The organism is Halomonas urmiana, from assembly GCF_005780185.1.
GTDB classification, from domain to species: domain Bacteria; phylum Pseudomonadota; class Gammaproteobacteria; order Pseudomonadales; family Halomonadaceae; genus Halomonas; species Halomonas urmiana.
The window spans coordinates 57,150-111,871 of record NZ_VBUI01000009.1; the positions used below are offsets into that span (position 1 = coordinate 57,150).

The following is a 54,722-nucleotide window of genomic DNA, read 5'->3' on the forward strand; positions in this document are numbered from 1 at the left end:
GCGGCGCACCAGGCGATGCCAAGCGCGCGGCGACTGCCGTAGCCACTGCCAGTCGCCGCGGCCCGCCCACTCCTCGGCGAGCCCTTCGGCCAGGGTCTCGGCGCGGCGGGTCTGGGTCTTGTCGAGGTACTCGATGAAGCCCTGATCGAGGCTGCGCGAGACGGCCAGGAACACCAGCCCGGAGATGGCCACGTTGACCACCAGGATGATCGCGAACAGCTTGATGCCGAGACGCGAGACGGCCGGGCGGGGGAGGCGAGGCGCGCGCATAGGCAGGCTCCGAAATCGAGGGGCGGCGAGAGGCTCGGTCATTCTCGCCGCGCGGCGTGCAGCCTTCGTTCAGGCTCAGTGCAGGCAATGTGCAAGTCGTCGACAGCCTCGCGCACCCGGCGGGGACCGGCAAGGCCATCTGCGCCTTACAGCGTGAGCAGGAAGAGGATCAGCGGGGGCGAGAGCAGCGAGAGGATGAAGCCCGAGACCACGGCCACCGGCACGCAGGCGACGCCGCCATGCTGCTGGATTACCGGCAGCGTGAAGTCCATGGAGGTGGCGCCGCCGTAGCCGATGGCTAGCGCCGCGTGGCGACGGATCACCAGCGGAATCAGCACGAAGGCGAGCAGCTCCCGGGCCAGATCATTGAAGAAGGCCACGCCGCCCAGCAGGGGGCCGAGCTGGTCGCCGATCAGGATGCCGGAGAGCGAGTACCAGCCGAAGCCGGCCGCCATGGCCAGCCCCTGGTTCCAGGCGAGGTCCAGCAGCGGCGCGGCAAGCAGGCCGCCGATCAGCGAGCTGGCCGCCAGGGTCAGGGCGATGGCCAGCCCGAAGCGGTTGAGCACGATCTGGCGCAGCGGCATGCCGGAGTTGCGCAGCTGACAGCCGATCAGCGCCAGCAGCGCATAGAGCACCCACTCTGCCAGGTGCTCGGCGAGCGCGAACAGGCCGCTGCCGGTCAGCCACTCCAGCAGCAGGCCGATCACCACGCCGGCCACCACCACGGCCACCAGCGACAGCGAGCCGAGCATGGCGGCGAGCTTGCTGGTGGGCGCCCCGGCCACCACCGCCGAGGTGCCGGCGGTGAGGCCCAGCCGGCGCGACAGCCACCACAGCGCCGCCAGGTTGCAGGTCGAGATCACCGCGAACAGCAGCAGCGCCTGGCTGCCCAGGCGCGAGAGCTGGCCGCCCAGGTCGTCCAGGCCGGCAAGGCTCACGCCCATCAGCAGCAGGATCACGTAGATCGCGGCGTTGACGCCGTGGTTGATGGGGGCCATCCACCGGGGATTGCGGACCCGGACCAGGTAGCCCAGAACCAGGGGCAACAGCACGATCAGCAGACCGCTCAGCATCGAGATTCCCTTCCCGTTAAGGGTCGCCGGGGGCGACCGAAAGCCGCCCACTCTAGTCAATTTCCCTTCGGGGAGGAAGCGCGCTCAGCGCGGGGGGAGGTCGAGCTCGGTCAGCGACAGGCGACTGCGCCGTTTGCCGTCGCGGTGGTACTCCATGGCCAACATGAGGCCGGGCACGCCGGGGTGGAAGCTGAAACGCAGCCGGCGATCCGGTTCGTCGGGCTCGGTGACCTCCACGCGTACCGCCTCGAACTCCCCGGCCGGCAGTGAGAGGGCGGTGCGCGACAGCAGTCGGTACTCGACCAGCGTCTCGCGACCGCGATGGTCGAGGTAGCGCAGCCGGCAGGGGGCGGCGCACTGTGCGGCCGTGGCGCGACGTGACAGTTCGAACAGCGCGGCCTGGCGATCGGGCAGCCGGGCCAGGGCCTCACGGTCGAGGGCATAGCGCTTGCCGACCCCCAGCAGGCTGTAGCCGCTGGTGTAGTGCAGCGAGCGGACGGTCTCGTCGGCGAGGAAGCGACTGTGCTCGCGGCCCTGGGCCAGGGTGATGTCGGCCCGCATGTCGCTCAGCCACTGTGTCCCGTCGCGGGAGAGGCGATGCTCGATGGTGGCGTGCGGCCAGCCGTCGACCTCGAGGTGATAGCGGGCATCGAAGGGGCGCGGCTCGGCGGCGAACACGCCGATGCCGATCAGCAGCAGCCAGGGGAGCAGCAGGGTGCGGCGATATCGCGGCAGTGAGGGCATGTTGACGCTCCAGGGCGTTCGGTCGGCAGGGATGAGAGTCCCCGCGAGCCGCGGGGTTCCCGAGGCGGCCCCGCGTGCTCCTCGGCGGCGTCCGGCAGAGCTGCTAGGCTTGCCGTGAAGGCGGCGTCCGCCGCATCACTGACCGCGAGCCCACGCTCACGAGCTCACGCTTACGAGGAGATCCCCATGGCCAGGCTCTTGCTGATCGCCGGCGATTACGTCGAGGACTACGAGATCATGGTGCCCTTTCAGGCCCTGCAGGCCATGGGGCACACGGTCGATGCCATCAGCCCCGATAAGCGCGAGGGCGACAAGGTGCGCACCGCCATTCACGACTTCGAAGGGGATCAGACCTATTCGGAGAAGCCGGGACACGACTTCGTCCTCAACGCCACCTTCGCCGAGGTGAGCGCCGATGACTACGACGGCCTGGTCGTGCCCGGCGGTCGCGCTCCGGAGCACCTGCGTCTCGATGAGCGCGTGCTGGAACTGGTTCGCCACTTCTTCGAGTACGACAAGCCGACGGCGGCCATCTGCCACGGCGCCCAGTTGCTGGCGGCGGCGGTGCCCCTCGAGGGCTTTCGCGTCTCGGCCTACCCGGCCTGCGCGCCGGAAGTGCGCCTGGCCGGCGGCGACTTCGCCGAGATCGCGGTCGATCAGGCCATCACCAGTGGTATGCTGGTCTCCGCTCCGGCCTGGCCCGCCCACCCGGCCTGGCTGAAGCAGTTCGCCGCCCTGCTGGACTGATCGAGAATGGCGGGGTTTGACGCCACTAGACGACTGGTCTATTCTTCACCACATGAAGACGCAAGCCACCCGTGACAAGCTGATCCAGATCGGTGCAGAGCTGATCGCCGAGCAGGGCTTCAACGCCACCGGTATCAATGCGGTGCTGAGCCGTGCGGGGGTCCCTAAGGGCTCCTTCTATCACTACTTCTCGAGCAAGGAAGATTTCGGTCTGGCCGTGATCGACGCCTTCGCCGAGCAGTACGACGCCCGCCTGGTGGCGATCCTCCAGGCGCCGGATCAGCCGCCGCTAGAGCGCCTGCGTCGCTACTTCGACGCCGGTCGGGCCGATATGTACTCCTGCGATCACGCGCGGGGCTGCCTGATCGGCAACCTCGGCCAGGAGCTCTCCTCGCGCAGCGAGGCGTTCCGCGCGCGTCTCGATCAGGTGTTTCGCCAGTGGGAGCGGCGCCTGGTGGCCTGCCTCGAGGAAGCCCGGGCAGCCGGCGAGGTATCCGAGGCGATCGACGTCGAGCGCCTCGCCGGCTTCATCCTGGCCGGCTGGCAGGGCGCCATGCTGCGCGCCAAGACCACCAAGTCGCTGGCGCCCATGGAGGCCTTCGAGCAGGTACTGTTCCAAGAGCTGCTGGGCCGCGAGCTGGCTTCCCTGGAGATGGCCGCCGACGAGACGCCCATCACCCGGGAGACGCCCTAGCCCAGCGAGGCCGTCGTCTTGGCGCGCGTCAGGATGACGGCCTCTCGATTCAAATCGTTTACCCCGTTTCTAGTAGACTGGTCTAAATAGACCTATTTCGCAGAACGAGTGCACAGGAGTTGCATCGATGTCCGAGATTCAAGGCAAGGTCGTGATCATTACCGGGGCCAGCAGCGGCCTCGGCGAAGCCACCGCCCACCGCCTGGCCAAGGCCGGCGCCAAGCTGGTGCTAGGCGCCCGCCGCGAGGAGCGCCTGCAGGCCCTGCGTGATGCCATCGTCGAGCAGGGCGGCGAGGCGATCTATCGCGTCACCGACGTCACCGAGCGCGATCAGGTAGAGGCCCTGGCCGAGGCCGCGAAGGAGGCCTACGGCCGCATCGACGTGCTGGTCAACAACGCCGGCCTGATGCCGCTGTCGCCACTCGACCAGCTCAAGGTCGATGAGTGGGAGCAGATGGTCGACGTCAACATCAAGGGGGTGCTCTATGGCATCGCCGCGGTGCTGCCAACCATGCGCGAGCAGCATGCCGGCCATATCATCAACCTCTCTTCGGTGGCCGGCCACGTGGTCTTCCCCTCCGCTGCCGTCTACTGTGCCACCAAGTACGCGGTCAAGGCGCTCAGCGAGGGCATCCGCCAGGAAGGCGGCGAGGAGATCCGCTCCACCAACATCTCGCCGGGGGCGGTGGCCACCGAACTCACCTCCACCATCAGCGACGACGAGACCGCCAAGGGCGTGAACGAGCTCTATGAGATGGCCATCGATGCCGATGCCATCGCCCGAGCGATCGTCTACGCCATCGAGCAGCCGGCCGATGTCGACGTCAACGAGCTGATCATCCGGCCGACCAAGCAGCCGCTCTAAATGGTTCGCCCGGCGGGCTCAGCGTCGCCGGGCGATCGGTATCCACGAGCCAGGGCACGGGGCGAGGCGCCGTGCCCTGGCTCGCTTTTTGGGTAGGGCGCTGTTACCCGGCGGACCCCTCAGGTGCGCGACTGCAGGCGCTCGAGGCCCGGACTCAGGGTGATCGGGTAGTCGCTCTTGCCCGGTGCGAAGCGCCTGACGTCCGCGGGGAAGCGAGACAAGGCGTCGGCGACCCGCTCCCGGGCCTCGTCGGCGCGGGCCATCTCGGCCTCGATCAGTCGGCCGGCCTTCACCAGCGGGCACAGCAGCGGCTCGCCGGCCGCGATCGGCTCGTCGCGCAGGGCGATGACGTCGCCGAGGTAGCGGCCTTGATCGTCCCGGCGGCGATAGACCTGCTTGGGGCAGGGCAGGTTGATCTTGCCCGGCGAGTGCTTGACGCGTGGTTCGCCGGCGTAGGCCACCAGCTTGTAAGAGAGATCGATCACCGGGGCGTCCGCGGAGACCCCCATCTGGGTGCCCACGCCGAAGGCGTCGATGGGCGCTCCCGCCTCGAGCAGCGCCTCGATCTGGGTTTCGTCCAGACCGCTGCTGGCGACGATCTGCACCTCGTCATGGCCGGCGTCATCGAGCAGGCGTCGCGAGCCCCGGGCCAGCTCGCCCAGGTCGCCGGAGTCGAGCCGGATGGCCTTCACCGCGAGTGCTGGCTCCTCGCGCAGCAGCTCGATCACCTTCTGCACCCCTTCCAGGGTGTCGTGGGTGTCGACCAGTAGGGTGGTGCCGGGATAGTGGCGGGCGAAGGCGAGAAAGGCCTCGCGCTCGCTGTCGTGGGCCAGCACATAGCTGTGGGCCATGGTGCCGTTGAGCGCCAGGTCGTGGCGCAGGCCGCCGAGCACGTTGCTGGTGCCGGAAAGCCCCGCGGCGCGGTAGGCGCGGACCCCGCGCACCGCGGCATCGGTGCCGTGCATGCGGCGCATGCCGAAATCCACCACCGGCCGGCCTCGCGCCGCCATCACGATGCGTACCGCCTTGGACGCCAGCACCGTCTCCAGCTGCACCAGGTTCATCGCCAGGCTCTCGAGGAGCTGGGCCTGGGCGATGGGCGCCTCCACCTCCATCAGCGGTTCGTTGGCGAACACCGGCGTGCCCTCGGGCAGGGTCCAGATATCTCCCTCGAAGCGCCAGTTCGCCAGCCAGTCGAGAAACCCCGCCTCGAAGAGGCCGGTGTCGGCCAGGCGTGAAAGGGCCGTGTCGCCGAAGTGCAGCCGGCTGAGCCGCGCGGCGGCGTGCTGCTGCCCGCAGGCGAGCATGAAGCGACGCTCGGACGGCAGCCGGCGGAAGAACAGGCTGAAGGTGGCCACCCCGTCCATGGCCTCCTTCCAGTAGGCCTGGGTCATGGTCAGCTGGTAGAGGTCGGTGAGCAGGGCCAGCTCGTCCTCGTCCACCTGCAGCGGGGGCAGTTCGCTCATGGGCGCACCTCAACGTCGGCGTCGGTCAGCTCACAGCGGACGTCGTCCACGGCGTCGGGATCCACCGCGGCGCTGAGGGCCTCGAGCAGGCGCACCTCGAAGCCCTCACGGCGGGCATCCAGCGCCGTGGCCTTGACGCAGACATCCAGCGCCAGGCCGCATACGATCACCCGCTCGATGCCCTTTTCGCGGAGATAGCCGGCCAGGCCCGTGCCGTCGAAGGCGGAGTAGGCGTCGGCATCGAAGGCCGTGGCCTTGCTCACCCGCACCGTGTCGGTGGGCAGCGCCAGGTCGGGATGGAAGGCCGCTCCCTCGGTGTCCTGCACGCAGTGCACGGGCCAGGGGCCGCCGCGATGTTCGAAGCTTGCGTGGTCGACGGGATGCCAGTCCCGTGAGGCGACGACCAGCGCGCCCGCCGCCCGGGCCGCCTCGATCTCGGCATTGATGGCGGGCACCAGCGCCGCGCCGCCGTTCACGGCCAGGGCGCCGCCCTCGCAGAAGTCGTTCTGCATATCCACGACGAGCAGCGCGTCGTGGGGATCATAGTGCTCGTTAACGCTCATCACGCACCTCTCGGGAGGTCGTTGGGTGTCCCTCCACAGGGTAGGGGCTGTGACGCCGTTGTTGTAGGGGCCGATCGGTACCCGCCCCGGTCAGCTACTCAATAGCCGGCCCGGGGATCGATGGTGTCGATCGGTGTCCCGGCCTCGAAGGCGCGCAGCGCCTCGGCCACCTGATCAAGCGCCTCCTCGAGCGGCGTGGGGCCGGCCATGTGAGGGGTGATCCAGATGCGCGGATGCGACCAGAGCCGGCTCGACTCGGGCAGCGGCTCCTCGGGGAAGGCGTCGAGCAGTGCGCCGCGCAGCCGGCCCTTCGCCTCGCCCTCGCCATCGTCCTCACCCAGGGCATCGAGCAGCGCCGCGTCGTCGATCAGGCTGCCGCGGCCGGGGTTGATCAGGCTCGCCCCCTCGGGCAGCCGCGCCAGGGCGGCGGCATCGATGAGGTGGTGGGTCGAGGGGGTGTCGGGCAGCAGCAGCACCAGGCTCTTCACCGCTGCGAGCAGCGCCTCAAGGCCCGCGTCGCCGTGGTGGCAGGTGATGCCGGGCAGCGATTTGGGCGAGCGGCTCCAGCCATGCACCGGGAAGCCGTCGGCGGCTACCATGGCCGCTACCTTGGCGCCGATGGCGCCCAGCCCCAGCACGCCCACCGGCCAGTCGGCCTTGTCGACCACCGCATGTTCCCGCCACTGGTGGCGCGCCTGCTGGCGGCGATAGCGGTCGAAGTCGCGCTGAAAGTGCAGCAGGCCGTAACGTACGTAATCGCCGATCAGCTCGGCCATGCCGGCATCGCGCAGCTTGACGATCGGCACCCCCTCGGGGAGTCCTGGGTTGTTCAGCAGGGCATCGACCCCGGCGCCGAGGTTGACGATGCCCTTGAGCGCCACGGGCTCGCCGAGCAGCTCGGAAGAGGGCTTCCACACGGCGAGATAGTCCGCGCCGCGACGCTGTTCGGCCGGGGCCGCGCTGGTGATCACCTCGGCCTCGGGCAGCCGCCGGGCCAGGGCCTCTCGCCACTGATCGGCGGCGTCGATATGGACCAGCACTCGCATGGGACCTCCTGAAGAAGATGGACGTTAGCCTCCATCTTCCCGGTTTCGCCGACGCGGGAAAAGCCCCGCTCAGGACGGGACTCCAGGAGCGCCGAGTCGCGTTCAGTCGCCGTTACGCCTACGATGATCGCGGCCTCGGGCCGTCGGCCTCCGAGCTTTTCGCCACCGAATAAGCGGTGGCCTGAGAGAGCATATCCTGTCTGCTGACTCCCGTGTGGCCTGGGCGGCGTCACCGTGGGCGTCGGGGCGGTCGTGACGCGGTGTCTGCGCCCCAAGAAATGCTTGACCGCCTACCATGGGTTGGCAGTAACCTGCCCTTAGATAAGCGATCGACTGCGTGACGCGACCCCGGCCCGTGGCCGGGATGGCATTCGGCAGTAACGCGGCACCCGGCCCGGCCTTCTCGACGCAGAGAGGGCCGATTTGTTGATAGATGCGATGGCGAGTGGCTTCATGATTCAGGTTTCCCTGCCCTTCACTCGTGAAGAATATGCGACCCGCCTGTGGAAGGTGCGCGCCGAGATGGCCAGCCGCGGCATCGACGTGCTGATCGTCAGCGATCCCTCCAACATGGCCTGGTTGACTGGCTACGATGGTTGGTCCTTCTATGTGCATCAGTGCGTGCTGGTCGGCCTGGAAGGGGAGCCGGTGTGGTATGGCCGACGGATGGATGCCAACGGGGCCCTGCGCACCTGCTGGATCGACCCGGACAACATCACCTACTACCCGGATTACTATGTCCAGAATCCGGACATGCACCCCATGGACTATCTCGCCCAGACCATCCTGCCCGACCGTGGCTGGCATGAGGGCGTGGTCGGCATGGAGATGGACAACTACTACTTCTCGGCCAAGGCCTATCTGAGCCTGCTGCGCGAGCTGCCCCATGCGCGCTTCACGGACGCCAACTCGCTAGTCAACTGGTGTCGGGCGATCAAGTCGCCGCAGGAGATTGAGTACATGCGCGTGGCGGCGAAGATCGTCGAGGGTATGCACACGCGGATTCTCGAGGTGATCGAGCCGGGCCTGCCCAAGAGCCAGCTGGTCTCGGAGATCTACCGGGTGGCCATCGAGGGCTGGCGCGACGACCAGGGCAAGATCTACGGTGGTGACTATCCCGCCATCGTGCCGATGCTGCCCACCGGCTCCGATGCCGCCGCTCCGCATCTGACCTGGGACGACACCCCGTTTCGCGAGGGTGAGGGCACCTTCTTCGAGATCGCCGGGGTCTTCAAGCGCTACCATGCGCCGATGTCGCGCACCGTCTTCCTGGGCAAGCCGCCCCAGGAGTTCGTGCGTGCCGAATCGGCGCTGCTCGAGGGCATCGAGAACGGCCTGGCGGTGGCCAAGCCCGGCAATCGCACCGCGGATATCGCCATGGCGCTGGGCTCGGCCATGGACAAGTACGGCTTCGACCGCGGCGGCGCCCGCTGCGGCTACCCCATCGGCATCAGCTATCCCCCGGACTGGGGCGAGCGCACCATGAGCCTGCGTCCCTCGGACGAGACCATCCTGCAGCCGGGCATGACTTTCCATTTCATGCCGGGCCTGTGGGAGGACGACTGGGGCCTGGAGATCACCGAGAGCATCCTGATCACCGAGACCGGCTGCGAGACGCTGGCTGACTTCCCGCGCCAGCTCTTCGTGCGCTAAACATGCAAGAAGCTCGGCCTGCCTCAACAAGTAACGAGGGGTGCTGGGGGCAGATCGAAGAGGGAACTAAGAATCTGCCCTCAGATCAGCCCCGAGTGGCATAGAAGCCATGATGCCCATGCCACACGAGAACAAGGAGTTTCACCATGACCAAGCGTCCCAGCCCCATCAGCGCCACCGTCGACTTCGACGCCGACGGCGTGCAGCACGGCTTCCTGAAGCTGCCGATCTCCAACGACGAGTCGGCCTGGGGGGCGGTGATGATCCCGATCACCGTGGTCAAGAACGGCCAGGGCCCGACGGCGCTGCTGACCGGCGGCAACCACGGCGACGAGTACGAGGGCATCACCGCGCTGATGAAGCTCTCAAGCGACCTCGAGGCGGGCGACGTCCAGGGCCGGGTGATCATCGTGCCGATGATGAACGTGCCGGCGGCGATGGCCGGCCGGCGCACCTCGCCGATGGACGGCGGCAACCTCAACCGCAGCTTCCCCGGCGACCCGGACGGCAGCGTGACCGAGAAGATCGCCGACTACTTCACCCGGGTGGTGGTGCCGATGAGCGACGTGGTGCTCGACCTGCACTCCGGCGGACGCACCCTGGACATCATCCCATTCGGCGCCTCCCACGTGCTCGACAATCCCGACCAGCAGCGCCAGGCGCTGGAAGGGGCCAAGGCCTTCGGGGCGCCCTACGCCATGATGATGTTCGAGCTCGATGCCGAGGCGCTATTCGATACCGCGGTGGAACGCCAGGGCAAGATCTTCGTGGCCACCGAGCTAGGCGGCGGCGGCACCTCCACGCCGGAGAGCCTGGCGATCACCGAGCGCGGCGTGCGCAACTTTCTGATCCACTATGGGCTGATCGAGGGGCAGGTGGAAATGCCCACCGAGCTCCAGGTCTACCTCGACATGCCCGATGCTAGCTGCTATGTGCAGAGCGAGCATTCCGGCCTGCTGGAGCTGACCCTGGCGCTGGGCGAGGCGGTGGAGCAGGGCCAGGTGATCGCCCGGGTCTACGACATGACCCGCAGCGGCACGCCGCCGGTGGAGTACCGCGCCGAGCGCAACGGCATCCTCGCCGCCCGGCGCTTCCCGGCACAGGTCAACATGGGTGATACCATTGCGGTGATTGCCGAGGTCGTCGACTCGCTCGGCTGAACAGGACAGAGAGACGCATGAAGCTCGATCGTTACGATCTGAAGATCCTCGAGATCCTGTCCCGAGACGGACGCATCACCAAGTCGAAGCTGGCCGAGGCGATCAACCTCTCCGTCAGTCCCTGCTGGGAACGGGTGCGCCGGCTCGAGAAGGCCGGCATCATCGAGGGCTATTCGGCGCGCATCAATCCCGACGCGCTGGTCAAGCGCACCCCGGTGTGGGTGCAGATCGAGCTCAAGGCGCACAACGCCGAGAGCTTCGCCCGCTTCGAGGTCCTGGTCCACGCCACCCCCGAGGTCACCGAGTGCGTGGCCGTCGGCGGTGGCGTCGACTACCTGATCAAATTCGAGACCGATTCCATCGACGCCTACCAGCGCCGCATGGATGCCTGGCTGACCGGCGAGGCCGGTATCGAGCGCTACTTCACCTACATCGTCACCAAGACGGTGAAGCGTCCCTCCCTGGGGTTTCGCCCCGACGATCTCGCCTGAGCGCATTTCGGCCGACCGCGATGTCAGCGTTGATGTGATGTAGGGACATGTGTCATAAGCTGGTATTGGAGGGTGGGCGTGTGCCCACTCGGCCGGGCGATCCTACCGGCATGCATCCGCTGGTGCCGGTTCGTGTTCGATAGTGCCCCGGAAGTGTTCAAGATCGCCTGACGCAGAGAGCTCCTATGTCCTATTTCACGATTGCCGGGGTGCAGATGCACGCCCTGCACCACGGTGATAACACCGAGGCCATGCGCCACCGCATCGACGTGCTGATGAGTCGCTTCCCTCAGGTACAGATGGTGCTGTTCAGCGAACTGATGCCGATGGGGGCCTCGCCGCACCATGCGCAACCGCTGCCCAACGACGCCGAGGCGCTGTTCTGCCAGATCGCCGAGCAGCATCGCATCTGGCTGATTCCCGGCTCGATGTTCGAGCAGACCCCGGACGGCATCTACAACACCCTGTCGGTGATCAACCCCCATGGCCAGGTGGTGTCCCGCTTTCGCAAGATGTTCCCCTTCCGCCCCTACGAGGCGGGCGTGGAGAGCGGCAGCGAGTTCGTCGTCTTCGACGTGCCCAACGTGGCGCGCTTCGGGGTCTCGATCTGCTACGACATGTGGTTCCCCGAGACCACCCGCACCCTGGCCGCCATGGGCGCCGAGGTAATCCTGCACCCGACCATGACCGACACCATCGATCGCGACATCGAGCTGTCCATTGCGCGTACCAATGCGGCGGTCAACCAGTGTTACTTCTTCGACATCAACGGCGCCGGCGCCATCGGCAACGGCCGCTCCATCGTGGTGGGTCCCTCCGGTGACGTCATTCACCAGGCCGGCACCGGCGAGGAGGTCATGCCGATCGAGGTCGATCTCAATCGCGTGCGCCGCGAGCGCGAGACCGGTCTGCGCGGCCTGGGCCAGCCGCTGAAGAGCTTCCGCGATCGCAAGGTCGACTTCTCGCTGTATCGCAGCGAGAGCGGCTCGAGCCCGTTCCTCGATACCCTCGGGCCGCTGGCCAAGCCGGTTCGAGCCGACATCGAGGAGTACTGACCCCTCGCCTGTGGGCGGTGCAGTGAAAAGGAGATGCCATGCTGGAGCCACTGCTTCGATTGCTGCGCCGCCTGTTCCGCAACACCCCGGCGGCCCCTGCCGCGCACCAGGCGCCCGGCGCCTCCCCCGTACCCGATGGAGCGACCACGATGAGCAAAATAACAACCATTGCCGACGTACGCCGCCACTTCCTCAATAATAAGGAGCCGATTTACTTCATCTCGGCCACCAACTTCAACCTGCTGGGGATCGGCGACTGGGTCGGCAACTTTCGCCACATCAACTACATCGACTGCTTCGAGGGCCAGCAGCGCAACGTCTTCGTGCCGAAGGAGAAGTTTCCCCGCGACTTCGAGAGCATCGAGGACATCAACAACTACCTCCTCGAACACAAGGAGGTCATCGACTTCATCCAGTCCCGCGCCCAGGGCGGGAACGCCGGCGTGGCGGCCTTCCTGATGTTCGACGAGCACACTGAGGAGGTCTGCGAGCAGCTCGGCCTCAAGGTGGCGTTCCCGCCGGCCAAGCTGCGCTCGCGGATGGACAACAAGATCGAGACGGTGCGCATCGGCAACAAGGCCGGCGTGCCCAGCGTACCCAACGTGCTGGCCAAGGTGGGCAGCTACCAGGAGCTGTGCGAGGTCAGCCGGGAGCTCGGCGACGATCTGGTAGTGCAGACCGCCTTCGGCGACTCCGGCCACACCACCTTCTTCATCGCCAACGAAGACGACTACTACAAGCACGCCGAGGAGATCGAGGCCGAGTCCGAGGTCAAGATCATGAAGCGCATCAACTGCCGCGGCTCGGCCATCGAGGCCTGTGCGACCCGCTGCGGCACCGTGGTCGGCCCGCTGATGACCGAACTGGTCGGCTTCAAGACGCTGACCCCCTACAAGGGCGGCTGGTGCGGCAACGAGATGTTCGCCGGCGCCTTCGATCAGTCGGTCCGTGACAAGGCCCGCGAGTACACCTTCCAGTTCGGCGAGGCGCTGCGCGAGGAAGGCTATCGCGGCTACTTCGAGCTCGACTTCCTGATCGACATGGACAACGGCGAGGTCTATCTCGGTGAACTCAATCCGCGGGTGACCGGGGCCAGCTCGCTGACCAACGTGGCGGCCTTCGCCCACTCCGACATCCCGCTGTTCCTGTTCCACCTGCTGGAGTTCTCCGACGTCGACTTCGATCTCGACATCAACGAGATCAACGAGCGTTGGGCGCATCCGGAGAGCGTCGACAGCTGGAGCCAGCTGGTGATCAAGCACACCGACGAGAGCGTCGATCTGCTGACCCAGGCACCGCGCACCGGGGTCTGGAAGATGGCCGACGACGGCAGCATCGGCTATCACCACTACAACTATCACCCCCACGCCGCCGAGGACGACAGCGAAGGCTTCTTCCTGCGTATCAGCGGGGCGGGTGACTTCCGCTACGAGGGCGCCGATCTCGGCATCCTGATCACCCGTGGGCGCCTAATGGACGACGACTTCCAGCTCAACGCGCGCGCCAAGGCGTGGATCGACGGCATCCGCGGCCAGTATGCGGGGCAGTCGCTTCAGGATCCGGTGGTGGAGGAGGTGGCCGTCAGCCACGCCGTCGGCGGCGGCAACTTCAAGATCCTGTGAATACCGGGATCGGTTCCCCATCGTCGCGGGAGGTACCGCCGGGCGACATGGACAAGATGCTCGATTTTCGGACCGTGCGCGAGGCGACGGCGGGGCCGCGTTGGCAGGCGCTGTTCGAGTACCACTGGCCGGCCTACGAGCAGTGGTACTTGAGCGAGGGAGAGCGTGAGCGGCCGGGGTATCTCGCCTGCTACAACGCCCTTCGTCAGCACATGCCGGAACTGCTCGACACCTATCGTGCGCTCTGCGAGCTAGCCGGCGGGGGAGACCTCGCCGCGCGTTTCCTGAGCCTCTACCAGCCGCCGCCCTACATCACCGGTTGCTCCCAGGCGGTGCTGGCCAGTCCCGCATCCACGGTGCTGGCGCGTAACTACGACTACCCCCCGGAGCTCTGCGAGGGGACCATTCTCTACACGCACTGGAACGCACGGCGGGTGATCGCCATGACCGACTGCCTGTGGGGCGTGCTCGACGGCATGAACGACCGCGGGCTCGCCGTGTCACTAGCCTTCGGCGGGCGCAAGACGGTGGGCCAGGGCTTCGGCGCGCCGATCATCCTGCGCTACCTGCTGGAGTTCTGCGACAGCGTGCCCGAGGCAGCCGAGGTGCTGGCGCGGATCCCCACCCACATGGCCTACAACATCACCGTGGCCGACGCCGCCGGCCGTTACGTCACGGCGATGATCGGTCCGGATCGTCGCGCCAGCATCCGGCGGGTGCCGGTGGCGACCAATCACCAGAAGAAGATCGAGTGGTATGCCCACGCCTTGGCCTCGGAGACGCTGATCCGCGAGCGCCAGCTGTCGATCCTGGTGGACGACGAGGCCACCACCGAGGAGCGACTGATTGCCGCCTTCTCGTCGCCGCCGCTGTTTCGCCACGACTATCGCCGCGGCCTGGGGACGGTTTATACCGCGGTCTATCGTCCCGCGACGGGGCGTGCGGAGTTTCACTGGCCCGGCCTGACCCTCGACTTGAGTTTCGATCACTTCCCCGAGGAGCGAGTCACCGTGCGCTACGGGGCGCGCGGCCTGCCTGCCGGTTGATCCCGGCTCGCTCGCCGTCGCGCTGCGTTTTAATAACAACGAACATGGATGGGTGTTGCCATGCCAGAGACGAGTCCCACCGAGACGCCCTACACAGCCCTGGGCTTCTACCACAAGATCTCCCAGCTGCGTGCCGACACCTGGAATGCGCTCAAGCGCGACCTCGGGCAGCTGGTGCGCCTGAACGACCCGAATCGCGCCAAGAACCTGGTCAAGGCGGTCGACGTCAAGCTGACGCGGCTCGAGATCATCGAGGACTATCACGCCTTCCCCTCCAAGGAGGACTTCCGTCATCTCTGGGCGCTCTTCCATCGCGAGGAGTACGGCCTGCTGGAGAAGGTGGTCAAGCGCCTGGTGCGGGCGCTGATCAGCGAGTCCTACCGGCGACGACACGTCGACCTCTCCGAGACCGATGCCGACGCCGAGGACCTCGAGACCCTCGACGCCCTGGCGCAGCTGCGGCGCGGCCACCCCGCCTCCAACAGCTCGGCCCAGCCCTACTTCGAGCTGCTGATCGTCGACAACCTCTCGGCACCGGAGGAGGAGGTGGTCCGCGAGGCCTTCCACAACATGCGCCGCGCGGAAGACCGCTTCGTCTACGACGTGGTCACGGTGCGCAGCTTCGAGGACGCGCTGATCGCGGTGCTGGTCAACCCCAACATCCAGGCCTGCCTGATCCGCTACGAGTTTCCCTACAAGTCGAAGTACAACCTCAGCGCCCTGCGTAGCTACCTGGAGGGGATCTCCGAGCAGTCCCTGGAGCAGCATTCGGAGGCCGAGCGCAGCATCCTGCTCAGCTCGATGATCCACGAGCTGCGCCCCGAGATCGATCAGTTCCTGGTCACCAGCGGCGACGTGGAGGCCACGGCCAGCCGCGACATCCGTCACTTCAATCGCATCTTCTACCGCGAGACGGACTACATCGAGCAGCACCACACCATCCTGCGGGCCATCGACAACCGCTACCGCACGCCCTTCTTCGACGCCCTGCGCGAGTACAGCAAGAAGCCGACCGGGGTCTTCCACGCCATGCCCATCTCGCGGGGAAAGTCCGTCACCCGCTCCCACTGGGCCGGGCAGATGATCGACTTCTACGGCATCAACATCTTCCTCGCCGAGACCTCGGCCACCTCCGGCGGGCTCGATTCGCTGCTGCAGCCCTATGGACCGATCAAGAAGGCCCAGGAGTACGCCGCCCGCGCCTTCGGGGCACGCCAGACCTTCTTCGTCACCAACGGCACCTCCACCGCCAACAAGATCGTGGTGCAGGCGCTGGTCAAGCCTCGGGACATCGTGTTGATCGACCGCGACTGCCACAAGTCGCACCACTACGGCATGGTGCTGGCCGGCGCCCATGTCAGCTACCTCGACTCCTATCCGCTCAACGACTACTCGATGTACGGCGCCGTGCCGCTCAAGGAGATCAAGAAGACGCTGCTCGGCTACAAGCGCTCGGGCCAGCTCGACAAGGTCAAGATGCTGCTGCTGACCAACTGCACCTTCGACGGCGTGGTCTACAACGTGCGGCGGGTGATGGAGGAGTGCCTGGCGATCAAGCCCGATCTGGTCTTTTTGTGGGACGAGGCCTGGTTCGCCTTCGCCGGCTTCAACCCGACCTATCGGCCGCGTACCGCTATGCACGCCGCCCGCACCCTGCGTGATCGCTACCGCAGCGCCGCCTATCGTGAGGAGTACGACGCCTGGAAAGCCGAGTTCGACGCCCTCGATCCCGATGACGATGCTACCTGGCTCGATCGGCGCCTGATGCCCGACCCCGACATGGTGCGCATCCGTGCCTATGCCACCCACTCCACCCACAAGACCCTGACCTCGCTGCGCCAGGGCTCGATGATCCATATCTGGGATCAGGACTATCGCCAGAAGGTCGAGGCGCCGTTCCACGAGGCCTACATGACCCATACCTCGACCTCGCCGAACTACCAGATCATCGCCTCGCTGGATGTGGGGCGCATGCAGGCCGAGATGGAGGGCTTCGAGCTGGTGCATGCCCAGGTCGAGGCCGCGTTGTCGCTGCGTGAGCAGCTCTACACCCATCCGCTGTTGCAGAAGTACTTCCGGGTGCTGATCAACCGCGACATGGTGCCGCTGGAGTACCGCGAATCGGGCGTCGAGACTTTCTACGACCCGGTCACCGGCTGGAACAAGATGGAGGAGGCCTGGGCCAACGACGAGTTCGTCGTCGACCCCAGCCGCATCACCATCGCCATTGGCACCACGGGCATCGACGGCGATACCTTCAAGAACGAATACCTGATGAACAAGTACGGCATCCAGATCAACAAGACCTCGCGCAATACCGTGCTGTTCATGACCAACATCGGCACCTCCCGGGGCGCCATCGCCTACCTGATCGACGTGCTGATCAAGCTGGCCAAGGAGTTCGAGTATCGCTGGGAGGAGAGCAGCCGCCCCGAGCGCAGGATCATCGAGAATCGCATCCACTCGCTGACCAAGGAGCTGCCGCCGCTGCCGGACTTCAGCCGCTTTCACGACGCCTTCCGCCCGGTGGCCGAGGGTGCCACCCCGGAGGGTGACATCCGCCGCGCCTTCTTCCTGAGCTACGACGAGGAGCACACCGAGTACCTGCGCTTCGACAACGGCGAGCTGCAGGCCCGCATGCGCGCCGGCCGCGATGTGGTCTCGGCGAGCTTCGTGATTCCCTATCCGCCGGGCTTCCCGGTGCTGGTGCCCGGGCAGGTGGTCAGCGAGGAGATCCTGTATTTCCTACAGGCCCTGGACGTCACCGAGATACACGGCTACCGGCCGGAGCTCGGCCTGCTGGTGTTCACCGAGGAGGCGCTGGCCGACCCGCCCCAGGGCTGAGTTCAGGAGCCGAGTTCAGGAGCCTGAGTTCAGGAGCAACAGAAAAAACCGCGGCCTAGCGGCGCAGGACAAAAAATCCTGCGCCTTCTTCACCGATTAACGAAAAGTCTCGTCCCGCCATCGCGCTTACCCTGTACCCATCGAGCCGTCCTGCGACCTAGCGACAGGCGGCTCGTCCGTTTCTTCGTTTTCTCGGCGCCCAGAGCCGCGCCGGAACATCGCCGGCGCTGACACACGCCGGCGCGTCAGGGGAGGTAGCGCATGACTCTGTCCAACAAGCTCAGCGATCCGCGTCTGTTCCGTCAGTACGCCTACGTGGATGGCAAGTGGACCCACGGCGACGGCAACCGCGAGGAGGCCGTGTTCGATCCGGCCACCGGCGAGGCGCTGGGCCACATCCCCTGGCTGGAGCCCCACCAGATCACCGGCGCCGTGGATGCCGCCGAGGCCGCCTTCGTGCACTGGCGCGCCCTGCGCGCCGACGAGCGCTGCGAGCGGCTGCTGGCCTGGTACGACCTGCTGCAGGCCCATCGCGAGGACCTCGCCACCCTGATGACCCTCGAACAGGGTAAGCCGCTGCCCGATGCCCGCGGCGAGGTGGAGTACGGGGCGAGCTTCGTGCGCTGGTTCGCCGAGGAGGGCAAACGCACCTTCGGCGAGACCATCCCCAGCCACATCCCCAACGCGGCGCTGGGCACCCTCAAGGAGCCGGTGGGCATTGCCGCGCTGATCACCCCGTGGAACTTCCCGCTGGCGATGATCACTCGCAAGGCTGCCGCCGCCATGGCGGCCGGCTGCACGGTGATCGTCAAGCCCGCCGGCGAGACGCCGTTCTCGGCGCTGGCGCTGGCCGAGCTTGCCGAGCGTGCCGGCATTCCGGCCGGCGTGTTCAACGTGGTGCTGGGTGAGCCCGCCGAGGTGTCGAAGCTCCTGTGCTTTGATGACCGCGTCAAGGCACTCTCCTTCACCGGTTCCACCCGGGTCGGCCGGCTGCTGCTGGAGCAGTGCGCCAACACGGTGAAGCGTGTTTCCCTCGAATTGGGAGGGAATGCCCCCTTCATCGTCGGGCCGGACATGGATCCCAAGGAGGCGGCCTTCGCCGCGGTGGCGGCCAAGTTCCAGACCGCCGGGCAGGACTGCCTCGCCGCGGACCGCATCCTGGTTCACGAGTCGATCCATGACGACTTTGTCGCGTACTTCGCCGAGAGGATGGCGGCGCTGACCGTGGGCAACGGCCTGGAGGGCGAGATCGACCTGGGTCCGCTGATCCATCGCCAGGCGGTGGAGAAGGCCGCGGCCATCGTCGACGACGCCATCTCCAAGGGCGCGACCCTGGTGGCCGGCGACCAGAGCCAGGCGCCCGGCGAGAACTTCTTCATGCCGGTGCTGCTCACCGGCGTGACGCGCGACATGAAGCTCTGGCACGAGGAGAGCTTCGCGCCGGTGGCCGGGATCACCGCCTACGAGGACGACGACCAAGTCATCGAGATGGCCAACGACACCGAGTATGGCCTGGCGGCCTACCTCTACACCCATGATATCCGCCGCATCTGGAAGGCCCTGCGGGCCCTGGAGTTCGGCATGGTGTCGGTGAACTCGGTGAAGATGACCGGCCCTCCGGTGCCCTTCGGCGGTGTCAAGCATTCCGGCCTCGGCCGCGAGGGCGGCGTGACCGGCATCGACGAATACCTGGAGACCAAGTACTACTGCCTGGGTGCCCTCGGCTCGGTCTCCGGCAGCTGATTTTCCGAACACATCGATGAACCTTCTCCCCGGCGGGATGCCGGGGAGCACGAGAGAAGAGAGAACACGAGATGAACCAGCAGCACCAGGACCTGATCGAGCGCGACCGCAAGGTGACCTTCCACGCCTCCACTCACCTGCGCGACTTCGCCCACGGCGATGCGCCGGGCCGGGTGATCACCGGCGGCCAGGGCATCCACATCGTCGACAAGGATGGCCGCGAGTTCATCGACGGCTTCGCCGGCCTGTACTGCGTCAACATCGGCTACGGCCGCACCGAGGTGGCCGAGGCCATCTACGAGCAGGCCTTGAAGATGTCCTACTACCACACCTATGTGGGGCACTCCAACGAGCCGCAGATCGCGCTGTCCGAGAAGATCCTAGAGCTCGCCGGCCCCGGCATGTCCAAGGTCTACTACGGCATGTCGGGCAGTGATGCCAACGAGACCCAGCTCAAGATTGTGCGCTACTACAACAACGTGCGCGGCTTGCCGCAGAAGAAGAAGGTGATCTCGCGGATGCGCGGCTACCACGGCTCCGGCATCGCCTCGGGCTCGCTGACCGGCCTCAAGGCGTTCCACGACCACTTCGACCTGCCCATCGACACCATCCGCCACACCGAAGCGCCGTTCTACTACCAGCGGGCCGCGGAACTCGAGGGCATGACCGAGCGCGAGTTCTCGAAGCATTGTGCGGCCAAGCTCGAGGAGATGATCCTCGCCGAGGGCCCGGACACCGTGGCCGCCTTCATCGGCGAGCCGGTGCTCGGCACTGGCGGCATCGTGCCGCCGCCGGAAGGCTACTGGACCGAGATCCAGGCGGTGCTGGCCAGGTACGACGTGCTGCTGATCGCCGACGAGGTGGTGTGCGGATTCGGGCGCATCGGCGCCGACTTCGGCAGCCACTTCTACGGCATCAGGCCCGACCTGATCACCGTGGCCAAGGGCCTGACCAGTGCCTACCAGCCGCTCTCCGGGGTGATCGTCGGCGACCGCGTGTGGAAGGTCCTGGAGCAGGGCACCGGCGAGTACGGCCCGATCGGCCATGGCTGGACCTACTCCGGGCATGCCTTGGGCTGCGCCGCGGGCCTGGCCAACCTCGAGATCATCGAGCGCGAGGGGCTGACCCAGAACGCTGCCGAGACCGGCGCCTACCTGCAGCAGCAGATGCAGGCCGCCTTCGGCGACCACCCCATCGTTGGCAACGTGCGTGGCGTGGGCATGCTGGCGGCGCTTCAGTTCGCCGCCGACCCGGCGCGCCGCCAGGACTTCGATCCGGCGCTCAAGGTCGGCCCGCGCATCGCCGCGGCGGCGCTGCAGGAGAACCTGATCGCCCGCGCGATGCCCCAGGGCGACATCCTGGGCTTCGCGCCGCCGCTGACCACCAGCCGCGAGGAGGTCGACGAGATCGTCGCCCGGGCTCGTTGCGCCGTGGATGCGGTGCTCGACGAGCTGGTCCGTGAGGGCGCCGTCAAGGGCCTGGCCGCGACCGTCGCCTGACGGCTCACCCGTCGCCGGCCCGTCGAGGGCCGGCGACCATCAGCGTTGATCATCGTCGCCGCGGGCTCGCCCGCGGCGACGCCGTTAACGAGGAGGCCACGATGGACCATCACGGTGTCACCCTGGAGGGGCTGTATCAGGCGCGTCGACGCCTCGCCGGCGAGACGGTGCGTACGCCGCTGATCCGTTCGGCGGCGCTCTCGGCGCGCTTCGACGCCGAGATCCTGCTCAAGCTCGAGACCCACCAGCCCACCGGCGCCTTCAAGCTTCGCGGGGCCACCAACATGATCGCCGCGCTGATCGAGCGCCACGGCCGCGAGGCCCTGGCGGCCGGCGTGGTGACCGCCTCCACCGGCAACCACGGCCGGGCGGTGGCGTACGCCGCCTCGCGTCTGGGGCTACCGGCGGTGATCTGCCTGTCGCGGCTGGTGCCGCCCGACAAGGTCGCCGCCATCGAGGCGCTGGGCGCCGAGGTCAGGCGCGTCGGGGCCAGCCAGGACGAGGCCTTCGAGGAGGTCGAGCGGCTGGTGCGCGAGCGGGGCATGACCCTGATCCCGCCCTTCGACGACCCCCTCGTCGCGGCGGGGCAGGGCACCGTCGGCCTGGAGCTGATGGAGGACGCCCCGGACCTCGATCGCGTCATCGTCGGGCTCTCCGGCGGCGGCCTCCTGGGCGGCATCGGCGCCGCGATCAAGGCGATCCGGCCCGCCTGCCTGGTCACGGGGGTGAGCCTGTCGCAGGGCGCGGCCATGTGGGCAAGCCTCCAGGCCGGCCGTCCCGTGGCCGTCGGGGAAGTCGAGAGCCTGGGGGATTCGCTGGGCGGCGGCATCGGGGCGGACAACCGCTGCACCCTGGCGCTGGTACGCGAGGTGATGGACGACCACCTCCAGGTCTCGGAGCGGGCCATCGCCAGCGCCATGGTGGCGCTCCTCGAGCACGAGAAGGTGCTGGTGGAGGGCGCCGCCGCGGTGGGGCTCGCGGCCCTCGAGGCGCACGCGCTCGAGCACCCGACCCTCGACGTGCGCGGCCAGCGCGTGGCGCTGATCCTCTCCGGCAACGCGGTGTCGCTTGCGACCCTTGACCGCGCCCGGGCCCTGGCGGGACGCTGAACGCCCTTCGGGCAGCTACAAGTTACAAGGAGCAAGCTACAAGGAAACCCTTGTCGCTTGTCTCGGGGATCTCTCACACTGCCTTCCAGCTTCCAGCTTCCAGCTTCCAGCTTCCAGCTTCCAGCTTCCAGCTTCCAGCTTCCAGCTTTCCAGGAGGTTCCCATGCAGCTCTACCAGCGCGAGGCCATCGAGGCCGCCGTCGGCATCGACGAGGCGGCGCTTGCCGCCGTGGAGGCGGGGTTCGCGGCGCTGGGCCGCGGCGAGGTGGTGCAACCGCCGATTCTCTCCATGGCCATCGAGGAGGCCAACGGCGAGGTCGACGTCAAGACCGCCCATATCCACGGCGCCGAACGCTTCGCCATCAAGGTCAGCCCCGGCTTCTTCGACAACCCGCGGCTGGGGCTGCCGAGCCTCAACGGCCTGATGATGGTGTTCTCCGCCCGCACCGGACGGGTGGAGGCGGTGCTCTTCGACGAGGGCTACCTCACCCGGGTGCGCACGGCGCTGGCCGGCGCCATCGCGGCGAAGCACCTGTCGCGCCGAGACAGCCGCCGGGTCGCGGTGCTCGGCGCCGGCGAGCAGGCCGAGCAGCAGGTCCAGGCGCTGCGGCTGGTGCGCGACATCGACACCCTGGACGTCTGGGCGCGTCGCCGCGACGGCGCCGAGGCCTACGCCGAGCGGATGCGCACCACTGGGCTTGCCGTCAACGTGCATGACGGCGTAAACCGTGCCTGCCAAGAGGCGGATATCATCGTCACCGCCACCCCGTCACGCACCCCGCTGCTGCATGCCCGGGACCTGCCCGCGGGCGTGCATGTCACCGCCATGGGGTCGGACAGCCCGGAGAAGCGCGAGCTCGACGCCTCGGTACTGACCCGCGCCGACGCCTTCGTCTGCGATACCCGCGCCCAGAGCGAGGGCAACGGCGAGCTCAAGGCCTTCGAGGGCGGTGAGGTGCCCTTCAAGGTCCATGAGCTGGGTCGGGTGATCGCCGAGGGCCAGCGCCTGCGCCTGACGGACGAGACCCTCACGGTGTGCGACCTCACCGGCACCGGTGTCCAGGATACCGCCATTGCCAACTTCGCCCTGTCGAGGCTGCTCTCCGGCTGAGGCCTTCCACCTCAGGTCGACTTGTCGCGGCGGGGCACCTGGCGCAGGCTGGGAACTCTCACCAATGGAAGGAGCAAGGGGATGGCCATGATACTCGCCTTCGATGTCTACGGGACCCTGATCGACACCCATGGCGTGGTCGCCGAGCTCGAGCAGCGTCTCGCCGAGCAGGACCGCTCGGAGTTGGCGCCCGAGTTCTCGCGCCGATGGCGCGACAAGCAGCTGGAGTACAGCTTCCGCCGCGGCCTGATGGGCGCCTACGTGGATTTCTCCCGCTGCACCCGCGAGGCGCTGGAGTTCACCGATCGCGCCCTGCAGACGCGCTTCTCGGAGACCGACAAGGAGCACCTGATGGGCATCTATGCGCGCTTGCCGGCCTTCCCGGAGGCCTCGGCGGCGCTGGATCGCCTCGCCGAGGCGGGAGTGAGCTGCGTGGCCTTCTCCAACGGCAGCCGTGAGGCGGTCGAGGGGCTGCTGGAGCAGGCCGCGATCCGCGACCGCTTCGACGACGTGGTCAGCGTCGACGAGATCAAACGCTTCAAGCCCGACCCGGCGGTCTACGCCCACCTGCGTTATCGGCTGGAGAGCGAGCCGGGCGACACCTGGCTGATCTCCAGCAACGCCTTCGACGTGATCGGCGCGCGTCACGCCGGCCTGCATGCCGCCTGGGTGCGGCGCAGCCCGGATGCGCCCTTCGATCCCTGGGGCATCGATCCGGACCTCACCGTGGCCGACCTCGACGCCCTCGCCGAGCGCCTGGCCTGAGCCACCGCGTCGCGTACCGTCGCGTCCAGGAGCCACGCAGGACGACGCCCTGGCCGGTTGACCCGGCCAGGGCGTCGTCGTGTCGGACAGGCGGCCTCAGCCCTGCCAGGCGTAGTCGGCGAAGACCTCGTCGACGGGCGGATGGTTGACGTGGTTGGCGTAGTTGGAGAGCGTCTTGACGGCCAGGGCCAGGACGATCTGCAGCACGTGCTGCTCCTCGAAGCCCGCCGCCAGGAAGGCCTCGACGTCCGCCTCGCCGGGCATGCCTCGGGTCTCGAACATCACCTTGGTGAAGGCGGCCAGCGCCGCGAGGCGCTCGTCCGGAATCGGCTGGCCGTTGCGGATCGCCTCCAGCACCTCGGCCGGCACCTGGGACATCTTATCGGCCAGCATGCTGTGGGCGGACATGCAGTAGCCGCAGCCGTTGAGCCGGCTGATGGTCAGGAAGACCACCTCCTGCTCGGGGGGCGCGAAGCCGGAGTCCTGGCGAAACAACTCATAGCCGTGCAGGTAGGTGTCCAGCACGCCGGGCGCCTTCGCCATGCCCTCGTACATGTTCGGTACGAAGCCCAGCGTCTCGTTGGCCTGCTCGAGCAGCGGCTTCGCCTTGGCATCGGCGGTCTCGAGGGTCTGGGGCGGGAGTTGCATCTGGTAGTCGGCTGACATGGGGGTACCTCCGTCGTCGTGGGTCGTGCGTATCACGCCATTTATGGATCGATTGTTCCATAAATGGCAAATGAAAAGTGGGCGCTCAGCGTCGCAGGCCGTCGAGGAGCAGCTCCGTCGCCTGGTGGGTCTGCTCGCCGTGCATCCCGCTCTTCAGCAGGGTCCTGAGCCCGGCCATGCCCATCGTCAGGTAGCCGGCCAGGGCGTCGGGATCGTGGTGCGAGGCGATGTCGCCCTCGGCCTGGGCCCGCACCACGGCGCGGTAAAACAGCGCCGTGATGGCGGCCATGCTCTGCTGGGCCTGCTGCGACGGCGCATCGCCGCGCTGGCCGAGCTCGCTGGCCGAGTTGAAGATCAGGCATCCCAGGGCGGCGCGTTCGCTGCCGGCCTCGCCAGCTGTCTCGCAAAACAGCTTCTCCAGGAAGCCCATGGCCGAGGGCGCCGTCTCGAGCCGGCGTTCGAGCCGGCCAATCAGCGACTCCCGATAGCGCCGCAGGGCCTCGAGGAACAGCTGTTCCTTGTTGCCGAAGGCCTGATAGAGGCTGCTGCGCGAGAGGTGCATGGCCTCCAGCAGGTCGCGGGTCGAGGCGCGGTCGTAGCCTCGGGCCCAGAAGACCTGGATGGCGGCGCTCGCGGCCTCGTCGGGGCTGAAAGCGATGGGGCGTCCTCGTGTCATGCCGGTGAATTTAGTATCGATCGTTCCATAAATCAAGGCGCGACAACAAATCGCCCCGCGGTTGCTATCGCTGTAAGGAGCGCGTGGCCGCGACGACAGAGCGACCAGAGTTCACAGCCACGGCATCACCATCACGATGGCCGCACAGGAGAATCCGAGGATGACGGAGCAGCATTCGACGAGACGTTTCTGGCTGGGCGGCAAGCGGGCCGCCGAACAGGATCGCTTCTTTCGAGAGGCCCTGGAGTCTTGGGGCTGGCAGGCCGGGGACGAGCACGACTGGGATGCCGCCTGGATCACCGGCATGCCGGAGGCTGGGCAGTTTCGGCGGGTCTCGCCGACGCGCACGATGAATCACTTCCCGGGCAATGCGGCGCTCACCGTCAAGAGTCGCCTGCACGAGAGCCTCGCCACCCTGCGCGAGCGCCTCCACGAGAGCCATGGGCCCGATCATGAGCTCACCCGGCGGCTGGCGTTCTTCCCCCGCGCCTATGTGATGCCCGGTGACTACCACGCGCTGCAGCAGGCCGCCCAGGATCACCCCGAGCAGCGCTGGATCCTCAAGCCCACCAATGCCTCCAAGGGCAAGGGCATACGGCTGCTCAAGGATGTTGCCGAAACGCCCCTCGCCCGGGACTGGCTGGTGCAGGAGTACCTGGCCAATCCCCACACCATCCGCGGCCACAAGTATGTGCTGCGCCTCTATGTGCTGATCGCCTCCCTCGAGCCGCTGCGTGTCTATCTCTACCGCCAGGGCTTCGCCAAGCTGGCCTCTGAGCCCTGGGATCCCGACGATGCCGATAACCCCTACAGCCAACTGACCAATCCGGACATCAACGCCCTGAACGACCGCGCCGAGGTGCCGGTGGAGTTCATCGACGTCAATCGCTACCGCCAGTGGCTGCGGGATCAGGGGCACGACGACGATGCCCTCTTCGCCCGCATCGAGGACCTGGTGGCGCTGACCGTGATCTCCGCCGTGGACGCCATGCGCCATCGCACGGCCGAGGCCGGCGCCGACCCGCGCGGCTGCTACGAGCTGCTGGGGCTCGACTGCCTGGTGGATGACACCCTCAAGCCGTGGATCCTGGAGTGCAACCTCAGCCCCTCGCTGGGCATCTGCGCCGCCCCGGAGGCGGGCGGGCGCGTCGAGGAGGCCGTCAAGGGCGGGCTGGTCCGGGACCTGGTGACGCTTCTCGATATTCCCGGACAGGCGTCGACCGAGACGGCGAGCGAGGAGGTGGACCAGGCGCAGGGATCGGCCGCGGCGCTGGTCGCCGAGGCCGAGGCGGAGCGGGCGCGCGCCGGCGGCTTCTCGCGGCTGCTGCCGGCCGCCGAGCCGGAGCGCTACCTACCCTTTTTCACGTTGCCGAGCCTGGCCGACCGGCGGCTGGCCGAGGGGCTCGCCGGGCGGCCGCTGCCGGCCCCGCGTCTTGCGCGCCGACGCGTCACGGAGATCGTCGACGAGGATCGCCTCGCCCTCTACGACACGCGTCGCGGTGATCTCTACCGGCCCAACGACACGGCGGCGCTGATCTGGCTGCTGGCGACCGAGGGGCTCGATCTCGATGCCATCGTCGAGGCGCTGTGCCACGCCATGACCGGGGCGCCGGACGATCGCGGGGACGAACGAAAGGCCGATCGTGAAACCCTGCGCCGGGAGGTCTGGACCACCCTGGATGACTGGTGCCGTGCCGGCCTGCTCTGCCAGCAGGGCGAGCGAGTCGCTTCGGGCGCGACCGAGCCGGCCGCCGAGGCCGATGCGGCGGCGTTCAAGGCGCCCTGTGTCGCGCGTGGCTTCGCGCTGCGTCTGGCGGGGCACGAGTGGGCGCTGGAGGTAGCGAGCGCTCCGGCCATCGCGAGGCTTGAGCGCGAGTTCGGGGAGCGCTTGACACCGCTCGGCGACGAGGCGGCGAGCGAGCGGCCGCGGCTTCGGGTGCTGCGCGATGAGGCGGGCTACGCGCTCGCCGATGCAGATCGGCTGCTGGCCGCGCGGCTGACCTTGCCACAGCTGGCTACCGCGCTGACGAGCCACCTGCTGCACCGAGTCGCGAGCCCCGAGCGTCCGGTGATCGACGCGCCCCTGCTGAGCATGCCCGACGGCGCCGGGGTGCTCTGCCTGCTCCCCGTGGGCGAGCCGCGCCGCCGCCTGCTCGCGCGGCTGCGCGAGGCCGGCGGAGGCCGGCTGACCCGCGGCGTGCGCCTGGATCTCTCGGACCCGACACGGGCCGAGCCCCTGGATCTCCCCCTGGCGGACGCCGCCGACGAGCCGGCGAGCGCGTGGCCCGCATCGAGGATCTCGGCCGGCGTGACCCTGCGCGGCGTGCTGCTGCCGGGCGGCGAGCACGTCCAGGAGCCCCTGGCCCCGGTCGCCATGCTGGAGGCCCTGGGCGCCCTGCTGCCGCACTGCCTGGCCGGGGAAGGGCGGGTGCTGGAAGGCCACGGCGTGACGGCCCTCGGCGACTGGCTCTCCAGCCTGGCCTTGAGCGCCATCCCGTCAGAAAGCGAGAGCGAGACAAAAAAAGAGACGGAGACCGAGACAGAAGTGACAGAAACAGAGAGCGAGCCGCAGGGGCCATCGTCCGCGTCGCTGACCGACTGGCTGGCCACGCACATCGCCTCCGACGCCCAGGCCGTCCGCCCCGCCGCGGCGGGGGAGTAGCGGGGCACGAGCATACGGCGCTGCCGCGGCAGCGTCGGTGACGGGGTCGGTCCGCCGGGCCGGCTCACGGCATGACGACACGCAGGGCGTGTCGACCATGCCATTCGAGAGCGTACGTCGAGCGCCTGTGTCAACGGCTCGTAGTGAGAGCCGCTAGTAAGAGCTCGCGTCGACGGGACGTGTCGAGAATGCCAATCGAGGAGGTCATGAACATGACACTGCACGACGAGAAACGTCGCAACCTGCTGGGCCGGCTCGGCCGTCAGCTCGGCTACACGGCGCCGGCACTGCTGCTGGTGGCGAGCGGAGCGGCCTTCCAGGCCGTGGCCAGCGAACCGTCTGAGGCGCTGGGTTATACCAGCGGCCAGGAGGCGCCGCTGATGCTGGCCGAGGCGCATGCCGAGGCCGAAGGAGAAGCCGAAGGAGAGGCCGAAGGAGAGGCCGAAGGAGAGGCCGAAGAAGACGCCGAAGGAGAGGCCGAGGGTGAAGCAGAAGCTGAAGCCGAGGGGTGATCTCGCCATCGCCCCTTCCCTGAGAGGCCGGGCCGTTGCCACGGGTGGCGGCCCCGGCTTCCACCCCGCTTTCGGGCGGGCCAGTCACGGACCCGACAGGACAGCCACCATGTCAACTCCCGCAACCTTGCCATCGCGCACCGCCCCGGGCCTCATCGAGGAGAACCGGCTGGCGCTTGCCCAGCTGAGGAGCCTGGTCGATGACCTGGCCCCCGAGGCCTATCGCCGGGTCTTCGGCGTCCATGGACGTCACACCCTCGGCAAGCACGTTCGCCATATCATCGACCACTACGAGGCGCTGATCGACGGACTCGAGGAGGGGGCAGAGACCCTCGACTACGAGCAGCGTCGTCGCGACCCGGCCCTCGAAGCTTGGCCCGACGAGGCCGCCCGGCGCCTGGTCGCCCTCGAGGCCTGGCTCTCGTCGCTTCAGGGCCAGGCGTCGCCCGAGCGCCTGACCCTGCGCCATTGCCAGGACGCCGGCGCGCCGGATCATGATGGCTTCGCGGACGACGAGGCGCGCCTCGCCCTGCCATCCAGCCTGGCCCGTGAACTGGCCTTCCTGGCCAGCCACACCGTTCATCACATGGCGATCATCGGCCTGTTGGCCGAGCAGGTCGGCATCGCCCTGCCGGCGTCGTTCGGGGTGCATCCCTCCACCCTGCGCCACTGGCAGCGGGAAGCGGCGGCCTCTTCCGGCGTGCAGAGGCGTGTCGGATGAGGGCCATGCGGCGCCTGAGCGGCGCGCTGGCGCTGATGCTGGCGATGCTGCTGGCCGTCCCGGCGGCCGCCGAGTCACGATGGCCCGAGCAGGGCTGGCGGGTGATGCCCACGTCGCTGGCCTATCCGGAACTGCTGGGCGCCCTGCGCGAGGCGGTGAAGGCCGAGGGCATGTTCGTGGTCACCGAGGCCGGCCCCACCGAGGCCGCGGCGAACCGCGGGATCACCCTCCCTGGCAACCGGGTCGTGGGGGTGTTTCGCAACGACTATGCCGTGCGGATCCTGCGGCTGAGCGTACCGGCGATGATCGAGGCCCCCATGCGCTTCTACGTCACCGAGCAAGGCGACGGCACCGGCACGCTCGCCTGGAAGACGCCGAGTCACCTGCTGGCCCCCTACCTGGACGAGGCCGACGACGAGCTCGCCACGATCGCCGACGAGCTCGACACGCGCTTTGCCGCCATCGCCGCACGCGTCCTCGAGGCCGCGCCCTAGCGACCGGCACCGGCCAGCGTTCCGTGAGCTCCCCGGAGACCGACATGCCACGAGAGCCCGCACCGCCGCCGCTTCCCTCCCGCGAGGCGACCCTCATCGAGGCGCTGCTGATGCTGCTGGCGGTGGTGCCGGTGATGGTCTCGGCCTACGCCAGCCTGGTGACCGGGGACGGCCACTGGTTCCAGCGCTCCGGGGCGCTGATGGTGCTCTTCTCCATCGGCGTCGAGTATCACCGCAAGCACCTGAGGGACTGCCTCGAGTCGGACGGCCGCCACTGGCTGGTGTCCTCGAGTACCCCGGCCCGGCTGGTGCGGCGCTTCTGGCGCGCCATCCCCTTCGTCTGCTATCTCGCTATCGTGGTCGGCACCCTGATCTGGAGCTATGGCGACCTGCTGTTCGTCGCCATCGACTGAGCGCGTTCAGGGACAGGAGGGCGGCGTAGGCGAGGCGGAGAAGGCCAGGTGGGTGAACCAGGCTGTGGCATCGACGCCGGCGTTGTCGCCGTCGCTCATCAGGGCCAGGCCATCGATGCGGGTCGCGCGGCTGCCGAAGAGGCGCCGGTAGTCCGCGCCGACGTCGCGCACCTCCGCCACCCATTCGCCCACCCGGGCATCGCCGCTCTGCAGCGCCAGTAGCCGGGCGCGGGAGGTGAAGGCGTTGGGCCAGGCGCTGCCGGCCGGCTGCTGCGAGGCCCAGACGTAGTTCACCGACTCCACCTGCCAGGGCAGCAGCCCCGTCTTGCGGGCCACGTAGACCCTGGCCGGGTAGTCGTCCCCCGACTTGCGCGTCTCGTCGAGCCCCTCGTGCACCCCCGAGACCCGCCAGCACCACTGCAGGTACGGCGTCTCGCCAAGGTCGATCTCGCGCTCCAGGTATTTCGCCGAGGCCCGCCGGCGGGCGCGGGCCCGGAGTGCCTGCGTGCCGTCCAGTTCGACGACCCGGTACTCGGTCTCGCCCGCGAAGACACGTGTCGACCAGTCCCGAATCTCGTTGGGCGAGAAGTGCAGATCATCGGCCGCAAGGGCCTGTCCGGTACTGGGAAAGACCACGCCGGCACCGAGCAGGAACGGTCCGGCAGCGAGCGCGGCGAGCATCAGACGGCGGGCAGAAAGGAAGAATCGAGTCATCACGCCGGTTACTCCAGGGATCGAGGGGGCCGTTCTCGGTCGATGCTCCCGGGCCATCCTTACGCCGTCGTCGGCAGGCGGGCGTAGCGGGGCATCTTGCCATGCTACTCGCTTTTCCGCGCGCTCCGAAGGTTGTCTCGATCGGCCCTCACGAGAGGGGTCGCCACGGCACGGCGGTCCGGCAGGTTGCCTTGCCAGGGCCTCGGACGTTGGCCACGCTGAGCGGGCCATCACAAGAAGGGAGCAACATCATGAAGAGAGCGATGATCGGGGCGGCCCTGGGCCTGCTCCTGGCCACGGCGCCGGTCGCACAGGCAGAGACTCACGGCATTATGCATCTCGATTCGGACGATGCGTTCGCGCGCGTCGATCAGCGGCTGCGTACGGCGATCGAGGAGAAGGGGCTGACCCTGATGAGCGTGGTCGACCACGCGGCCAATGCCCGGCGAGTGGATCTCTCGTTGCCTCCCACCCGGACCTTCGTATTCGGCAACCCGGCGGTGGGCACGCCGATGATGCAGTGCCAGGGCAGCATGGCGCTGGACCTGCCGCAGAAGATGGTGGTGAGGGAGACCGACGAGGGCGTGCGGCTGGAGTGGAACTCCCCCCACTACCTGGCCGAGCGCCACGCCCTGGAGGGCTGTGAGCTGCCCCTGGAGAAGATCGCCGGCGTGCTAGAGGGCCTGGCCAGCGCCGCCGCGGGCCGCTGACTCAAGCGGGCGGCTCGTCGTTTTCCTCGGGGTCGAAGTGCCGGCCGACGCCGTGGAGCAGCGTGAATTGCCGGTCGCACTCCCGGCACGCGCCGCACATGGCGAGGTGCAGCCGCAGCGAGAGCTTTTCCTGGAAGCCGAGGGGGCGGTCCTGGCGCAGCGACATCAGGCGGGTCGCCTCCTTGCACATCATCATGAGGCGTCTCCCTCCAGCCAGCCCTGCTCGATGCAGGCGCGCAGCCTGAGCCGGGCGCGATGCAGCATCACCCAGCAGTTGTTCTCCTTGATGCCGAGTTCCTGGCAGATCTCCTTGGTGGAGAGCCCCATCAGCTCGCGCAGGGAGAAGATCCGCGCGGCGCTGTCCGGCAGGGCGATCATGCAGGCGTCGAAGACCTGCCAGAAGCGTTCGTTCTCGAAGGCGGCCTCGGGCTCTCCCCAGCTCTGCGGACGGGCCTCCTGCTGCCAGCGGCCGTTCTGCTGGAACTGCCGGTCGATCGCCTCGTCGTCGTTCTCGTCCGCCAGGGGCTGCCAGCGGCCCTGGCGCTTCTGCACTCGCATGGTGTCGAGGATCTTGTACTTGAGGATGCCGAAGACCCAAGTCTCGTAGCCGGAGCGTCCGGCGAAGCTGTCGTTCTTCTCGATGGCAGACATCATGGCCTCCTGAACGGCATCCTCTGCCTGGCTTCGATCCCGCAGGTGCATGAGGGCGAAGGAGACCAGGCGCGGCCTCACCGCCGCGAGTCGCTCCAACCTATGTGCCTTTTCGTCCATCGATGAGCCCCTGTTCCCGCCGTCGTTGTTGTCCGCGATGCGGGAAGAGTCTAGCAGCTGGCATTTGCCGCCGGGTAGGGACTCTCCTCTGGCTCTGGGCAGGGACTCTCCGCTGGATAGGGGCTCCCCGCTGGGTCGCGGCTCGCCGGCGTTCCTTACAGGGCGCGCCCGGCGGCGAGGCCTCACTTTCCATCAACGAGACGTGCATCGAGACGATCGTCGAGACGCTCATCGAGCCGATGGTCGAAAAAGCAGATGCCGAGCGAATCGCCCAGGCGGGCCAGTCGCGGGAGATCCTCGGGCCGGTCGACGTCCCAGAGACGCGCCGGGCAGGCCAGTCGCCAGCCCAGCGCCTCGACGCGCTCGCGGGTCTGGGCCATGACGCGATCCGTGCCCCAGTCGATGGCGCGGAACAGGCGGCGCTCGGCGCGTCGGACGCCGACCAGCGCGTAGCCGCCATCCTCGACCGGCACGAAGACGCCCTCGGCCTCGCCCAGTGCCGCCCGGCAGCGCTGCAGCAGCGTCGGGGTCAGCGCCGGGCAGTCGCTGCCGATCAGCATCCCCGGCGCGTCCATGGCTGCCAGGGCGTGGAACATGCGCGCGCCCAGATCGCCCTCGGGCTGGGCGCGCAGCGTGATGCCGTGTCGGGCGGCCAGCTCCCCGAACAACGGGTGATCGTGCTCGAGCGCCGTCCACAGGGTGATGCGCTCGGGGGAGGTCGCCGCGAGGGCGGTGGCGAGGGCGTGTCGCAGCAGCCGCTCGTGGAGCCGGCAGGCGCCCTCGGCGCCGAGCGCCGGGATCAGCCGCGTCTTGGCCCGTCCCGGGATCGGCGCCTTGGCCAGCAGCGCCAGGGGGAAGTCGCCGCGGGCGTCAGCGCACATGGCGATACGCCCGGGCCAGGTCGTCCGGGGAGGCGCCCCGCCAGTAGCGCCAGCGTAGCCGCCACATCAGCAGGATGGTGCGCCAGGCGCCGCCTTGCTCCCAGCGCCGCCCCGAGGTCGTCACCCGCTCGCGCAGGCAGGCCGGCTTCGAGATCCGCTTGAGGCGTCGCGACATCTCGATGTCCTCCATCAGTGGCTGATCGGGAAAGCCGCCCGCGGCGGCGAAGGCATCAAAGGTCATGAACAGGCCCTGGTCGCCGGTGGCGATGCCCGTCCAGCGCGAGCGTCGGTTCATGGCGAAGGCGATCGGGCCCAGCAGCGGATGCCGCCCCGTCAGCCGCACGTCGAAGCGCCCCCAGGCGCGCCCGTGCGCCAGCGCCTCGGTGATCGCATGCTCGGCCCCCGGCGGCAGGCGCGTGTCGGCATGCAGGAATAAAAGCTGTCGGCCGCGGGCCTCGCGGGCCCCGGCATTCATCTGCCGGGCGCGGCTGGGCTCGCTCTCGATCACCCGCGAGGCCAGCGGGCGCGCCCGGGCCAGGGTCGCGTCGCGGCTGCCGCCGTCGACGACCAGGATCTCCGCGCCGCCCGCGCGAAGGGGCGCGAGGCGGGTGAGCTGTGCCTCGATGATGGCGGCCTCATTCAGCGTCGGGATGATGATGCTCAGCCGTGGCCTCGCCGGCATGCCGTCTCTCCTGGTGGTCGTGGGTCGCTGTCGCCGCGCCTGAGTCGGGACAATCGCCGCCAGCTTACATCCTAGCGCGAGCGTAAGGACGTCGAGCACCGCGCGACTGAAAAGGAAGGCCGCCCATTCCGGACGGCGACGGCACTCGCGGCGCGCCGGCCTGCGCCGCGCTGGGAGGTGATCCATGTCCCGGTGGCGTCTTTCCCCGATCATCCTGTTCGCCGCATGGCTGCTACTGCCCCTGCCACAGCCCCTGCCAGAAGCGCGGGCGGCACTGCCCACCGTGGAGGCGCCCCGGGTGCCCCTGGCGTATTCCCTGCAGGAGTTCCGTCAGGCGGTGCGCGCCGGCGGCCCCGGCAAGGATGGTATCCCCTCCATCGATCGTCCCCGCTTTCACTCGGCGTCGGAAGCCGATGCCCTGCTCGAGGAGGGCGAGCGGGTCATCGGCCTCTACCTCGACGGCGAGGCCCGCGCCTATCCCCAGCGCATCCTGGTGTGGCACGAGATCGTCAACGACACCGTGGGCGGCCGGCCCGTGAGCATCACCTACTGCCCGCTGACCGGCAGCGCCCTGGGCTTTCATCGCGGCGACGCCGAGCTGGGCGTCTCCGGGCGGCTGGTGAACAGCAACCTGGTCATGTACGACCGCATCACCGACAGCGAGATCCCGCAGATGCTCGGCGTGGCCATCGACGGCCCCCTGACGGGCCGTAGGCTCGACGAGCTGAGGGTCGTCTGGACCACCTGGGGCGCCTGGAAGGCGCGCCACCCGGAGACCCGGGTGCTCAACCGCGAGACCGGCCACGTGCGCAACTACCGGCGCGATCCCTACGGCGGCTATGCCCCGCGGCGCGGCTACTACCGCCCGCAGAGTCGCCGGCTCTTCCCGGTGATGACCGAGAGCCGTCGCCTGCCGCCCAAGGCCAGCGTGCTGGGGTTTCGCACCCCCCAGGGCGCGGCCGCCGTGACCCGCGAGGCGGTGATCGACCTGGCGGTCGGCGACAGCCACTACACGGTGATTCCCGACGCCGGCCTGGCGACCGGCTGGGTGTTTCACAATCCCCGGCGGGTCGCGATCCGCATCGATGAACTGACCTTTGGCCCGGCGGGGGTCAGCGGCGGCGGCACCGAGGCGCTCGAGGCGATCAATGCCTTCGAGGCCATGTGGTTCGCCTGGGCGGCCTTCTATCCCGAGACCCTGCTCTATGGGGCGGCCGAGGACGCACCATGACCGCACTCGCCGCCCTGCGCAACGCCCTGGTCGGGCGCCCCCGAGACGCGGCACTCATCGGGGGCATCGGGCTCGCCTATGCCGGGCTCTATCTCTGGGTGATCGGCGATCTCGGCCCCGGCGGTGAAGGAGGGCTCGCCGCGCGCTTCCCCGCCTGGGAGCGGGTCTGGCAGGCGCGCGGCCCGCTCTATTTCGAGCCGGTGGGACTGATCGAGGCCGGCCCCTGGATCTGGACCTTCAGCCCGCTCAATACCCTGCTGGCCCTGGGGCTCGGCTTGCTGCTGGGCGGCAACCTCGTGCTGGGCTGGCGGGTGCGCCACGGCGCGAGCCACTGTGCCTGGCGCGCGCCCGGCGGCTCCCTGCTGGCCGCGCTGCCGGCCCTGCTGGCGGGCGGCGCCTGCTGCGCGCCGATGCTGCTGATCTGGCTGGGGCTGCCGCTGGCCGGCGCCCTGATCCCGGTGCTCCCCTGGCTGCTGCCGCTGGCGGCGCTGCTGCTGCTGGCCAGTCTCCTCATCCTGGCCAGGCGGCTAGCCGCCTCCACCTCATGAGCGACGGGAGGGCGACCGGGATGTCGACCATGCTCGATCGATGCGGCCACGGCCTCGGGGGCTGACTCTCCTGCCCGCGCCCCTGGCATCGCCCCCAGCAGCCCGTCGAGGAGGACATCCAGGCGTGTCTTAAGCCCGGTGATGTCCTGCTGGTCGAGGGCTCGTCGCGGATCAGCACGGTGATCAAGTACCTGACGCAGTCGACCTGGTCGCATGCCGCCCTCTACGTGGGTGAGGGTGGCTGTCCGGGCGCGGCGGCGCCCGCCCGGGGCGGTGGCTTCGTCGAGGCGGACCTGTCGGAGGGGGTGCGCGTGGTGGGCTTCGAGGCGTTCGACGGCTACCCGCTGCGCATCTGTCGCCCGGTGGGGCTGGGCCCGGCGGAGATCGACCGACTGATCGCCTTCGTCTGTGCCCGGGTGGGGCACCGCTACGACATGCGCAACATCCTCGACCTGGCGCGCTACCTGCTGCCGCTGCCGCCGGTGCCGATGCCCTGGCGGCGGCGCATGCTGGCGCTCGGTAGCGGGGACCCGACCCGCGCCATCTGTTCGACCCTGATCGCCGAGGCCTTCCAGTCGGTGCGCTACCCGATCCTGCCGATCCCCGTGGCGGGCCGTTCGCGGGTGTTCCGACGTCGCCACCCTAGCCTCTTCACCCCGCGGGACTTCGATCTCTCTCCCTGGTTCGAGGTCGTCAAGCCGCGGCTGGTTGGCGGCTTCAATCCCCACGCCCTGACGTGGCAGGATCGACCCGAACGCGAGGCGGTTCAGGAGGAGAGGTCGATCACCCGCCCGCCGGCCGCCTCGGCGTCCTCGCGGTCGTGGGTCACCAGCAGGCTCGGCAGGCCGGCCTCGCGCAGGCGCTCGAACACCAGCCGGCGCATCGCCTGACGCAGGTGGGTGTCGAGCTTCGAGAAGGGCTCGTCGAGTAGCACCGCGCAGGGCGCCGAGAGCAGCAGGCGCATCAGGGCGACGCGCGCCTTCTGTCCGCCGGAGAGGGTGGCCGGGTCGCGCTCGCCGAAGCCGGCAAGCCCGATGCGGGCGAGGGCCTGCTCGATCCGGGCGGCCTTGTCGGCGCCGGCGCGGGGCAGGCCGAAGCGCAGGTTGCCGGCCACCGAGAGGTGGGGGAAGAGCAGCGGATCCTGGAACAGCAGGCCGATGCCGCGGCGCTCGGCGGGCAGGGCGGTGATGTCGCGGCCGTCCAGCAGCACCCGGCCGCCGGCCTGGAACTCGGGGGCCAGGAAGCCGGCCAAGTAGGCGAGCAGGGTCGACTTGCCCGAGCCGGAAGGGCCCATGACGGTGAGCACCTCGCCCGGGGCGATCTCGGTGTCGAGCGCGACCAGCGTCTTGTCGCCCAGGTGGATCCGGACGTCGCGAAGTTCGAGTCGATGGGGCGTGTTCAAGGGGCTCCCTGCATGCCGCGGCGGTGGGACCATAGCAACTTCGGCAGGCCGATGGCGATCACGAAGCCCACCAGCGGCAGGCAGGCCTGGACCAGGGCCCAGACCCCGATCACCCGGCGGTTACCGCCGGCGGCCAGCGAGACCGCCTCGGTGGTGACGGTGGTCACCCGTCCCGCGCCCAGCAGCTGGGTGGGCAGGTACTGGCCGATGCTCACCGCCAGGCCCACCGCACAGGCGGTGAGCAGGGGGGCCAGCAGCATCGGCAGCCGGACTCGCCAGAAGACGGCGTTGCGCGAGGCGCCGAGCGTCAGGGCCAGCTGCGTCCAGCGCGGGTCGATCCGCCGGTAGGCCTCCGAGAGCGACAGGAAGACGTAGGGCAGCACGAACAGCAGGTGGCCGAAGATGATCAGGCCGTGGGTCGGCCGGGTGCCGAGCTGTTCCATCACCACCACCAGGCCGAACAGGAAGGCGATCTGGGGCACGATCAGCGGCAGGTAGAGCAGCCATAGCGCCTTCGAGGCGGTGCGCCCGGTGCGCTGCTCGTTTTCCAGGGCCGCCAGCACCAGGATCGCGGCGAGCAGGGTCGAGCCCAGCGCGATCAGCGCCGTCGAGGCGAGCGGACCGCCGAGGGCGGGCAGCGCCTGGGCCCAGTGATCCAGCGTCACGCTCTGGGGCAGGGCATCGGGAAACCGCCAGAACCCCGCCACGGAGTAGATCGCCAGGCCGCCGAGCCCGGCGAAGGCGATGCCCGTGGCGAGCAGGATCGGGAGCTTGCCGGCGAGGCGCAGGCCGGTCTCGCCGCGGCGCCTTCCGCCGCGGGCGATCCAGCCCGCCATCAGCCGGGTCGCGAGCCGTTCCAGCCCCCACCAGGCCAGCAGCGCCGTGGCGGTGACGCCGAGCTGCAGGATCGCGCCGGCCGAGGCCAGGAAGCGCTGGTCGAGGTCGGGGTCGTGGAACCAGGTGAGGATCGACACGGCCAGCGTCGGCGGCAGGGTCGGGCCGAGGATCATCGCCACGTCCACCACCGAGGAGGCGTAGGCGATGACCGCGAACACCGGCAGGCGGATCAGCGGGTAGAGGGCCGGCGCCACCACCTTGAGCCAGGCGATGGCGGGCCGGTAGCCCAGCGAGCGGGCCATGGCCACGCGGTGCTCGGCGTCGAGCTGGGGCAGCGCCGCCAGGCTCATCAGCAGCAGGAAGGGCACCTCCTTGATCACCAGCCCCGCGATCAGCGAGAGCCCCCAGGGGTCCTGGACGATCAGCAGGTCCGGCGGGCGCTCCCAGCCGGTCAGCGACGGCGATGTCAGCCGCGCGAGCAGCCCCGAGGGGGCGATCAGGAAGGCCAGCCCGAAGGCCGCGGCGGCGTGGGGAATGGAGAGCAGCGGTGAGACCAGTCGGCGGATCCAGCGATCCAGTCGGCTGCCCGTCGCCGTGGCCAGGTAGAGTAGTACCACCGCCAGCGACAGGGTGGTGGCAACCAGTCCGCTGGCCAGGCTGATGGCGACCGAGCGAGCGATGCCCGGCTGGGCGGCCAGCGCCTGCCAGGGGGCCAGCGAGAAGGCCTCGCCGCCGAGTGCCGGCAGGTAGCCGAAGGCCGGCAGCAGCGCCATGGCCAGGCCCGCCAGGATTGGTGCGACCAGCAGGGTGACGATCAGTACGGGAGCCAGGCGCAGCATCATCGGGCCGGCCCCGCCTCGCCCGCGTGCGGGGCGCTAGCGCTTGCCATCATTGACCGACGTAGCGGGCCTGCCAGGCATCCTGCAGCGCGGTCATCCAGCTGGGATGCGGCTCGGGCAGGGTGCGCTCGAGGGCGCCCGCCGGCAGCATTGCCGGGTTCTGCTGGTCCAGGTCGAACAGCGCCCGGGTGTCGTCATCGAGGCTAGCCACGTCGAGCACGGTGCGATCGCCCCAGACGTCGAGGTCCTGCTTGGTCGCCTGGGCTTCCGGGGAGAGCAGGTAGTCGGCGACCACCATGGCGCCGGCCTTATGGGGCGAGTTGAAGGGGATCGCGACGAAGTGCACGTTGCCCAGGGTGCCGCTTTCCGGCACGTAGCTGCGGGTGCTTTGGGGCAGCTCGTAGTCGGCCACCGCCGCGGCCGGCTCCGAGGGAATGAAAGTGAAGGCAAGCGTGAGCGCGCCGTCGCCCATCAGGCTGCGCATCTCGGGGCCGCTGGCGGGAAACTGCCGGCCGCTGCGCCACAGGTGGGGGTGCAGGGTGTCCAGGTACTCCCACAGCGGGGCGGTGACGGCCGCGAAGTCGCTCTCCTCGACCGGCGCGTAGAGCGCCTCGTTCTGGTCGGTGAGCTCGATCAGCGCCTGCTTGAGGAAGGTGCTGCCGGTGAAGTCGGGAATCCGCGGGTAGGTGAAGCGCCCCGGGTTTGCGCGGGCCCAGGCCAGCAGCTCGTCGATGTCCTGGGGCGGCGTCTCGCGCGCGTCGCTATCCCCGCGGAACGCGTCACGATCATAGTAATAGGTGATCTGTGCCCGGCCCCAGGGCGACTCGTAGCCCTCGGTAGGCAGGGTGAAGTCGGTGACCACCTCGGGGTGATCCGCCGGGTGGGTCAGGGCGAAGTTAGGCAGCGCGCGGGCGAAGGGGCCGAACAGCAGGTCGTTGGCCTTCATGGCGGCGAAGTTCTCGCCGTTGATCCAGATCAGGTCGACGTTGCCGGCGTCATCATTGCCGGCCTGCTTCTCCGCCAGCACCCGGGAGACCGCCTCGGCAGTATTGCCGATCTTGACGTGCTCGAGGTCGATGCCGAAGCGTTCGTCGACCCGCCCGGCCACCCAATCGAGGTAGTCGTTGGTACGCTGATCGCCGGCCCAGGCGTACCAGTAGACCGTCTGACCGCGGGCCTCATCGAGCACGGCGTCCCAGTCGGCCGGATCGGGGGCGGCCAAAAGGCCCGTACTCGTCAGCAGGGCCGGCAGCAGGGCGGCGAACCGGGGAGAGAGTGCGCGCATCTTGGGGTTCCTCTTAATAAGTATGGACAGGAGGGTGAGCCGGGTCTTGCGGCGCGTCAGGGCAAGAGGAGGCGTTGCAGTTCACGACGCTCGCGGCGCACGTGCTCGATGGCGGCCACCGAGAGGTAGTGATCGACGCGGTCGCGCACATGGGCGATCAGGGCGTCGTCGCTCAGCTCCTCGGACCAGTCCTCGCTGCGGCCCTGGCGGTCTTGGGGGCGCCGATGGCTGGTCCGCCACTTGGCGCACCAGGTCAGCGACCAGAGCCACATGGCGCGCCGGCACGCCAGCAGGGTCTCGACCTCGCCCTCATAGCCCGTGGCCTCGATCCAGTGGCGATAGAAGGCGGCTACCTCGGCGGGGGTCAGCTCGGCGCGACTCGTCAGGTCCCAGGTGGTGGAGGTATAGAGGCTGGCATGGGCCAGGTCGAAGCCGACCAGGCCGTAGCGGCACTTCTCCAGGTCCACCAGCACCGCGCGACCGGCCTCGGTGACCAGGAAGTTGCCGGGGTGGGCATCGAAGCTGATCAGTCGGGGCTCGGCGCCGGGCCCCGGCGGCAATTGCCGGGGCAGGGTGGCCAGCTCGTCCTCGATCAGGCGGCGAGCCTCGCCCGCCAGCTCGGCCTGCTCGAGGAAGCGGGCCTGCTCGCCCACCTCCTCGCGCATCGCGGCCCAGGGATCGGCGGGGGAGAGTAGCGGCGCGCGGGCCTCGGCGTTCGGCACCGCCAGCCCGTGGATGCTGGCCAGTGCCTCGGCGATGCGCGGCAGGTCTTCCGGCAGGCGCGCCGGGCGGCCGCGGATGGCGCTGACCAAGAGTCCGCCGCGGGGAAGCTCCGGGCCGGGCGGCAGCAGCCCGTGCAGCGGGGGGGCGTGGCCGCCCCGGCTGGCGCGGGTGAAGCAGGCCGCCTGGTAGGCGAGGTTGGCGGCGGGGTCGAGGCGCATCTGGCTCTGCTTCGGCAGTCGCGCCACCCAGTCGGCCCCCTCCCGGTCGAGCCATACGTGGTAGTGGGCGAGGCCCGTGTCGGCCATCGGCTGCAGGGCCGCGATGCCCGCGTCGAGGCCGGCGCGGGTCAGAGCCCTGGCCAGCGGACCGCAAAGGGTCGATGGGGCCCATGGCGTGTCGGGGCGAGAGGCGGTGTCCGGCATGACGCTCCTTGATGGTGGGACGATGGTTCATCGATGGTCGCGCGGGGGGGAGTTTCCTTACACGGTCCCCGGCGGGCGGCCCTCCTGCGCGATCGGAGTGCTCGGCGGCGCCGCGGCTGTAAGCCTGCGCCGCCTGGGGCGACTCAACGGTAGCGCGGATGCACCGTCGGCGTCTGCGCCGCATCTCGAACAAGCACAACGGAGGGTGAAATCATGTCACAGCACGACGAACAACGCCGCAGGCTGCTGGGCCGCTTGAGTCGGCAACTGGCCTACACGGCCCCGCTGCTGGCGCTGGTGGCGGGCGGTGCCGCGCTGCATGCCGCGCCGGGCGCTGATCCGGGCGCGGCGGCTTTCTCCGCCTTGGACGAGGCCCCCCTGCTGCTGGCCAGCTATCACACCGAGGCAGAAGGTGAAGCCGAAGCCGAAGCCGAAGCCGAGGCGGAAGGCGAAGCCGAGGGCGGCGACGGCGCCGCAGTGGCCAGGCCCGAGGGGTATTCGCCGGCCTACAGCGAGACCGGCGACAATCCCCAGGAGATGCTGGCCCGCGGCGAGGCGCTCTATTACGACACCTCCCTGAGCAGCAATGGCCTTGCCTGCGCGAGCTGCCACGGCAGTGACGGTCAGGACATGGGCTACAACCCGACATTCGAACAGCCCTTCCCCCATCGGGTGGCGATGGCCGCCAACCAGTTCGGCATGTCAGAAGTGCACGCCGACGAGATGGTGCAGATCTGCATGGTGGCGCCGATGGCGGCCCAGCCGCTCGAGTGGGGCGGCGAGGCGCTGACGTCTCTGGCGGCCTACATGGTGGAGGTGCAGAAGCGCTTCGCCGGCGAGCCCCACGACCTCTGAGCCCGGCCTGCGGCGCTGAAGGCGCTCATCTCCTCCCTTTGCTCTCTGCCTTCGTCCCCGGGCCCGCCAGCTGGCGGGCCCGGCGGCCTGCAACGAGGGCATCTCCTGCCCTTCGATCGGAGGCAGGCTGTTTGCCGCCCACGGGTCCACTGCCTACGCTGATATCGGCAAAGACTGAACCACTGTGACCCGATGGGGTTCTCAGGGAGAGGCGTTCGAGGGTGGGCAGCAGATGACGAATCCAGATCGCAGGGGCATGACCGGGCGCATCCTGATGCTGGCAAGTCTGCTGTGCCTGGCGCTCGGTGCGCTGCTGGCCTGGCAGGCTCAGGCACAGCAGGGTGAGCGTGCCGCCCTGGTGATGACCATCGACGGCGCCATCGGGCCGGCCATCGACGACTACTTTCAGCGCGGCCTGGAACTGGCCGAAGAGCGTGATGTCGAGCTCGTCGTGGTGCAGATGGATACCCCCGGCGGGCTCGACGCCTCGATGCGCGCGATGATCCGCACCATGCTCACCTCCCCCGTACCGGTCGCCCTCTACGTCTCGCCGGCGGGGGCGCGGGCCGCCAGTGCCGGCACCTACCTGCTCTACGCCAGCCACGTGGCGGCCATGGCGCCGGCCACCCACCTCGGCTCGGCTACCCCCGTGCAGATCGGCGGGGGCGGCGGGCTGCCGGGCCTGGGTGAGCCAGAGCCAGAGCCAGAGCCTGAATCCGTATCTGAGTCGCAACCGGATGAGGCCGCGCAGGACTCCGCCGACGGCCAGACGGACGACACCGAGGTGACCGAGACGGGCGAGACGGCCGCGGCAGGGGAAGAGGCCGAGCAAGCGCCGGCCAAGCGCCGCGGCGAGACGGCCATGGAGCGCAAGGTGCTGGAGGATGCCGTCGCCTATATCCGCTCGCTGGCCGAGCGCCACGGCCGCAATGCCGACTGGGCCGAGCGGGCGGTGCGCGAGGCGGTCAACCTCACCGCCCGGGAGGCGCTCGAGCAGAACGTCATCGAGGTGGTGGCCAGCGACCTGGACGACCTGCTCGCCCAGCTCGACGGGCGCAGCGTGGTAATGGACGACGGGGAGCGCACCCTTTCCACCGCGGAGCTGGTCGTCGAGCGCTTCGATCCGGACTGGCGCACCGAGCTGCTGGCCGTGATCACCAACCCCAACGTCGCCTACTTCCTGATGATCATCGGCTTCTACGGACTGATCTTCGAGCTCTCTAACCCGGGCAGCCTGGTGCCGGGCACCATCGGTATCATCTCGCTGCTGCTGGCGCTGTTCGCCTTCCAGGTGCTGCCGGTCAACTACGCCGGACTGGCGCTGATCCTGGTGGGACTGGGGCTGATCGTGGGCGAGGCAATGATGCCCAGTTTCGGCATTCTCGGCATCGGCGGCATCGTCGCCTTCGTGATCGGATCGGTGATACTGATGGACGCGGATACCCTGAACATCTCGCTGCCGATGATCGGCGGCATCGCGCTGCTCGCGGCGGGCCTGATGCTGTGGGTCATGACCCGCTTCATCGGCCTGCGGCGTCGCCCGCCGCGCATCGGCCAGGAGGAGCTGGTCGGCAGCGAGGCGCTGGTCCTCGAGGATTTCACCGACCAGGGCCACGTGCGGCTGATGGGCGAGCGTTGGCGGGCGCGCAGCCCCGAACCGCTCGCCCGCGGGCAGTCGGTCCGCGTCACCGCGGTCGACGGTCTGACTCTGGAAGTCGAACCGCTGGCCTCATCGTCCTGAGGCCCACCCGGCACGGTCGATGATCCGCATCGTCCGGCCCAACCAAGGAGCCGACACCATGCTGCTTTCCTACCTCGTTCCGGTCGTCCTGCTGATCATGCTGCTGGCGGCCTCGATCCGCATCCTGCCCGAGTACAAGCGCGGGGTGGTGTTCTTCCTCGGCCGCTTCCAGGCGGTCAAGGGGCCGGGCCTGCTGATCATCATCCCCGGCATCCAGAAGATGGTGGTGGTCGACCTGCGGGTGATCACCATGGACGTCCCGGAGCAGGACGTCATCTCCCAGGACAACGTCACCGTCAAGGTCAACGCGGTGCTCTACTTCCGGGTAGTGGATCCGGAGAAGGCGATCATCCAGGTGGAGAATTTCGTCAACGCCACCAGCCAGCTGGCCCAGACCACGCTGCGCTCGGTGCTCGGCAAGCACGACCTGGACGAGATGCTCTCCGAGCGTGACAAGCTCAATGACGACATCCAGGAGATCATCGACAGCTCCGCCGAGAGCTGGGGCATCAAGGTGGCCAACGTGGAGATCAAGCACGTCGACCTCGACGAGAGCATGATTCGTGCCATCGCCCGCCAGGCCGAGGCCGAGCGCGAGCGCCGCGCCAAGGTGATCCACGCTGAGGGCGAGCTGCAGGCCTCCAAGAAGCTGGTCGAGGCGGCCAACGTGATGTCCGAGAACTCCGCCGCGCTGCAGCTGCGCTATCTGCAGACCATGAGCGACATGAGCAACAAGAATGCCTCGACGATCGTGGTGCCGCTGCCTATCGATCTGGTGGAAGCCTTCCGGCAAATGAAGGCCTCCCCCGCGGCCAGGGCCCGTACCGGCGGGGCCACGCCGGACGATACCGACGCCTCCTGACCCTCCACGCCGAGATCCGGGGCATCCGTCGCGGCCTTCCGGCCGCGGCGGGCCGGGTGCAGCGCCGCGGCATCTCTGCTAGAATCCTGCGCTCTTGTCGCAGGCACCCACTGGACCTTCGTCTGATGGTGCATCCTTGATGTAGAGCAAGGGAACCAGCAAAACATGATGACTCCCCCGGCAGGGCTGGCCACGCCGCCCTAGCGCTCCTCTCCTATCTCCCGGCGATGCCACCGGCTTCGGTGCGTCATCGCTCGACATCATGATGATGTCCCGGGCGCCCCTGTGCGCCATCTTGCTTGTGATTTCCGCCTTCTCCTGAGCCTGCCATCGGCAATCGCGCCCAACCGGGGCGCCGGTGAGGGCATGTGCACGCCAGGATCCCGACGCCTCACGGCCCAACCATCACCCCCCTGACTGGACCGCAGCATGTACGAAAAAATGAAACTGAGTTGGTTCTCCAACCTCAAGGGCGACACCCTCGCGGGCATCGTCGTCGCCCTGGCGCTGATCCCCGAGGCCATCGCCTTCTCCATCATCGCCGGCGTCGACCCCAAGGTCGGCCTCTACGCCTCCTTTGCGATCTGCGTGATCATCGCCTTCACCGGCGGGCGTTCGGGCATGATCTCGGCGGCCACCGGGGCCATGGCGCTGCTGATGATCACCCTGGTCAAGGAGCACGGCCTGGAGTACCTGCTGGCCGCGACCCTGCTGACCGGCGTCTTCCAGATACTGGCGGGGTATCTCAGGCTCGCCGAGCTGATGCGCTTCGTGTCGCGCTCGGTGGTGACGGGCTTCGTCAACGCCCTGGCGATCCTGATCTTCATGGCCCAGCTGCCGGAGTTGACCGACGTGACCTGGCATGTGTATGCCATGACGCTGGCCGGCCTGGCGATCATCTACGGCTTCCCCTACCTGCCGAAGGTGGGCAAGCTGCTGCCTTCGCCGCTGGTCTGCATCCTGGTGTTGACCGCCGTCTACATGCTCACCGGCATGGAGATCCGCAGCGTCGGCGACATGGGCGAGCTGCCGGACAGCCTGCCGGTCTTCCTGTGGCCCGAGGTGCCGCTCAACCTCGAGACGCTGATGATCATCCTGCCCACCTCGCTGATGCTGGCCGTGGTGGGCCTGCTCGAGTCGATGATGACCGCCACCATCATTGACGACCTGACCGACACCCAGAGCGACAAGAACCGCGAGTGCAAGGGCCAAGGCATCGCCAACCTCGGCGCCGGCCTGCTCGGTGGCATGGCCGGCTGCGCGATGATCGGCCAGTCGGTGATCAACATCAAGTCGGGCGGCCGCCGTCGTATGTCGACCCTGATCGCCGGCGTGGCGCTGCTGATGATGGTGGTGTTCCTGTCCGACTGGGTCTCCCAGATTCCCATGGCGGCCCTGGTGGCGGTGATGATCATGGTCGCCATCGGCACCTTCAGCTGGAGCTCCATCAAGGACCTCAAGAAGCACCCGATGAGCACCAACATGGTGATGGTGGCCACCGTGGTGGTGACCGTGGGCACCCATAACCTGGCCATCGGCGTCTTCGTCGGCGTGCTGCTTGCGGCCATGAACTTCGCCAACAAGGTCGGCAACATCCTCTACATCGGCAGCGAGGAGGCCGACGAGGGCAATGCGCGGGTCTATACGGTCGTGGGCCAGGTGTTCTTCGCCTCCTCCGAGCGCTTCGGTAACGCCTTCGACTTCAAGGAGACGGTGGAGAAGGTCACCATCGACCTCTCACGCGCCCACTTCTGGGACATCACCGCCGTCCAGGCGCTGGACCGTATCGTGATCAAGTTCCGTCGCGAGGGCACCGAGGTGGAGATGATCGGCCTCAACGAGGCCAGCGCCACCATCGTCGACCGCTACGCGGTGCACGACGACCCGGAAGCCGTCGAGAAGCTGATGGGCGGCCATTGACCTGCCGGACGGATGATGTAGAAGGTGAAGATGATCATAAACGCCAGCTTCAGGACAAGACGATGACAGAACAGGTGATGGCCGCCATCGACGGCTCGCAGTTTTCCGAAGGGGTGTGCGACTACGCCGCCTGGGCCAGCCTGGCGCTGGAGGCGCCGCTGACTTTCCTGCATGTGGTCGACAACCATCCCCAGACCGCCGAGGCGGACCTCTCCGGGAATATTGGGCTCGGGGCCAGGGAGCACCTGCTCGAGGAACTGGCGCACCTGGACGAGCAGCGCGCCAAGGTGGCCCAGGAGCAGGGCCGGCTGATGCTCAAGGCGGCCAAGGAGCGGGCCCACGAGGACGGTGTGGCGGACCCCGCCACCCGCCAGCGCAACGGCACCCTGGTGGAGACCCTGGCCGAGCTCGAGAACGACATGCGCCTGCTGGTGATCGGCAAGCGCGGCGAGGGCGCTCACCAGGCCAGCGACCACCTGGGCTCCAACCTCGAGCGGGTGGTGCGCACCCTGCACCGGCCGATCCTGATGGTGCCGGAGACCTTCACGCGCCCCGAGCGTGTGATGATCGCCTTCGACGGCAGCAAGACCACCCGCAAGGGGGTCGAGATGCTAGCCAAGAGCCCGCTGTTCAACGGCATCACCTGCCACGTGGTCATCGTCGGCGCCGAGACCGGCGACAATCGTTCGCAGCTCGAGTGGGCACTCTCGACCCTGCGCGAGGCCGGTCACGAGGCCGAGGGGGCGATCCGTGCGGGCGACGTCGAGGAGACCCTGCGCGGCTACCAGCAGGAGCACAGCATCGACCTGCTGGTGATGGGCGCCTACGGCCACTCGCGGGTGCGCCACCTGCTGGTCGGCAGCACTACCACCACCATGCTGCGTCGCACCAGCCTGCCGGTACTGCTGCTGCGCTGATCGCGCGCCTCCCCGCCCGACACGACGACGCCGGCCCTTGGGCCGGCGTCGTCGTGTCAGCCCCTGGCGGGTCTCACCCCGGGATCGCGTCGCAGCCCCGGGCCTCGGGACTCGCCAGCACCCCCTGGGCCAGCATCCAGCCGATGACCAGGAAGGCCAGCATGCCGATCAAGACATGGGAGAAGGAGGCGCCGAGATCCAGCGCCACGCCCAGCAGGGCCGGGGCGATGCCGGTGGAGAAGACCATGGCGGCGCTCAGGGTGGCGCGCACCGTGCCCAGGTGCTCGGCGCCCCACAGACGCACCAGCAGGCTGGTGGCGATGGACTCCTGGGCCCCCATGGCGAGCCCGCCGCCGACCATCAGCGCCCAGATACCGAGGTGGCCGCCGAGGGTGATGGCCAGCGCCAGGGCCAGGGCGAACGGCAGCAGGTAGAGCCGGGCCAGGCGAACCGGCCCCAGGCGGTCGACCCAGCGTCCGCCCAGCAGGGCGCCGGGCAGCTTGGCGATGCCCATGCCGGTCAGGGCCAGGGCATAGACGGCGAGCGAGCTGCCCAGGTCCTCGGTCATGCGCGCCTGGTAAATGAAGAGCCCAGTCATGGTCACCGGCAGGATCATCAGCAGCGGTAGCAGCTGCCAGAAGCGCGCCTCGCGGAAGGGGCGTGGGCCATGGCGGCGCTCACCGCGCACCGGGCGCTGGCCAGGCGCCGCCGGCCAGGGGCCGCGCAGCAGCAGTGGCACCCACAGCAGCGCCAGGACCAGCGCGAACAGCCACCACAGCTGCCGCCAGCCCAGCCACACCAGCAGGGCCGCCATCAGCGGGGGCAGCAGCGTCTCGCCCAGCATGATGCCCATGCCGGTGAGGCCCAGGGCCCGGCCACGCAGACTCTCGAACTCGCGGCCGGCCAGGGTGTTGCCCAGATGCGTCATCATGCCCTGGCCGCACAGGCGAACCAGCCCGAGCCCCAACACCCCCAGGAGCCACCAGGGTGAGAGAGTGAGCAGCGCGACCCCGGTGAGCAGGCCGCCGAGCACCGCCAGGGCGAAGCGTCGCGGCGCCACCCAGTCGAGCAGCGGACCGGCGCGCAGCATGGCGAAGCCGGCCGCCAGGGTGACCAGGGCATAGGCGGTGCCGAACTGTCCGGCGCTGAGACCCAGGCGGGCCGAGATCGGCGCCTGGAAGAGCCCGATGAAGAAGCTCTGACCCAGGCTCGAGGAGAACATCGCCAGGAAGGCGATGCTCAGCAGCCCGCGATGATCTCGCAGCAGGATGCGGTAGCCCATGATGACCTCCGGATTGTCGTGACAGGCAAGACGGGCGTGCGGCCGCAGGCCTGCAGTGGCAAGATGGAACCGCTGAGGCCGAGCGGCCGAAAGCGTCCTAGGTTATCAGCTGAGGGCTGGCATTGGCGTGCCGAGCTGTCCCGATACTCCCGGATATGGAGGCGGTGATGAATCATCCTGAGCTGGAGATGGACGCCGTGGTGAGGAGGCTGCATGCGCGGCGCGCCGAGCTGCAGGCGCAGAGCGAAGCGGGCCGCGACGCCCGCGAGACCGTGATGCTGGACCAGACCTCGGTAGGGCGTCTGTCGCGCATGGATGCCCTGCAGGGGCAGGCCATGGCCAAGGCCGAGGAGCAGCGTCGCCAGCTGGCTCAACAGCGCATCACCGGCGCCCTGGCGCGCATCGACCGCGGCGAGTACGGCGAATGTATCGCCTGCGGCGACTGGATCGACGCCCGGCGCCTGGAGCGCGATCCCCTGGTGCTGAAGTGCATCGACTGTGCCGAGTGACGCCACGACGGCGTGACTCGGCGATACCCTTTATCCGACGAAGAGAACCACGATGAGCATCGAACGACACGACACCAAGGCGCGCATGAGCCGCGCGGTGATCCACAACGGCGTGGCTTGGCTGTGTGGCCAGGTAGCCGGCCCCGAGGCGCGCCACGGCGACATCACCGAGCAGACCCAGAGCATGCTGGAACGCGTCGATGCGCTGCTCACCGAGATCGGCTCCGACCGCGAGCACCTGCTCTCGGCGACGATCTACCTCAAGGATGGCAACGACGTGGCCGCCATGAACGCCGTCTGGGACGACTGGGTACCGACCGGCCATGCGCCGGCCCGCACCTGCGTCTGCGCGCCCCTGCCCGCCGACGAGCTGAAGGTGGAGATCACCGTCACCGCGCTGGTGCCAAGCAGCTGATGGTCGCGGTCGGGACGCGGCGCGTCCCGGCCCACCGGCCTAGCGCTGGCAGGGGTCGTCGATGACGGCGGCCTCGCGCGGGCGCAGCCGCCGCGAGAGGGCATCCACGGCGATGTTGAGCAGCGCGGTGACCAGCAGCAGGAAGAAGGCGACGTCGAACAGCAGATACTCGAAGTTGGCGTCGATGTAGTAGCCCAAGGTCGCCACGCCCAGCATCCCCAGGATCGCCGTCTCGCGCAGGATCACCTCGGCGCGGTAGTAGAGCAGCGCCAGCATTCCCGGATAGACCCGTGGCAGCAGCTCGTAGGCGAAGCGCCCGACCCCGCTGGCGTCCGGCATGCCCGGAGTGATCGCATCGGCGTGGCGCGCCACCAGGAAGGCGATCAGCGCGCCGTTGTGCAGCGACAGCGCCAGCCAGGCGGGGAGTAGCGACGGGCCCAGCAGCAGCAGGAACAGAAAGGCCAGCATCAGTTCGGGGGTCGAGCGCAGGAACAGCAGCAGCCCTCGGCCAGCCAGCCGGGTCGCCGCGTTGCCGAAGTGGCGGCAGGCGAGCGGCCAGAGCGCCAGGGCCACCAGCAGCGCCCCGACGCTGCCCAATAGGCCGAGCAGCAGGGTGTTGCCGATGGCGGCTCCCAGCTCCGGCACCCGCGCCAGCCAGTCGATGAGTCCTTTCCAGTCTCCCGCCAGCAGCGCCGGCGGCCAGATGTCCTGGCTGACGAAGCGCCACAGCAGGCTTGTGCTCACCTCCGGCCAGGGGGCCAGCAGAAAGGCCCCGCCGATCATCAGCAGTGGCAGCAGCTGGCGGTGTCCCCACCAGGGCAGACTCGCGATCAGCAGGTAGAAGAGCCATAGCAGCGCTCCGGCCTCGTGGTAGCGCCCCTCACGAAAGGCGGTCTCCAGTTGGAAGCCCAGCGTCGGCAGGCCGACGAAGCCCAGCAGCACGCTGGCCCTCAGGGCGCACTCGAAGCGATAGCGGGTGTAAGCGGCGAACCGCGTCCAGGCCAGCGGCAGCTCCGCATAGACGAAGCGCGACAGTCGCGAGACGCCCGGCGGCAGGGCCTCTCGCGGGGCGCCGGGGATCTGCTCGAGGATCTCCGCGAAGACTTTGGCGAAGATGCCGGCATAAGGGATGGCCAGGGCCATCAGCGCGGTGGCGGCAGAGAGGCCGAACACCTGCAGGAAGAGCAGCGCCCAGAAGAGTTCATGGATCGCCCGGACGAAGGCGCAGCCGGTGCGCACCAGCCGCGACCGGGCGAACAGCAGCGCCAGGGGAAAGCCGAACAGCAGCCCACCCAGCGTCCCCCAGAGGGCCACCGCCACGGTCAGCCCCAGGGCCTCGAGCGGCGACTCCACCGCGCCCCAGGCGGGCCAGGCGAGCCCGCTGGCCATGCGCGCGAGCTCCCCCCAGGGATCTCGGGTCACCACCGCGAGGTCGGCGAAGGGCACCAGCAGCACCGCCAGGGCCACCAGCGTCAGGGTGTGGCGAGCCAGCCGCAGCCCCGTGCTCTGGCCGCTCAGCCAGCCGGGGCGGGCCGCGTCTCGTGTCAGTTCGGGCGGCGTCAAGATGCCGGCTCCGCCTTGTCCTCACCCTCACCCTTGCCCTCGCGCTCGACGTCGGCCGAGGTGCTGCCGGCATCCGGGTAGAGGGCGTCCAGGTCCGCCAGGCACAGCGTGTGTGCCGGAGCGTCGATCACCAGCCGGCCATCGCGCAGTCCCCAGACCCGGTCGAAGTGGGTGAGCGCCAGCTCACGCTGGTGCAGGGCGATCACCGAGGTGGCGTGGCGCGCGTCGATCAGGTCGAGCAGGCGCAGCGCCTGGTGGGGATCGACGCTGGCCACCGGCTCGTCGCCGAGGAACAGGGTGCGCTGCTGGTAGAGCGCCCGGGCGATCGCCACCCGCTGGCGCTGGCCGCCGGAGAGCTGGCCCACCGGCCGGCGCATCAGTCCCGCCAGGCCCAGGGCATCGCAGAGCTCGGCGACCTGACGCCAGGGCCCGGCCAGCGGGCGGATCAGGTTCCACAGGTTGGCCAGCGCCGAGTGCTCGGCGAGTCGCCCCATGTAGACGTTGTGGTAGACCGCGAGCCCTGGCACCAGGCCATGCTGCTGGGGGCACCAGGCGGCCGTCTCGCCCAGCCGTTGTCGCAGCGCGTGAAGCAGGGTCGACTTGCCGGCGCCGCTCTGGCCGAGCAGGGCCACGCGCTCGCCGTGGTGCAGGTCGAGGCGCAGGCCTGGCAGCACCACCTGGTCGCCGTGCCCCAGGTCGACGCCCTCCAGGGCGAGCAACGACGCGCTCATCAGCGCAGCAGGCCGAGCTCTTCGGCGACGTCTTCGATGGGCGCATAGAGGGCGTTATCGGCAGGAATGAAGCCCTCGCGCGGGAAGCTCGCCAGCAGTTCGGGGTCGTCCATCTCGAGCAGGGCCGCGCGCACCCGGTCGGTGAAGCCCTCGCCGAAGCGCGCGTCGACGTCGCCGCGCACCGTCCAGTTGTAGTCGGGGTAGGGGGGCGTTTCCCAGATCACGTCGACCTTGTCAGTATCGACCCGGCCGTCGGCGACCGCGGCGTCCCAGACGCTGAAGTTGACCGCGCCAAGCTCCCAGGTGCCGGCCTCGACCAGGGCGATGGTGCGCGAATGGTCCCCGGAGAAGCCGACCCGGGAGAAGAGCTCGTCGGGCGCGGCGTCGAAGCGCTGGCGCAGGTAGTGCTCGGGCATCAGGCGCCCCGAGGTGGAGGTGCGCGAGCCGAAGGTCAGGCTCATGTCGCGGATCGCCTCGGGGAGCGTCTCGGCGTGCTCCAGCCCGGTGGAGCGGTGGGCGATGAGGTAGCTCTTGAACTCGGCGTCCTCGCTGCCCTGGGCCAGGGCCACGGAGCCCGGCACCAGGCGGCGCGCCTGCACCCCGGAGAGGCCGCCGAACCAGGCCAGCTGGACCTGATCGTTGCGAAAGGCGCTGACCGAGGCGCCGTAGGACTTCACCGGCACGTACTCCACCTCGACGTCCAGGCGCGTCTCGAGGTAGTCGGCGACCTTCGAGAAGCGCTCGATCAGCCGCGACTGGTTCTCGTCGGGAATGGCGGTGAAGCGGAAGGTGTCGGCGGCGGCGCCCTGTGCGAACAGGCACAGGGCGGCGGGTACGGCGAGCCAACGCATGGTGATCTCCGGAGTGGTCGATGGCCCGCCATTGTTGTGGCTGGTCGGGGCTTTGGCAAGCCGTGGGGTCAGGCCAGGATATCGGTCGTGAGTGGCATCGGCGTCAGCGATGCCGGCGCGATGATCCGAAGCGTCGGCGTCTCGGCGCAGAGGCTCAGCGTCCAATCGCCCTGCTGCCAGCGCCAGGCGGCGGGACCGTGCGGCTCGCGGAGCGTGCCGAGGCGGGTGGCCAGCAGCGCTGTCGGTGGTCGACCGCGGAGAGTCTCGAACTTGAAGAGGGCCTCGTGGAGCGTCCAAGCCCGATAGAAGGCCGCCAGTGGTGTCTCGGCCGCGAGGATGCGACGTCGCACCCAGGGCTCGGGCAGCAGGTCGGCTCGTTCCGCTAGGTGCCGACGGTGTCGAGGAAGGGCATGTTCCAGATCGAGGCCAAACGGGCAGTCGGCCAGGGCGGCGACCACGCGACCATGGCGGTGGCTCAGGCCGGCATGCAGCCCATCGGGCAGGCCCGGATGACGGGGGGGGCCGGTCCCCCTCGGAGACCAGCCCGACACTGGGCAGTCCAGTCCGCGCTCGGCGGCCAGTTCGCTCAAGAGCTCCCGGCCGCGTCGCGACTGGCTCGCGCCGTCACGATCTGCTCCTCCGGCGCGTAGCGTCAGGAGCGACCGGGCCTCCTCAGCGCAGGGTGACGACATCGCCGCGTAGTGCGACGCCGGCCATCAGCATGCCGGCGTAGCACTCGTACTCGGCGCGGGACACCATGGGCTCCCGGTCGTAGAAGCTCTCGATGTTGATCACCGCGTTGCCACCCTCAGCATGGACGCGATCCTGCAGGCTGAGCAGCGCCGACAGCATGACCCAGCGACAGGCTTCTTCGTCGCTCTTGTTGAAGGCGTTGGTCTTCTTGTTGGTGACGAAGTTGCCGTACTGCTCTGCCACGCTGCCGTGCGGTGTATCGGCGAACACGAAGCGGATGTTGGGATCCAGCTTCTCCTGAGCCGCCGGGGTGTCCATGGCCTCCTCGATGGACAGCAGGTGGCGAGTGTCGCGGGCCTGGGCCGAGGTAGCCATGGCCAGGCCGGCCACCAGGGCCGTGAGGGAGAGCAGTCCTTGCTTCATGATGTGTTCCTTTTCGGTTGGGGTGAGATACCTATCCACGCCTCGGCCGGGTCGGACGAGGCTGAGGCCTCAGGGCCAGCGGCGGAAGATCAACGAGGTGTTGATGCCACCGAAGGCAAAGTTGTTGCTCATCACGTAGTCGCAGTCGAGGCGGCGCCCTGCGCCGGTGAGATAGTCCAGTTCGGCGCACTTGGGATCGAGCCGGTCGAGATTGGCGGTGCCGTGGAACCAGCCTTCGCGCATCATCTCGATTGCCACCCAGGCCTCTAGGGCGCCGCATGCACCGAGGGTGTGGCCGGTGAAGCTCTTGAAGGCGCTGATGGGCTGACGGCCACCGAACACCGCGTGGGTGGCCTGGCTCTCGGCGATGTCACCGCGATCCGTGGCGGTGCCGTGGGCGCTGACGTAGCCGATCTGCTCCGGTGCCAGGCCGGCGTCGTCCAGGGCCTGACGCATCGCCGCTTCCATCATGGTGGCATCCGGCTGGGTGACGTGACGTCCGTCGCTGTTGGTGCCGAAGCCGACCAGCTCGGCGTGGATGGTGGCGCCGCGTGCCCGGGCGTGTTCGAGATCCTCCAGGATAAGCGTCCCCGCCCCCTCGCCGATCACCAGGCCGTCGCGTTCGGCGTCGAAGGGTCGCGGCGATGTCTCCGGTGCTTCATTGCGGGTGCTGGTGGCGAACAAGGTGTCGAACACGGCCGCCTCGGAGGCAGACAGCTCCTCGCAGCCGCCGGCGATCATGGCTGTCTGCCGGGCGAAGCGAATCGCCTCATAGGCATAGCCGATGCCCTGACTGCCGGAGGTGCAGGCGCTGGAAGTGGTGTGGATGCGTCCCTTGACCCCGAGGAATACGCCGATGTTGACCGGCGCGGTGTGCGCCATCATGCGGATGTAGGAGTTGGCGTTCAGGCCGTCGGTGGACTTGTTGATCAGCATGTTGCCAAAGTCGGCCACCGCGTCGGGCTCCCCGGCAGAGGCGCCGTAGGCGATGCCCATGCGTCCGCTCCCCACCAGTGCCTCGCCCAGCAGGCCGGCCTCTTCCAGCGCCAGTTCGCTGGCGCGCGTGGCCATGCGGGCACCGCGGCCCATGCTGCGCAGCGCTCGACGGTGATAGTGGGGCGGTAGCGTGAAGTCCTCGACCGGGGCGCCGAGCCGGGTGTTAAGCCCCTCGTATTCGTCCCAGTCGCCGATGTGGCGAATGCCGGT

General features: G+C 68.7%; 54 protein-coding genes (2 of these 54 cut by a window edge). 30 read left to right on the top strand and 24 right to left on the bottom strand.

Translation table 11 applies throughout. The annotated features are described in order from the left end of the window. The 3 genes from FEI13_RS07255 to FEI13_RS07265 form a co-directional block, all read right to left on the bottom strand. Positions 1-270: the beginning of an ATP-binding protein gene (locus tag FEI13_RS07255; protein WP_138180863.1), read on the bottom strand. It extends 1,170 nt beyond the left edge of the window; the window shows 270 of its 1,440 coding nt (coding positions 1-270); it begins with the start codon at positions 268-270; the stop codon falls past the left edge of the window. A 146-nt stretch (positions 271-416) separates the two neighbouring features. After that, positions 417-1,343 (bottom strand): LysO family transporter, encoded by a 927-nt coding sequence (locus tag FEI13_RS07260; protein WP_138180865.1) that lies wholly within the window; start codon positions 1,341-1,343, stop codon positions 417-419. An 84-nt stretch (positions 1,344-1,427) separates the two neighbouring features. After that, complete coding sequence (locus FEI13_RS07265; RefSeq protein WP_138180867.1) at positions 1,428-2,087, bottom strand: hypothetical protein; 660 nt, start codon at positions 2,085-2,087, stop codon at positions 1,428-1,430. 186 nt (positions 2,088-2,273) lie between these two features. Between FEI13_RS07265 and FEI13_RS07270 the strand changes: the two genes are divergently transcribed. The 3 genes from FEI13_RS07270 (at position 2,274) to FEI13_RS07280 (ending at position 4,393) form a co-directional block, all read left to right on the top strand. Further along, the gene (locus FEI13_RS07270) at positions 2,274-2,834 is read left to right on the top strand and encodes a DJ-1/PfpI family protein (protein WP_138180869.1); all 561 of its coding nucleotides are present in this window, start codon (positions 2,274-2,276) and stop codon (positions 2,832-2,834) included. 52 nt (positions 2,835-2,886) lie between these two features. Beyond that, the gene (locus tag FEI13_RS07275) at positions 2,887-3,528 is read left to right on the top strand and encodes a TetR/AcrR family transcriptional regulator (RefSeq protein WP_138180871.1); all 642 of its coding nucleotides are present in this window, start codon (positions 2,887-2,889) and stop codon (positions 3,526-3,528) included. Between the two features lie 127 nt (positions 3,529-3,655). Beyond that, complete coding sequence (locus FEI13_RS07280; RefSeq protein WP_138180873.1) at positions 3,656-4,393, top strand: SDR family oxidoreductase; 738 nt, start codon at positions 3,656-3,658, stop codon at positions 4,391-4,393. Positions 4,394-4,512: 119 nt separating this feature from the next. Here the strand turns inward: FEI13_RS07280 and FEI13_RS07285 are convergent, their stop codons facing one another. From FEI13_RS07285 to FEI13_RS07295, 3 genes are all read right to left on the bottom strand, one after another. Then, positions 4,513-5,859 (bottom strand): nicotinate phosphoribosyltransferase, encoded by a 1,347-nt coding sequence (locus FEI13_RS07285; protein ID WP_138180875.1) that lies wholly within the window; start codon positions 5,857-5,859, stop codon positions 4,513-4,515. Then, complete coding sequence (locus tag FEI13_RS07290) at positions 5,856-6,422, bottom strand: nicotinamidase (protein WP_138180877.1); 567 nt, start codon at positions 6,420-6,422, stop codon at positions 5,856-5,858. The genes FEI13_RS07285 and FEI13_RS07290 overlap by 4 nt, the downstream gene beginning before the upstream one ends. Before the next feature lie 98 nt (positions 6,423-6,520). Further along, complete coding sequence (locus tag FEI13_RS07295) at positions 6,521-7,468, bottom strand: 2-hydroxyacid dehydrogenase (RefSeq protein WP_138180879.1); 948 nt, start codon at positions 7,466-7,468, stop codon at positions 6,521-6,523. A 453-nt stretch (positions 7,469-7,921) separates the two neighbouring features. Here FEI13_RS07295 and doeA point away from each other — a divergent pair, with 453 nt between their 5' ends. The 12 genes from doeA (at position 7,922) to FEI13_RS07360 (ending at position 23,565) form a co-directional block, all read left to right on the top strand. Then, entirely contained in the window at positions 7,922-9,121 is a 1,200-nt protein-coding gene (gene doeA, locus FEI13_RS07300) for an ectoine hydrolase DoeA (protein ID WP_138180881.1), read from the top strand. Between the two features lie 146 nt (positions 9,122-9,267). Beyond that, on the top strand, positions 9,268-10,281 hold the full coding sequence (doeB, locus tag FEI13_RS07305) for a N(2)-acetyl-L-2,4-diaminobutanoate deacetylase DoeB (RefSeq protein WP_138180883.1): 1,014 nt from the start codon (positions 9,268-9,270) through the stop codon (positions 10,279-10,281). Between the two features lie 17 nt (positions 10,282-10,298). After that, positions 10,299-10,772, top strand: a complete 474-nt coding sequence (locus FEI13_RS07310; RefSeq protein WP_138180884.1) for an Lrp/AsnC family transcriptional regulator — start codon at positions 10,299-10,301, stop codon at positions 10,770-10,772. 185 nt (positions 10,773-10,957) lie between these two features. Next, positions 10,958-11,827 carry a carbon-nitrogen hydrolase family protein gene (locus tag FEI13_RS07315; protein ID WP_138180886.1) on the top strand — a complete coding sequence of 290 codons (870 nt, stop codon included), beginning with the start codon at positions 10,958-10,960 and terminating at the stop codon, positions 11,825-11,827. A gap of 38 nt (positions 11,828-11,865) precedes the next feature. Beyond that, complete coding sequence (locus FEI13_RS07320; RefSeq protein WP_240036462.1) at positions 11,866-13,449, top strand: biotin carboxylase; 1,584 nt, start codon at positions 11,866-11,868, stop codon at positions 13,447-13,449. Between the two features lie 47 nt (positions 13,450-13,496). After that, a complete protein-coding gene (locus FEI13_RS07325) occupies positions 13,497-14,495 on the top strand; it encodes a C45 family autoproteolytic acyltransferase/hydrolase (protein ID WP_240036463.1) in 999 nt (332 codons plus the stop codon). A 60-nt stretch (positions 14,496-14,555) separates the two neighbouring features. Beyond that, positions 14,556-17,339: an aminotransferase class I/II-fold pyridoxal phosphate-dependent enzyme gene (locus tag FEI13_RS07330; RefSeq protein ID WP_138180888.1), complete on the top strand. Its 2,784-nt coding sequence runs from the start codon at positions 14,556-14,558 to the stop codon at positions 17,337-17,339. A gap of 261 nt (positions 17,340-17,600) precedes the next feature. Then, positions 17,601-19,082: an NAD-dependent succinate-semialdehyde dehydrogenase gene (locus tag FEI13_RS07335; protein ID WP_138180890.1), complete on the top strand. Its 1,482-nt coding sequence runs from the start codon at positions 17,601-17,603 to the stop codon at positions 19,080-19,082. Between the two features lie 71 nt (positions 19,083-19,153). Further along, complete coding sequence (locus FEI13_RS07340) at positions 19,154-20,581, top strand: aspartate aminotransferase family protein (RefSeq protein ID WP_138180892.1); 1,428 nt, start codon at positions 19,154-19,156, stop codon at positions 20,579-20,581. A 101-nt stretch (positions 20,582-20,682) separates the two neighbouring features. Beyond that, the gene (eutB, locus tag FEI13_RS07345) at positions 20,683-21,690 is read left to right on the top strand and encodes a hydroxyectoine utilization dehydratase EutB (protein ID WP_138180894.1); all 1,008 of its coding nucleotides are present in this window, start codon (positions 20,683-20,685) and stop codon (positions 21,688-21,690) included. Positions 21,691-21,852: 162 nt separating this feature from the next. Further along, complete coding sequence (locus FEI13_RS07355; RefSeq protein ID WP_138180896.1) at positions 21,853-22,800, top strand: cyclodeaminase; 948 nt, start codon at positions 21,853-21,855, stop codon at positions 22,798-22,800. An 81-nt stretch (positions 22,801-22,881) separates the two neighbouring features. Next, positions 22,882-23,565, top strand: coding sequence for a haloacid dehalogenase type II (locus FEI13_RS07360; protein WP_138180898.1), 684 nt, complete (start codon positions 22,882-22,884; stop codon positions 23,563-23,565). Between the two features lie 96 nt (positions 23,566-23,661). Here FEI13_RS07360 and FEI13_RS07365 read toward each other — a convergent pair whose 3' ends face one another. Together FEI13_RS07365 and FEI13_RS07370 are read right to left on the bottom strand one after the other, a co-directional pair. Next, positions 23,662-24,231 (bottom strand): carboxymuconolactone decarboxylase family protein, encoded by a 570-nt coding sequence (locus FEI13_RS07365; protein WP_138180900.1) that lies wholly within the window; start codon positions 24,229-24,231, stop codon positions 23,662-23,664. Between the two features lie 85 nt (positions 24,232-24,316). Further along, a complete protein-coding gene (locus FEI13_RS07370) occupies positions 24,317-24,907 on the bottom strand; it encodes a TetR/AcrR family transcriptional regulator (protein WP_138180902.1) in 591 nt (196 codons plus the stop codon). 160 nt (positions 24,908-25,067) lie between these two features. Between FEI13_RS07370 and FEI13_RS07375 the strand changes: the two genes are divergently transcribed. From FEI13_RS07375 to FEI13_RS07390, 5 genes are all read left to right on the top strand, one after another. Next, positions 25,068-27,569, top strand: coding sequence for a PqqD family peptide modification chaperone (locus FEI13_RS07375; protein WP_158294523.1), 2,502 nt, complete (start codon positions 25,068-25,070; stop codon positions 27,567-27,569). Positions 27,570-27,781: 212 nt separating this feature from the next. Continuing rightward, complete coding sequence (locus FEI13_RS19060; RefSeq protein ID WP_158294524.1) at positions 27,782-28,081, top strand: hypothetical protein; 300 nt, start codon at positions 27,782-27,784, stop codon at positions 28,079-28,081. Between the two features lie 109 nt (positions 28,082-28,190). Next, positions 28,191-28,802, top strand: a complete 612-nt coding sequence (locus FEI13_RS19065; protein WP_158294525.1) for a DinB family protein — start codon at positions 28,191-28,193, stop codon at positions 28,800-28,802. Positions 28,803-28,807: 5 nt separating this feature from the next. Next, positions 28,808-29,296, top strand: coding sequence for a DUF302 domain-containing protein (locus tag FEI13_RS07385; protein ID WP_240036464.1), 489 nt, complete (start codon positions 28,808-28,810; stop codon positions 29,294-29,296). 44 nt (positions 29,297-29,340) lie between these two features. Then, positions 29,341-29,709, top strand: coding sequence for a hypothetical protein (locus tag FEI13_RS07390; RefSeq protein WP_138180908.1), 369 nt, complete (start codon positions 29,341-29,343; stop codon positions 29,707-29,709). Positions 29,710-29,715: 6 nt separating this feature from the next. On the opposite strand, the gene FEI13_RS07395 is transcribed toward FEI13_RS07390, so the two are convergent. Next, positions 29,716-30,423, bottom strand: a complete 708-nt coding sequence (locus FEI13_RS07395; protein WP_166462124.1) for a DUF3047 domain-containing protein — start codon at positions 30,421-30,423, stop codon at positions 29,716-29,718. A 251-nt stretch (positions 30,424-30,674) separates the two neighbouring features. On the opposite strand from FEI13_RS07395, the gene FEI13_RS07400 reads away from it, so the two are divergent. Continuing rightward, positions 30,675-31,133, top strand: a complete 459-nt coding sequence (locus FEI13_RS07400; RefSeq protein WP_240036465.1) for a DUF302 domain-containing protein — start codon at positions 30,675-30,677, stop codon at positions 31,131-31,133. Position 31,134: 1 nt separating this feature from the next. Here the strand turns inward: FEI13_RS07400 and FEI13_RS07405 are convergent, their stop codons facing one another. The 4 genes from FEI13_RS07405 to FEI13_RS07420 all read right to left on the bottom strand — a co-directional run bounded on the left by FEI13_RS07405 (position 31,135) and on the right by FEI13_RS07420 (position 33,467). Beyond that, positions 31,135-31,329 carry a zf-HC2 domain-containing protein gene (locus FEI13_RS07405; protein WP_138180910.1) on the bottom strand — a complete coding sequence of 65 codons (195 nt, stop codon included), beginning with the start codon at positions 31,327-31,329 and terminating at the stop codon, positions 31,135-31,137. Further along, positions 31,326-31,904: a sigma-70 family RNA polymerase sigma factor gene (locus FEI13_RS07410; protein ID WP_138180911.1), complete on the bottom strand. Its 579-nt coding sequence runs from the start codon at positions 31,902-31,904 to the stop codon at positions 31,326-31,328. The genes FEI13_RS07405 and FEI13_RS07410 overlap by 4 nt, the downstream gene beginning before the upstream one ends. A 182-nt stretch (positions 31,905-32,086) precedes the next feature. After that, on the bottom strand, positions 32,087-32,785 hold the full coding sequence (locus FEI13_RS07415) for a TIGR04282 family arsenosugar biosynthesis glycosyltransferase (protein WP_138180912.1): 699 nt from the start codon (positions 32,783-32,785) through the stop codon (positions 32,087-32,089). After that, the gene (locus FEI13_RS07420) at positions 32,775-33,467 is read right to left on the bottom strand and encodes a TIGR04283 family arsenosugar biosynthesis glycosyltransferase (protein WP_138180913.1); all 693 of its coding nucleotides are present in this window, start codon (positions 33,465-33,467) and stop codon (positions 32,775-32,777) included. The genes FEI13_RS07415 and FEI13_RS07420 overlap by 11 nt, the downstream gene beginning before the upstream one ends. Positions 33,468-33,651: 184 nt before the next feature. On the opposite strand from FEI13_RS07420, the gene FEI13_RS07425 reads away from it, so the two are divergent. Together FEI13_RS07425 and FEI13_RS07430 are read left to right on the top strand one after the other, a co-directional pair. Beyond that, complete coding sequence (locus FEI13_RS07425; RefSeq protein ID WP_138180914.1) at positions 33,652-34,698, top strand: DUF3179 domain-containing protein; 1,047 nt, start codon at positions 33,652-33,654, stop codon at positions 34,696-34,698. Then, positions 34,695-35,246 carry a hypothetical protein gene (locus tag FEI13_RS07430; protein ID WP_138180915.1) on the top strand — a complete coding sequence of 184 codons (552 nt, stop codon included), beginning with the start codon at positions 34,695-34,697 and terminating at the stop codon, positions 35,244-35,246. The genes FEI13_RS07425 and FEI13_RS07430 overlap by 4 nt, the downstream gene beginning before the upstream one ends. 766 nt (positions 35,247-36,012) lie before the next feature. Here FEI13_RS07430 and FEI13_RS19430 read toward each other — a convergent pair. The 4 genes from FEI13_RS19430 to FEI13_RS07455 are packed head-to-tail and all read right to left on the bottom strand — an operon-like array spanning position 36,013 to position 40,754. Then, the gene (locus tag FEI13_RS19430; protein ID WP_240036466.1) at positions 36,013-36,648 is read right to left on the bottom strand and encodes an ATP-binding cassette domain-containing protein; all 636 of its coding nucleotides are present in this window, start codon (positions 36,646-36,648) and stop codon (positions 36,013-36,015) included. Continuing rightward, on the bottom strand, positions 36,645-38,324 hold the full coding sequence (locus tag FEI13_RS07445) for an ABC transporter permease (protein ID WP_138180954.1): 1,680 nt from the start codon (positions 38,322-38,324) through the stop codon (positions 36,645-36,647). Before FEI13_RS07445 ends, FEI13_RS19430 begins: the two co-directional genes overlap by 4 nt. 49 nt (positions 38,325-38,373) lie before the next feature. After that, positions 38,374-39,609 (bottom strand): ABC transporter substrate-binding protein, encoded by a 1,236-nt coding sequence (locus tag FEI13_RS07450; RefSeq protein WP_138180918.1) that lies wholly within the window; start codon positions 39,607-39,609, stop codon positions 38,374-38,376. A gap of 56 nt (positions 39,610-39,665) precedes the next feature. Continuing rightward, positions 39,666-40,754 (bottom strand): phosphotransferase, encoded by a 1,089-nt coding sequence (locus FEI13_RS07455; RefSeq protein ID WP_138180919.1) that lies wholly within the window; start codon positions 40,752-40,754, stop codon positions 39,666-39,668. Positions 40,755-40,967: 213 nt separating this feature from the next. Here FEI13_RS07455 and FEI13_RS07460 point away from each other — a divergent pair, with 213 nt between their 5' ends. The 5 genes from FEI13_RS07460 to FEI13_RS07480 all read left to right on the top strand — a co-directional run bounded on the left by FEI13_RS07460 (position 40,968) and on the right by FEI13_RS07480 (position 47,049). Continuing rightward, positions 40,968-41,609 (top strand): hypothetical protein, encoded by a 642-nt coding sequence (locus FEI13_RS07460; RefSeq protein ID WP_138180920.1) that lies wholly within the window; start codon positions 40,968-40,970, stop codon positions 41,607-41,609. A 232-nt stretch (positions 41,610-41,841) separates the two neighbouring features. Continuing rightward, entirely contained in the window at positions 41,842-43,350 is a 1,509-nt protein-coding gene (locus FEI13_RS07465; protein ID WP_138180921.1) for an NfeD family protein, read from the top strand. Between the two features lie 58 nt (positions 43,351-43,408). Continuing rightward, positions 43,409-44,212: a slipin family protein gene (locus tag FEI13_RS07470; RefSeq protein WP_138180922.1), complete on the top strand. Its 804-nt coding sequence runs from the start codon at positions 43,409-43,411 to the stop codon at positions 44,210-44,212. Positions 44,213-44,641: 429 nt separating this feature from the next. Beyond that, positions 44,642-46,132, top strand: coding sequence for a SulP family inorganic anion transporter (locus FEI13_RS07475; protein WP_138180923.1), 1,491 nt, complete (start codon positions 44,642-44,644; stop codon positions 46,130-46,132). A gap of 62 nt (positions 46,133-46,194) precedes the next feature. Then, complete coding sequence (locus tag FEI13_RS07480; protein ID WP_138180924.1) at positions 46,195-47,049, top strand: universal stress protein; 855 nt, start codon at positions 46,195-46,197, stop codon at positions 47,047-47,049. Between the two features lie 73 nt (positions 47,050-47,122). Here the strand turns inward: FEI13_RS07480 and FEI13_RS07485 are convergent, their stop codons facing one another. Beyond that, positions 47,123-48,331 carry an MFS transporter gene (locus FEI13_RS07485; protein WP_138180925.1) on the bottom strand — a complete coding sequence of 403 codons (1,209 nt, stop codon included), beginning with the start codon at positions 48,329-48,331 and terminating at the stop codon, positions 47,123-47,125. A 167-nt stretch (positions 48,332-48,498) separates the two neighbouring features. On the opposite strand from FEI13_RS07485, the gene FEI13_RS07490 reads away from it, so the two are divergent. Further along, positions 48,499-48,840, top strand: coding sequence for a TraR/DksA family transcriptional regulator (locus tag FEI13_RS07490; RefSeq protein ID WP_138180926.1), 342 nt, complete (start codon positions 48,499-48,501; stop codon positions 48,838-48,840). 52 nt (positions 48,841-48,892) lie between these two features. Then, a complete protein-coding gene (locus FEI13_RS07495; protein ID WP_089852369.1) occupies positions 48,893-49,255 on the top strand; it encodes a RidA family protein in 363 nt (120 codons plus the stop codon). A 39-nt stretch (positions 49,256-49,294) separates the two neighbouring features. Here FEI13_RS07495 and FEI13_RS07500 read toward each other — a convergent pair whose 3' ends face one another. The 6 genes from FEI13_RS07500 to FEI13_RS07525 form a co-directional block, all read right to left on the bottom strand. Next, on the bottom strand, positions 49,295-50,818 hold the full coding sequence (locus FEI13_RS07500; RefSeq protein ID WP_240036467.1) for a PhnE/PtxC family ABC transporter permease: 1,524 nt from the start codon (positions 50,816-50,818) through the stop codon (positions 49,295-49,297). Continuing rightward, a complete protein-coding gene (locus FEI13_RS07505) occupies positions 50,815-51,549 on the bottom strand; it encodes an ATP-binding cassette domain-containing protein (RefSeq protein WP_138180927.1) in 735 nt (244 codons plus the stop codon). Before FEI13_RS07505 ends, FEI13_RS07500 begins: the two co-directional genes overlap by 4 nt. Further along, the gene (locus tag FEI13_RS07510) at positions 51,549-52,400 is read right to left on the bottom strand and encodes a putative selenate ABC transporter substrate-binding protein (protein ID WP_138180928.1); all 852 of its coding nucleotides are present in this window, start codon (positions 52,398-52,400) and stop codon (positions 51,549-51,551) included. The genes FEI13_RS07505 and FEI13_RS07510 overlap by 1 nt, the downstream gene beginning before the upstream one ends. Before the next feature lie 68 nt (positions 52,401-52,468). Continuing rightward, positions 52,469-52,990, bottom strand: coding sequence for a 4'-phosphopantetheinyl transferase family protein (locus tag FEI13_RS07515; RefSeq protein ID WP_138180929.1), 522 nt, complete (start codon positions 52,988-52,990; stop codon positions 52,469-52,471). A gap of 82 nt (positions 52,991-53,072) precedes the next feature. Continuing rightward, the gene (locus tag FEI13_RS07520; RefSeq protein ID WP_138180930.1) at positions 53,073-53,516 is read right to left on the bottom strand and encodes an excinuclease ATPase subunit; all 444 of its coding nucleotides are present in this window, start codon (positions 53,514-53,516) and stop codon (positions 53,073-53,075) included. A gap of 69 nt (positions 53,517-53,585) precedes the next feature. Further along, positions 53,586-54,722, bottom strand: partial view of a beta-ketoacyl-ACP synthase gene (locus FEI13_RS07525; protein WP_138180931.1) — the 3' portion only. Its footprint extends 123 nt past the window's final position; only the last 1,137 of its 1,260 coding nucleotides appear in the window; its start codon lies beyond the right edge, outside the window; it ends in the stop codon at positions 53,586-53,588.

What these genes read in the sequence shown, in the direction of transcription:
- FEI13_RS19065 (WP_158294525.1), top strand. Translation starts at nt 28,191, where the DNA reads ATGTCAACTCCCGCAACCTTGCCATCGCGCACCGCCCCGGGCCTCATC.
- FEI13_RS07280 (WP_138180873.1), top strand. Translation starts at nt 3,656, where the DNA reads ATGTCCGAGATTCAAGGCAAGGTCGTGATCATTACCGGGGCCAGCAGC.
- FEI13_RS07450 (WP_138180918.1), bottom strand. Translation starts at nt 39,609, where the DNA reads ATGCGCGCACTCTCTCCCCGGTTCGCCGCCCTGCTGCCGGCCCTGCTG.
- FEI13_RS07360 (WP_138180898.1), top strand. Translation starts at nt 22,882, where the DNA reads ATGGCCATGATACTCGCCTTCGATGTCTACGGGACCCTGATCGACACC.
- FEI13_RS07315 (WP_138180886.1), top strand. Translation starts at nt 10,958, where the DNA reads ATGTCCTATTTCACGATTGCCGGGGTGCAGATGCACGCCCTGCACCAC.
- FEI13_RS07505 (WP_138180927.1), bottom strand. Translation starts at nt 51,549, where the DNA reads ATGAGCGCGTCGTTGCTCGCCCTGGAGGGCGTCGACCTGGGGCACGGC.
- FEI13_RS07370 (WP_138180902.1), bottom strand. Translation starts at nt 24,907, where the DNA reads ATGACACGAGGACGCCCCATCGCTTTCAGCCCCGACGAGGCCGCGAGC.
- FEI13_RS07420 (WP_138180913.1), bottom strand. Translation starts at nt 33,467, where the DNA reads ATGCCGGCGAGGCCACGGCTGAGCATCATCATCCCGACGCTGAATGAG.
- doeA (WP_138180881.1), top strand. Translation starts at nt 7,922, where the DNA reads ATGATTCAGGTTTCCCTGCCCTTCACTCGTGAAGAATATGCGACCCGC.
- FEI13_RS07355 (WP_138180896.1), top strand. Translation starts at nt 21,853, where the DNA reads ATGCAGCTCTACCAGCGCGAGGCCATCGAGGCCGCCGTCGGCATCGAC.
- FEI13_RS07390 (WP_138180908.1), top strand. Translation starts at nt 29,341, where the DNA reads ATGCCACGAGAGCCCGCACCGCCGCCGCTTCCCTCCCGCGAGGCGACC.
- FEI13_RS07310 (WP_138180884.1), top strand. Translation starts at nt 10,299, where the DNA reads ATGAAGCTCGATCGTTACGATCTGAAGATCCTCGAGATCCTGTCCCGA.
- FEI13_RS07400 (WP_240036465.1), top strand. Translation starts at nt 30,675, where the DNA reads ATGAAGAGAGCGATGATCGGGGCGGCCCTGGGCCTGCTCCTGGCCACG.
- FEI13_RS07275 (WP_138180871.1), top strand. Translation starts at nt 2,887, where the DNA reads ATGAAGACGCAAGCCACCCGTGACAAGCTGATCCAGATCGGTGCAGAG.
- doeB (WP_138180883.1), top strand. Translation starts at nt 9,268, where the DNA reads ATGACCAAGCGTCCCAGCCCCATCAGCGCCACCGTCGACTTCGACGCC.
- FEI13_RS07375 (WP_158294523.1), top strand. Translation starts at nt 25,068, where the DNA reads ATGACGGAGCAGCATTCGACGAGACGTTTCTGGCTGGGCGGCAAGCGG.
- FEI13_RS07330 (WP_138180888.1), top strand. Translation starts at nt 14,556, where the DNA reads ATGCCAGAGACGAGTCCCACCGAGACGCCCTACACAGCCCTGGGCTTC.
- FEI13_RS07290 (WP_138180877.1), bottom strand. Translation starts at nt 6,422, where the DNA reads ATGAGCGTTAACGAGCACTATGATCCCCACGACGCGCTGCTCGTCGTG.
- FEI13_RS07445 (WP_138180954.1), bottom strand. Translation starts at nt 38,324, where the DNA reads ATGCTGCGCCTGGCTCCCGTACTGATCGTCACCCTGCTGGTCGCACCA.
- FEI13_RS07490 (WP_138180926.1), top strand. Translation starts at nt 48,499, where the DNA reads ATGAATCATCCTGAGCTGGAGATGGACGCCGTGGTGAGGAGGCTGCAT.
- FEI13_RS07320 (WP_240036462.1), top strand. Translation starts at nt 11,866, where the DNA reads ATGCTGGAGCCACTGCTTCGATTGCTGCGCCGCCTGTTCCGCAACACC.
- FEI13_RS07475 (WP_138180923.1), top strand. Translation starts at nt 44,642, where the DNA reads ATGTACGAAAAAATGAAACTGAGTTGGTTCTCCAACCTCAAGGGCGAC.
- FEI13_RS07270 (WP_138180869.1), top strand. Translation starts at nt 2,274, where the DNA reads ATGGCCAGGCTCTTGCTGATCGCCGGCGATTACGTCGAGGACTACGAG.
- FEI13_RS07480 (WP_138180924.1), top strand. Translation starts at nt 46,195, where the DNA reads ATGACAGAACAGGTGATGGCCGCCATCGACGGCTCGCAGTTTTCCGAA.
- FEI13_RS07465 (WP_138180921.1), top strand. Translation starts at nt 41,842, where the DNA reads ATGACGAATCCAGATCGCAGGGGCATGACCGGGCGCATCCTGATGCTG.
- FEI13_RS07415 (WP_138180912.1), bottom strand. Translation starts at nt 32,785, where the DNA reads ATGTGCGCTGACGCCCGCGGCGACTTCCCCCTGGCGCTGCTGGCCAAG.
- FEI13_RS07460 (WP_138180920.1), top strand. Translation starts at nt 40,968, where the DNA reads ATGTCACAGCACGACGAACAACGCCGCAGGCTGCTGGGCCGCTTGAGT.
- FEI13_RS07395 (WP_166462124.1), bottom strand. Translation starts at nt 30,423, where the DNA reads ATGACTCGATTCTTCCTTTCTGCCCGCCGTCTGATGCTCGCCGCGCTC.
- FEI13_RS07470 (WP_138180922.1), top strand. Translation starts at nt 43,409, where the DNA reads ATGCTGCTTTCCTACCTCGTTCCGGTCGTCCTGCTGATCATGCTGCTG.
- FEI13_RS07405 (WP_138180910.1), bottom strand. Translation starts at nt 31,329, where the DNA reads ATGATGATGTGCAAGGAGGCGACCCGCCTGATGTCGCTGCGCCAGGAC.
- FEI13_RS07365 (WP_138180900.1), bottom strand. Translation starts at nt 24,231, where the DNA reads ATGTCAGCCGACTACCAGATGCAACTCCCGCCCCAGACCCTCGAGACC.
- FEI13_RS07325 (WP_240036463.1), top strand. Translation starts at nt 13,497, where the DNA reads ATGGACAAGATGCTCGATTTTCGGACCGTGCGCGAGGCGACGGCGGGG.
- FEI13_RS07430 (WP_138180915.1), top strand. Translation starts at nt 34,695, where the DNA reads ATGACCGCACTCGCCGCCCTGCGCAACGCCCTGGTCGGGCGCCCCCGA.
- FEI13_RS07520 (WP_138180930.1), bottom strand. Translation starts at nt 53,516, where the DNA reads ATGAAGCAAGGACTGCTCTCCCTCACGGCCCTGGTGGCCGGCCTGGCC.
- FEI13_RS07455 (WP_138180919.1), bottom strand. Translation starts at nt 40,754, where the DNA reads ATGCCGGACACCGCCTCTCGCCCCGACACGCCATGGGCCCCATCGACC.
- FEI13_RS19060 (WP_158294524.1), top strand. Translation starts at nt 27,782, where the DNA reads ATGACACTGCACGACGAGAAACGTCGCAACCTGCTGGGCCGGCTCGGC.
- FEI13_RS07495 (WP_089852369.1), top strand. Translation starts at nt 48,893, where the DNA reads ATGAGCATCGAACGACACGACACCAAGGCGCGCATGAGCCGCGCGGTG.
- FEI13_RS07510 (WP_138180928.1), bottom strand. Translation starts at nt 52,400, where the DNA reads ATGCGTTGGCTCGCCGTACCCGCCGCCCTGTGCCTGTTCGCACAGGGC.
- FEI13_RS07335 (WP_138180890.1), top strand. Translation starts at nt 17,601, where the DNA reads ATGACTCTGTCCAACAAGCTCAGCGATCCGCGTCTGTTCCGTCAGTAC.
- FEI13_RS07425 (WP_138180914.1), top strand. Translation starts at nt 33,652, where the DNA reads ATGTCCCGGTGGCGTCTTTCCCCGATCATCCTGTTCGCCGCATGGCTG.
- FEI13_RS07295 (WP_138180879.1), bottom strand. Translation starts at nt 7,468, where the DNA reads ATGCGAGTGCTGGTCCATATCGACGCCGCCGATCAGTGGCGAGAGGCC.
- FEI13_RS07265 (WP_138180867.1), bottom strand. Translation starts at nt 2,087, where the DNA reads ATGCCCTCACTGCCGCGATATCGCCGCACCCTGCTGCTCCCCTGGCTG.
- FEI13_RS07340 (WP_138180892.1), top strand. Translation starts at nt 19,154, where the DNA reads ATGAACCAGCAGCACCAGGACCTGATCGAGCGCGACCGCAAGGTGACC.
- FEI13_RS07385 (WP_240036464.1), top strand. Translation starts at nt 28,808, where the DNA reads ATGCGGCGCCTGAGCGGCGCGCTGGCGCTGATGCTGGCGATGCTGCTG.
- eutB (WP_138180894.1), top strand. Translation starts at nt 20,683, where the DNA reads ATGGACCATCACGGTGTCACCCTGGAGGGGCTGTATCAGGCGCGTCGA.
- FEI13_RS07260 (WP_138180865.1), bottom strand. Translation starts at nt 1,343, where the DNA reads ATGCTGAGCGGTCTGCTGATCGTGCTGTTGCCCCTGGTTCTGGGCTAC.
- FEI13_RS07410 (WP_138180911.1), bottom strand. Translation starts at nt 31,904, where the DNA reads ATGGACGAAAAGGCACATAGGTTGGAGCGACTCGCGGCGGTGAGGCCG.
- FEI13_RS07285 (WP_138180875.1), bottom strand. Translation starts at nt 5,859, where the DNA reads ATGAGCGAACTGCCCCCGCTGCAGGTGGACGAGGACGAGCTGGCCCTG.
- FEI13_RS07485 (WP_138180925.1), bottom strand. Translation starts at nt 48,331, where the DNA reads ATGGGCTACCGCATCCTGCTGCGAGATCATCGCGGGCTGCTGAGCATC.